The 57,671-nt window shown below is 71.5% G+C and carries 44 protein-coding genes and 2 tRNA genes (2 of these 46 cut by a window edge); 24 read left to right on the top strand and 22 right to left on the bottom strand.

Annotated elements, in window-relative coordinates; all coding sequences use genetic code 11:
- The 7 genes in view from ACZ6TB_RS21200 to ACZ6TB_RS21170 are tightly spaced (at most 10 nt apart) and all read left to right on the top strand, a layout consistent with a single transcriptional unit that may run on beyond the window.
- Positions 1–2,372: the final stretch of a hypothetical protein gene (locus ACZ6TB_RS21200; RefSeq protein ID WP_465556253.1), read on the top strand. It extends 2,761 nt beyond the left edge of the window; only the last 2,372 of its 5,133 coding nucleotides appear in the window; its start codon lies off the left edge, out of view; it ends in the stop codon at positions 2,370–2,372.
- A complete protein-coding gene (locus ACZ6TB_RS21195; RefSeq protein ID WP_465556252.1) occupies positions 2,369–3,610 on the top strand; it encodes a multicopper oxidase domain-containing protein in 1,242 nt (413 codons plus the stop codon). Before ACZ6TB_RS21200 ends, ACZ6TB_RS21195 begins: the two co-directional genes overlap by 4 nt.
- 10 nt (positions 3,611–3,620) lie before the next feature.
- The gene (locus tag ACZ6TB_RS21190) at positions 3,621–5,570 is read left to right on the top strand and encodes a multicopper oxidase domain-containing protein (RefSeq protein WP_465556251.1); all 1,950 of its coding nucleotides are present in this window, start codon (positions 3,621–3,623) and stop codon (positions 5,568–5,570) included.
- A gap of 9 nt (positions 5,571–5,579) precedes the next feature.
- A complete protein-coding gene (locus ACZ6TB_RS21185; RefSeq protein WP_465556250.1) occupies positions 5,580–6,491 on the top strand; it encodes a multicopper oxidase domain-containing protein in 912 nt (303 codons plus the stop codon).
- Positions 6,492–6,499: 8 nt separating this feature from the next.
- The gene (locus ACZ6TB_RS21180; RefSeq protein ID WP_465556249.1) at positions 6,500–6,982 is read left to right on the top strand and encodes a hypothetical protein; all 483 of its coding nucleotides are present in this window, start codon (positions 6,500–6,502) and stop codon (positions 6,980–6,982) included.
- Complete coding sequence (locus ACZ6TB_RS21175; protein ID WP_465556248.1) at positions 6,966–7,913, top strand: hypothetical protein; 948 nt, start codon at positions 6,966–6,968, stop codon at positions 7,911–7,913. Before ACZ6TB_RS21180 ends, ACZ6TB_RS21175 begins: the two co-directional genes overlap by 17 nt.
- Positions 7,910–9,778 carry a S8 family serine peptidase gene (locus ACZ6TB_RS21170; RefSeq protein ID WP_465556247.1) on the top strand — a complete coding sequence of 623 codons (1,869 nt, stop codon included), beginning with the start codon at positions 7,910–7,912 and terminating at the stop codon, positions 9,776–9,778. The genes ACZ6TB_RS21175 and ACZ6TB_RS21170 overlap by 4 nt, the downstream gene beginning before the upstream one ends.
- Here ACZ6TB_RS21170 and ACZ6TB_RS21165 read toward each other — a convergent pair.
- Positions 9,753–13,115 carry a BTAD domain-containing putative transcriptional regulator gene (locus tag ACZ6TB_RS21165; protein WP_465556246.1) on the bottom strand — a complete coding sequence of 1,121 codons (3,363 nt, stop codon included), beginning with the start codon at positions 13,113–13,115 and terminating at the stop codon, positions 9,753–9,755. The genes ACZ6TB_RS21170 and ACZ6TB_RS21165 overlap by 26 nt on opposite strands.
- Before the next feature lie 153 nt (positions 13,116–13,268).
- On the opposite strand from ACZ6TB_RS21165, the gene ACZ6TB_RS21160 reads away from it, so the two are divergent.
- A complete protein-coding gene (locus tag ACZ6TB_RS21160) occupies positions 13,269–14,753 on the top strand; it encodes a C40 family peptidase (RefSeq protein ID WP_465556245.1) in 1,485 nt (494 codons plus the stop codon).
- A 66-nt stretch (positions 14,754–14,819) separates the two neighbouring features.
- On the top strand, positions 14,820–16,301 hold the full coding sequence (locus tag ACZ6TB_RS21155) for an FG-GAP repeat domain-containing protein (protein WP_465556244.1): 1,482 nt from the start codon (positions 14,820–14,822) through the stop codon (positions 16,299–16,301).
- A gap of 43 nt (positions 16,302–16,344) precedes the next feature.
- Here the strand turns inward: ACZ6TB_RS21155 and ACZ6TB_RS21150 are convergent, their stop codons facing one another.
- The gene (locus ACZ6TB_RS21150) at positions 16,345–16,776 is read right to left on the bottom strand and encodes an SRPBCC family protein (protein WP_465556243.1); all 432 of its coding nucleotides are present in this window, start codon (positions 16,774–16,776) and stop codon (positions 16,345–16,347) included.
- A 23-nt stretch (positions 16,777–16,799) separates the two neighbouring features.
- Between ACZ6TB_RS21150 and ACZ6TB_RS21145 the strand changes: the two genes are divergently transcribed.
- Positions 16,800–17,330, top strand: a complete 531-nt coding sequence (locus tag ACZ6TB_RS21145; protein WP_465556242.1) for a TetR family transcriptional regulator — start codon at positions 16,800–16,802, stop codon at positions 17,328–17,330.
- A 9-nt stretch (positions 17,331–17,339) separates the two neighbouring features.
- Positions 17,340–17,834: a DinB family protein gene (locus tag ACZ6TB_RS21140; protein ID WP_465556241.1), complete on the top strand. Its 495-nt coding sequence runs from the start codon at positions 17,340–17,342 to the stop codon at positions 17,832–17,834.
- Between the two features lie 2 nt (positions 17,835–17,836).
- Here ACZ6TB_RS21140 and ACZ6TB_RS21135 read toward each other — a convergent pair.
- The 7 genes from ACZ6TB_RS21135 to ACZ6TB_RS21105 form a co-directional block, all read right to left on the bottom strand.
- Positions 17,837–17,923, bottom strand: a tRNA-Leu gene (locus tag ACZ6TB_RS21135).
- Positions 17,924–17,974: 51 nt separating this feature from the next.
- Positions 17,975–18,877: a hypothetical protein gene (locus ACZ6TB_RS21130; RefSeq protein ID WP_465556240.1), complete on the bottom strand. Its 903-nt coding sequence runs from the start codon at positions 18,875–18,877 to the stop codon at positions 17,975–17,977.
- A gap of 153 nt (positions 18,878–19,030) precedes the next feature.
- Positions 19,031–19,507 carry a thioredoxin-dependent thiol peroxidase gene (gene bcp, locus ACZ6TB_RS21125; RefSeq protein WP_465556239.1) on the bottom strand — a complete coding sequence of 159 codons (477 nt, stop codon included), beginning with the start codon at positions 19,505–19,507 and terminating at the stop codon, positions 19,031–19,033.
- Positions 19,504–20,466 carry a hypothetical protein gene (locus ACZ6TB_RS21120; protein WP_465556238.1) on the bottom strand — a complete coding sequence of 321 codons (963 nt, stop codon included), beginning with the start codon at positions 20,464–20,466 and terminating at the stop codon, positions 19,504–19,506. Before ACZ6TB_RS21120 ends, bcp begins: the two co-directional genes overlap by 4 nt.
- Entirely contained in the window at positions 20,463–21,215 is a 753-nt protein-coding gene (locus tag ACZ6TB_RS21115) for a DsbA family protein (protein WP_465556237.1), read from the bottom strand. Before ACZ6TB_RS21115 ends, ACZ6TB_RS21120 begins: the two co-directional genes overlap by 4 nt.
- Positions 21,212–21,679: a MauE/DoxX family redox-associated membrane protein gene (locus tag ACZ6TB_RS21110; protein ID WP_465556236.1), complete on the bottom strand. Its 468-nt coding sequence runs from the start codon at positions 21,677–21,679 to the stop codon at positions 21,212–21,214. The genes ACZ6TB_RS21115 and ACZ6TB_RS21110 overlap by 4 nt, the downstream gene beginning before the upstream one ends.
- Before the next feature lie 239 nt (positions 21,680–21,918).
- Positions 21,919–22,467 (bottom strand): sigma-70 family RNA polymerase sigma factor, encoded by a 549-nt coding sequence (locus ACZ6TB_RS21105; RefSeq protein ID WP_465556235.1) that lies wholly within the window; start codon positions 22,465–22,467, stop codon positions 21,919–21,921.
- A gap of 113 nt (positions 22,468–22,580) precedes the next feature.
- Between ACZ6TB_RS21105 and ACZ6TB_RS21100 the strand changes: the two genes are divergently transcribed.
- The 5 genes from ACZ6TB_RS21100 (at position 22,581) to ACZ6TB_RS21080 (ending at position 30,135) form a co-directional block, all read left to right on the top strand.
- A complete protein-coding gene (locus ACZ6TB_RS21100) occupies positions 22,581–24,230 on the top strand; it encodes a copper resistance CopC/CopD family protein (protein ID WP_465556234.1) in 1,650 nt (549 codons plus the stop codon).
- 144 nt (positions 24,231–24,374) lie between these two features.
- Positions 24,375–28,286: a hypothetical protein gene (locus ACZ6TB_RS21095; RefSeq protein WP_465556233.1), complete on the top strand. Its 3,912-nt coding sequence runs from the start codon at positions 24,375–24,377 to the stop codon at positions 28,284–28,286.
- 293 nt (positions 28,287–28,579) lie between these two features.
- Positions 28,580–29,170 carry an oligoribonuclease gene (gene orn / locus ACZ6TB_RS21090; RefSeq protein WP_465556232.1) on the top strand — a complete coding sequence of 197 codons (591 nt, stop codon included), beginning with the start codon at positions 28,580–28,582 and terminating at the stop codon, positions 29,168–29,170.
- 102 nt (positions 29,171–29,272) lie between these two features.
- A tRNA-His gene (locus tag ACZ6TB_RS21085) sits at positions 29,273–29,348 on the top strand.
- Positions 29,349–29,421: 73 nt separating this feature from the next.
- Positions 29,422–30,135 carry an alpha/beta hydrolase gene (locus ACZ6TB_RS21080; protein WP_465556231.1) on the top strand — a complete coding sequence of 238 codons (714 nt, stop codon included), beginning with the start codon at positions 29,422–29,424 and terminating at the stop codon, positions 30,133–30,135.
- Here ACZ6TB_RS21080 and ACZ6TB_RS21075 read toward each other — a convergent pair.
- Together ACZ6TB_RS21075 and ACZ6TB_RS21070 are read right to left on the bottom strand one after the other, a co-directional pair.
- On the bottom strand, positions 30,126–30,881 hold the full coding sequence (locus tag ACZ6TB_RS21075) for a phytanoyl-CoA dioxygenase family protein (protein ID WP_465556230.1): 756 nt from the start codon (positions 30,879–30,881) through the stop codon (positions 30,126–30,128). The genes ACZ6TB_RS21080 and ACZ6TB_RS21075 overlap by 10 nt on opposite strands.
- 69 nt (positions 30,882–30,950) lie before the next feature.
- The gene (locus ACZ6TB_RS21070; RefSeq protein ID WP_465556229.1) at positions 30,951–32,981 is read right to left on the bottom strand and encodes a sigma-70 family RNA polymerase sigma factor; all 2,031 of its coding nucleotides are present in this window, start codon (positions 32,979–32,981) and stop codon (positions 30,951–30,953) included.
- A 184-nt stretch (positions 32,982–33,165) separates the two neighbouring features.
- Between ACZ6TB_RS21070 and ACZ6TB_RS21065 the strand changes: the two genes are divergently transcribed.
- The 3 genes from ACZ6TB_RS21065 to ACZ6TB_RS21055 all read left to right on the top strand — a co-directional run bounded on the left by ACZ6TB_RS21065 (position 33,166) and on the right by ACZ6TB_RS21055 (position 37,005).
- On the top strand, positions 33,166–34,575 hold the full coding sequence (locus ACZ6TB_RS21065; protein ID WP_465556228.1) for a pectinesterase family protein: 1,410 nt from the start codon (positions 33,166–33,168) through the stop codon (positions 34,573–34,575).
- Positions 34,572–35,987 carry an RICIN domain-containing protein gene (locus tag ACZ6TB_RS21060; RefSeq protein WP_465556227.1) on the top strand — a complete coding sequence of 472 codons (1,416 nt, stop codon included), beginning with the start codon at positions 34,572–34,574 and terminating at the stop codon, positions 35,985–35,987. The genes ACZ6TB_RS21065 and ACZ6TB_RS21060 overlap by 4 nt, the downstream gene beginning before the upstream one ends.
- 91 nt (positions 35,988–36,078) lie before the next feature.
- Positions 36,079–37,005: a fatty acid desaturase gene (locus ACZ6TB_RS21055; RefSeq protein ID WP_465556226.1), complete on the top strand. Its 927-nt coding sequence runs from the start codon at positions 36,079–36,081 to the stop codon at positions 37,003–37,005.
- A 42-nt stretch (positions 37,006–37,047) separates the two neighbouring features.
- Here the strand turns inward: ACZ6TB_RS21055 and ACZ6TB_RS21050 are convergent, their stop codons facing one another.
- The 3 genes from ACZ6TB_RS21050 to ACZ6TB_RS21040 all read right to left on the bottom strand — a co-directional run bounded on the left by ACZ6TB_RS21050 (position 37,048) and on the right by ACZ6TB_RS21040 (position 40,868).
- Positions 37,048–39,081 (bottom strand): cellulose binding domain-containing protein, encoded by a 2,034-nt coding sequence (locus ACZ6TB_RS21050; RefSeq protein ID WP_465556225.1) that lies wholly within the window; start codon positions 39,079–39,081, stop codon positions 37,048–37,050.
- A gap of 336 nt (positions 39,082–39,417) precedes the next feature.
- Positions 39,418–39,855: a hypothetical protein gene (locus ACZ6TB_RS21045; protein ID WP_465556224.1), complete on the bottom strand. Its 438-nt coding sequence runs from the start codon at positions 39,853–39,855 to the stop codon at positions 39,418–39,420.
- A 182-nt stretch (positions 39,856–40,037) separates the two neighbouring features.
- Positions 40,038–40,868 carry a trypsin-like peptidase domain-containing protein gene (locus ACZ6TB_RS21040; RefSeq protein ID WP_465556223.1) on the bottom strand — a complete coding sequence of 277 codons (831 nt, stop codon included), beginning with the start codon at positions 40,866–40,868 and terminating at the stop codon, positions 40,038–40,040.
- Positions 40,869–41,534: 666 nt separating this feature from the next.
- On the opposite strand from ACZ6TB_RS21040, the gene ACZ6TB_RS21035 reads away from it, so the two are divergent.
- From ACZ6TB_RS21035 to ACZ6TB_RS21015, 5 genes are read left to right on the top strand one after another with little or no spacing between them, the layout of a single operon-like run.
- A complete protein-coding gene (locus tag ACZ6TB_RS21035; RefSeq protein ID WP_465556222.1) occupies positions 41,535–42,821 on the top strand; it encodes a hypothetical protein in 1,287 nt (428 codons plus the stop codon).
- A 13-nt stretch (positions 42,822–42,834) separates the two neighbouring features.
- Positions 42,835–43,956 (top strand): sensor histidine kinase, encoded by a 1,122-nt coding sequence (locus ACZ6TB_RS21030; protein ID WP_465556221.1) that lies wholly within the window; start codon positions 42,835–42,837, stop codon positions 43,954–43,956.
- Positions 43,953–44,378, top strand: coding sequence for a response regulator (locus ACZ6TB_RS21025; RefSeq protein ID WP_465556220.1), 426 nt, complete (start codon positions 43,953–43,955; stop codon positions 44,376–44,378). The genes ACZ6TB_RS21030 and ACZ6TB_RS21025 overlap by 4 nt, the downstream gene beginning before the upstream one ends.
- Positions 44,375–46,270 (top strand): response regulator, encoded by a 1,896-nt coding sequence (locus ACZ6TB_RS21020; RefSeq protein WP_465556219.1) that lies wholly within the window; start codon positions 44,375–44,377, stop codon positions 46,268–46,270. Before ACZ6TB_RS21025 ends, ACZ6TB_RS21020 begins: the two co-directional genes overlap by 4 nt.
- 55 nt (positions 46,271–46,325) lie before the next feature.
- Positions 46,326–49,259, top strand: coding sequence for a beta-galactosidase (locus tag ACZ6TB_RS21015; RefSeq protein ID WP_465556218.1), 2,934 nt, complete (start codon positions 46,326–46,328; stop codon positions 49,257–49,259).
- Here the strand turns inward: ACZ6TB_RS21015 and ACZ6TB_RS21010 are convergent.
- The 8 genes from ACZ6TB_RS21010 to hypD form a co-directional block, all read right to left on the bottom strand.
- Positions 49,228–49,998 carry a hypothetical protein gene (locus ACZ6TB_RS21010; protein WP_465556217.1) on the bottom strand — a complete coding sequence of 257 codons (771 nt, stop codon included), beginning with the start codon at positions 49,996–49,998 and terminating at the stop codon, positions 49,228–49,230. The genes ACZ6TB_RS21015 and ACZ6TB_RS21010 overlap by 32 nt on opposite strands.
- Positions 49,995–51,767: an L-lactate permease gene (locus tag ACZ6TB_RS21005; protein ID WP_465556216.1), complete on the bottom strand. Its 1,773-nt coding sequence runs from the start codon at positions 51,765–51,767 to the stop codon at positions 49,995–49,997. The genes ACZ6TB_RS21010 and ACZ6TB_RS21005 overlap by 4 nt, the downstream gene beginning before the upstream one ends.
- Before the next feature lie 514 nt (positions 51,768–52,281).
- Positions 52,282–52,737, bottom strand: coding sequence for a SitI3 family protein (locus ACZ6TB_RS21000; protein ID WP_465556215.1), 456 nt, complete (start codon positions 52,735–52,737; stop codon positions 52,282–52,284).
- 15 nt (positions 52,738–52,752) lie between these two features.
- The gene (locus tag ACZ6TB_RS20995) at positions 52,753–54,084 is read right to left on the bottom strand and encodes a CdiA C-terminal domain-containing protein (protein ID WP_465556214.1); all 1,332 of its coding nucleotides are present in this window, start codon (positions 54,082–54,084) and stop codon (positions 52,753–52,755) included.
- A gap of 32 nt (positions 54,085–54,116) precedes the next feature.
- Entirely contained in the window at positions 54,117–54,671 is a 555-nt protein-coding gene (locus ACZ6TB_RS20990) for an isochorismatase family protein (protein ID WP_465556213.1), read from the bottom strand.
- A 10-nt stretch (positions 54,672–54,681) separates the two neighbouring features.
- The gene (locus ACZ6TB_RS20985) at positions 54,682–55,533 is read right to left on the bottom strand and encodes a DUF6390 family protein (protein ID WP_465556212.1); all 852 of its coding nucleotides are present in this window, start codon (positions 55,531–55,533) and stop codon (positions 54,682–54,684) included.
- Positions 55,533–56,579, bottom strand: coding sequence for a hydrogenase expression/formation protein HypE (gene hypE, locus ACZ6TB_RS20980; RefSeq protein ID WP_465556211.1), 1,047 nt, complete (start codon positions 56,577–56,579; stop codon positions 55,533–55,535). The genes ACZ6TB_RS20985 and hypE overlap by 1 nt, the downstream gene beginning before the upstream one ends.
- A gap of 19 nt (positions 56,580–56,598) precedes the next feature.
- Positions 56,599–57,671, bottom strand: the 3' portion of a protein-coding gene (hypD, locus tag ACZ6TB_RS20975) for a hydrogenase formation protein HypD (protein ID WP_465556210.1). The gene runs 31 nt beyond the window's last position; 1,073 of the gene's 1,104 nt are visible here — the last part of the coding sequence; the start codon falls outside the window, past its right edge — the gene reads right to left on this strand; it ends in the stop codon at positions 56,599–56,601.

The raw sequence follows: 57,671 nt of genomic DNA, 5'->3' as shown, positions 1-57,671 counted from the left end.
CGGGCAGCAAGGCGCACCCGAACGCGGCGTACAACCCGAACCTGCTCACCGCCACCACGCCGGCCGAGTCGTGGCCGGGTCTCACCACCCAGCTCGACCTGCCGCTCGACCCGATCTCCGGAACGGCCTGCGAGGACCCGGCCGTCCCGGCCCGCCCCGAGCTGCTCCAGGTCTCCACGCCGGTCGTGCCCGCCACCGGGAGCCGCCAGATCACGGTGCAGGCCGACTTCATCGGCGCGGCCGGCACGGCGACCGGGCTCACCGGCGTACGCGCCACGCTGACCGACGACCGCAACGGGCAGACGCAGACGCTCACCCGGGCCAACGGCGGCATCGCGGGCTGGACGCCGGGCAGCGGCAGCACGCCCGACACGATCGTGCTCAACGTGCCGCCGCTCGCCACCAACACGGCCGCCAACCTGCTGCCCGACGTCACGTTCCGGCCCGGCCCGAAGCAGCTCACGATCACCACGGCGAACGCGGCCGGCGGCGTGTCCAGCGTCAACGGGCTCACCGTGCACGTGTTCGGCAGCAACGGCACCGGCGCCAACACCGTCGCGTACAACCCGGCGGTGGTGAACGTCGCGGCGCCGGCCACCAACGCGCACGCGCTGCAGAACGCGATCGACGCGGCCGCCGCCGGCAGCCTGCTGGTGCTGTCGCCCGGCGTCTACAACGAGAACATCCTGCTCTGGAAGCCGCTCAAGCTGCAGGGTCGCGGCCCGGGCGGGATCGTGGCGGCGCACGAGCTGCAATCGCGCGACCCGGAGGACCCGCGCTTCAACATCCCGGGCACGGTCATCGACGGCCGTTACTTCCTGCAGAACGCCACCGCCTACGACGCAGCGATCGCCGCGCACGCCCCGTACGCCGGGGTCAGCACCGCCCATCCGGTGCTGCGCGGCGCCGACATCACGGTGCTGGCCAAGACGACCACGGCCTACAACCTCGGCACCGGGATCACCGCGTCGTTCGGTCAGGCCCGGATCGACGGCATCGGCCTGAGCACCGGGCAGGGCGAGGGCGCCGGCGGCATCCAGCTGCAGGCCTCGATCAACAACATTCAGCTGACCAACAACGTGCTCGAGAACAACGGCGGCGTCGTGGCCGGTGGCATCGGCGTCGGCCAGCCCTACGACGACGGGGTCAACCACAACTACAACGTGCGGATCGGGAACGACCGGCTGATCGGCAACGGCGGCCTCACCCAGGCCGGCGGCATCGGGATCTTCAACGGCGCCAACGCGTACGAGGTGGCCGGCAGCATCGTCTGTTCGAACTTCAGCGTGAACTACGGCGCCGGCGTCTCGCACATCGGGCTCAGCCCCGGCGGCCGGATCCACGACAACCAGATCTACTACAACGACTCGGTCGACTCCGGCGCCGGCCTGGCCATCGAGAGCGAGCTGCCGGTCGGCGGCGGTTCCCTCGGCACCGGCACCGGCGCGGTCGACGTGGACCGCAACCTGATCCAGAGCAACTACTCGGGCGACGACGGCGGCGGCATCTTCGTGCTGGACGCGCTGACGGCCGCGATCAACATCCGGAACAACCTGATCGACAACAACGGCGCCGCGGACCTGGGCGGCGCGATCACCCTCGACGACGCGTCGAACGTACGCCTGGTCAACAACACCGTGGCCAACAACGTCTCGACCGGATCGTCCGAGGACTCCGACGGCAACCCGCACGCGGCCGGGCTCGCCTCCGAGGCGAACGACCCGCTGTTCCAGGACACGCTGCCGGCCGGCGCGCCCGACTTCTCCCGGCCCGCGGCGCTGTTCAACAACGTCTTCTGGAACAACGACGCCTTCACGCTGAGCCAGGCCGGCCCGGGGGCGACGCTGGTCGATCGCGGCTTCATCGACTTCGAGGTCCACGGCACCACGACGAACACCGACACGTTCACGCCGCGGTACTCCGACCTGACCAACGGGCAGAACCTCGGGCCCGACGGCGTGCTGCGCGCGGTCCCGGCCGGCCAGGGCAACCTGATCGGCACCAACCCCGGGTTCGTGGCGCCGTTCGTGGACGAGCTCACCGTCTCCGGCTCGCGACTCGACCCGCAGACCGCGGCGGTCACCATCACCGGCCAGGACCCGCCGGTCGGGCTCACCGGCGACTACCACCTGACGGCCGGCTCGGCCGTGCTGGACCGCGGCGTGCGCTGCTCGAACACCCCGGTGCCGGCGACCATCAACGCCTGCGCGGCCACCGCGGTGCCGGCGCCCAACGTCGACGTCGACGGCGCCTTCCGGCCGAACGCCGTCTCGCTGCGCCTTACCACCCCGTGGGACCTCGGGGCCGACGAACGGCCCGGCATACCGGTACCGCTGTTCGCCACCATCACCGGGCCGAGGAGGCTGCCGTGATCACGCGCCGGGAATTCCTCTGGGGAACGGCGGGCACGCTTGCCGCCGGGGTCCTCGTCGGCGACGCGCGCGCCGCCGGTGCGGCCACCACCGGCGTGTCGTTGGCCGCCACCGACGGGTACATCTCGGTACCCGGGCGGGAGGGCAACCCGCTGTACGTCTTCGGCTTCGTGCCGGCCAGCCCCTCGCTGTCGGTAGCCCAGCTGATCAGCACGTACAAGGGGCACGCACAGCACACGGCACCGACGCTGGACTTCCGTCAGGACGACGACATCAAGATCACGTTGACCAACCTCGGCTTCGTCCAGCGGCCCGACCTGGTCGACTCGCACACCGTGCACTGGCACGGCTTCGACCTGCCGACGCCGCTCAACGACGGCGTGCCGGAGGTGTCGGTGGCGGTGCCGGTCGGCAAGCAGCTCACCTACTTCTACCGGCCGCACCGCGAGGGCACGTACATGTACCACTGCCATTTCGAGGACGTCGAGCACGTGCAGATGGGCATGACCGGCATCGTGTTCGTCCGGCCGCGGCAGGACGGCGCCGCGATCGGCGGCTTCACCCGGTTCGCCTACAACGACGGGGACGGCTCCACCGGCTACCACCGGCACTTCGCCATCCTGCTGAACGAGCTGTGGCGCGACTTCCACGACGGGGACCGCGACATCCAGGAGTCCATCCCGACCGACTACGATCCGCAGTGGTTCACCCTCAACGGCCGGCCCTACCCGATGTCGGTGCTGCCCAACGACGACCCGGCGCTGCCGGCCGCGATGCGGGTCGGCACGCCGAACCCGAACTACGGCGGCGCGGTCGACCACAGCCAGCCGAACTCGGCCCTGATCCAGGTGAACCCGGGCGAGCGTGTGCTGCTGCGGCTGGCCAACCTCGGCTACCAGCAGCACAGCATGCAACTGCCGGGCATCCCGCTGCACGTGATCGGGCAGGACGCGTCGCCGCTGCGGTCCGGCTCGTACTGGACCAACACCCTGTACCTCGGGCCGGGCGAGGCGCGCGACGTCCTGTTCGACGCGCCGGCGTACGACCCGGCGCGCCCGTCGGGCTCGGACGCCTGGGGCGCCCACAACGTCTACTTCTTCAAGAACCGGGACTGGCGCAAGCTGCAGAACTTCGCCTCCCCGGCGCCGGGACCGGGCGGCATGATGACCGAGGTCCGGGTGTACGCCCCGGCCCGCCCCCTGCCCGCGCAGACCGTCGTGAGCCAGACCTATGTCTGAGGGGGCCACCATGAGGTTCGCGGCCGTATTGACGCTCGCCGCCGCCGGCTGCCTGCTCGTGCCGGGCGCCGCCGCCGCGATCCCGGCCGACGCCCCGCCGACCGGCATGGTCTGCACGCCCGGCGCCGTCGCGGGCGGCGTGCACACCTTCGACCTGGTCGCCGAGACCGGCTACATCGACACGCCGGACGGCAACAGCGTCTTCATGTGGAGCTACGCCGAGGCGGGCGGCCACTTCCAGAGTCCCGGTCCGGTGCTGTGCGTGACCCAGGGGCAGACGGTCGTGGTCAACCTGACCAACAACCTCGCGGAGCCGGCCTCGATCGTCTTCCCGGGCCAGGACGATCCCGTCGGCGCGTCCGGCGGCAGCGCCGGCCTGCTCACCACCGAGGCCGCGGCGAACGGCGGCACCGTGCGGTACTCGTTCGTGGCCGGCAGCCCCGGCACGTACCTGTACGAGAGCGGCTCGGACATCGCCAAGCAGATCGAGATGGGCCTGTACGGGGCGCTGATCGTCCGTCCCGCGGCGGGCGCCGGCCTCGCCTACGGCTCGAGCACCGCCTTCGACCCCACCCACGAGTACCTGCTGCTGCTCAGCGAGATCGACTCCGACCTGCACCACGCCGTCGAGACCGGCGGCGCCTACGACGTGAACGCCCGCCGGGACCGCTACTTCGCGGTCAACGGCCGCGAGTTCCCGGACACCGTGCAGGACAACGGCTCGGGGCTGCTGCCGAACCAGCCGTACGGCTCCCTCGTCCGGATCCAGCCGACCGTCCCGTCGGCGGCGCCGGCCCTGATCCGCATGATCAATGTGGGCGCCGCGAACCATCCGTTCCACCCGCACGGCAACCACACGACGCAGATCGCCCAGGACGGCCGTCTGCTGCCGGCGCCGGTCGAGCATTTCGGCGAGACGATCGCGGCCGGTCAGACCCAGGACTTCCTGCTCCGCTGGGACGACCAGGACGGCTGGGACCAGGCCACCAACCCGCTGCCGGTGCCGCCGCCGAACTTCCGGGACGTCTTCTTCAAGGACGCCAACACGTGGTACGCCGGAAGCCCGTACCTGGGGCACAAGGGCGCGCTGCCGAGCGGCGTCGTCAGCCAGAACATCTGCGGCGAGTGGTACTTCCCCTGGCACAGCCACGCGCTCAACGAGTTCACGAACTTCGACCAGGGCTTCGGCGGCATGGCGACGCTGCTGCGGGTGGACCCGCCGGGCGGCTGCTTCGCCGCGCCGGTCTCGGCCGCCCCGGCCGGCAGCGTGCTCAAGTCGGGCACGGTCGCCGGGCTCGCCGCCGACGACACCAGCTACTACGCGGTCAATCCCCGCACCACCACCCGGCCGACCGCCACCACCGCCGCGCAGACGTCGATCACCGTGGCCTCGGCCACCGGCTTCCCCGCCACCGCCGGCTACTACGTGCGGCTCGACAACGAGGTGCTGCGGGTCACGGCGGGCGCGGGCGGCACGACCTGGACGGTGCAGCGCGGTCAGCTCGGCACCACCGCGGCCGCGCACGCGAGCGGCGCCGTGGTCACCGCCCTGGCCACCGACTTCACCGCGGGCTTCACCGGCGTTCCGGCCGGATCCCAGCACCTGAAGGTGACCTACAAGGGCGCGAACTGCGCGACCACGACGGCGTCGACCTGTACGGCGCTGACCGCCAACCCGCCGCAGCAGACCGTGAAGATCTGCGACTGGACGGTGGGCGGCGCGGCCGGCTGCTCGGCGCCGACCTCGCCGGGATGGGTGACCCTGCCCGCGCCGCCGGCTCAGCCGCAATCCGTCGGGTCCGCCGAGGTCGGCGCGACCTGGAGCCTGCCGACCGCGGCCGCCTATCTCAGCGGCGGACAGGTCCGGGTTCTGGTGCACACCGAGCGGTACACGTCCCCCGCCCCGGCGGCGTTCTCCACCTGGGGAAACCTGCTGGCGCTCACCTACGACGCCCCTTAGGAGACGGCGATGCACGTACGGAAGGGCGCGCTCGTGCTGGCGCTCGTGGCAGCCGGACTCATCGTGCCGAGCCCGGCGTCGGCGGCGGCAGTGTCCATCACCCTGTGCGCCGTGCCGGGCGCCGCCACCCTGGCCGGCGGCGGGAGCGTCCCGATCTGGGGCTTCGCCACCGGCTGCGCGAACCCCGGGCTGCCCGGCCCGGTGCTGTCCGTGAACGTCGGCGACACGGTCGCGCTCAGCGTCACCAACGCGCTGCCCGCCGGCCACGCCGTGACCCTCGAGATCCCGGGTATCGACTTCGGCCCCGGCCCGGACTCGGCGCCGCCGGGCGGCACGGTGACCCGCACGTTCACCGCCTCGGCGCCCGGCACGTACCTCTACCAGAGCGGCGGCGACGCCGGCCGGCAGGTCGCCATGGGCCTGTACGGCGCGCTGATCGTCCGGCCGGCGACGGCCGACTACGACGTGGAGGCGCCACTCGTGCTGAGCGCGATCGACCCGGCCTTCAACGCCGCGCCCGAGACCTTCGACCTGCACGCCTACCGGGCGACGTACTGGCTGGTCAACGGACGCTCCTATCCGGACACCGGGCCTGGCGTCACGGCCGCCGGCGGGCAACGGCTGCTGCTGCGCTATCTCAACGCCGGCTACGACAACACCACGATGACGATGCTCGGCATGCACGGCCGGGTGGTGGCGCGGGACGCCCGCCCGATCGGCGGCGACCTCGAGGTGACGGCCGAGACCATCCCGGCCGGCGCGACCGAGGACGTCCTCGTGACCGTGCCGGCCGGCGCCGGACCGAGCCCGCACGGCTTCCCGCTCTACAACCGGCAGCAGCACGTCACCAACGGCGACCAGACCGGCCCCGGGCCGGCGCCGGCCACCGGCGGCGGAATGTTGATCTTCATTCACCACTAGGAGGCGACGTGACCGACTCGCCCCGGCTCCGGGTGCGGCTGGCGAGCGCGCTGGCCGGCGTGGCGCTGGCCGCCGGCGGCCTCTGGGCCTGGCACGCGGCCCGGTCGCCGGCCGTCCCGGTCGCCGCCGCGGCGCCGGTGGGCTGGGTGCGCCCGGCCGTGGCCGCCGACGAGCTGGGCCAGGCCAGCGGGGTGACCATCACCCGGGTCGCCGTCTCCGGCGGGGGCGGCCTGGTCGACCTCCGGTTCCGGGTGGTCGACCCGGACCGGGCGCACGCCCTGCACGACCCGTCGACGCCGCCCGCGGTCGTCGCCGAGGGCTCCGGCCTCGTGGTGCGTGACCTGCTGATGAACCACGAGCACAGCGGCGACTACCGGGCCGGCGTCACGTACTACCTGGTGTTCGACAACCCCGGCAACTGGGTGCGGCGCGGCGACCGGGTCACGGTGCTCCTGGGGAATGCGCAGGTCGAGCATGTCCGGGTGGTCTGAGCTCGCCCTTGCCACCCCCGGGGCCCCCGGCGGGCAGGTCGCGGAACGATTCGGCGGCATCGCGCCCCACGACGCCGCCTTCGGATGGGTGTTCCCGTGCCTGCTCGCCGGGTTGGTCGGGGGTCTGCTCGTGGCTCTGATCGCGCTGTCCCCGCCGGGCGCCCCGGCGGCCGGTCGCCGGATCGTGCTCACCTTCGCCGCCGGCTCGGGCGCCCTGGCGACGGTGCTCGGCGCGGCCCTGGGCCGGCCCTGGCCGCTGGTCGCGGCGCTCACCGTGCTGGCCGGCATCGCCCGCGACGGGCGGCACCGGTGGCTGCCGGCGAGCGTGGCCGTCCTGGTCGCGGTGCTCGCCGTGGTCGAGCCGGCGACCGTCTTCGCGCCGCTGGGCGGTCTCGCCGCGTACGCGGTGGCCCGGCTCGCCACTCGCGCCGCCGGTGACGTGGTCACCGCGCCGATGCGGGATCGCGCCGCGCCCCTCGTCGCGGCCGGTGTCATCCTGGTCGCCGCCGCCGGTGCCGGCCCGCCGCCGCCCGCCACGCCGGCGCCGGTGCTGCGGGCCGGGGTGGTCGCCGACCTCACCGTCTCGCTGGTGCAGGCCGGCCGCGCGGTCACGGTGCGGGCGGCCAGCGGGCGCCGGCCGCCGCCCGGGCCGATCGACCAGGTCAGCCTCGATCTCGCCGGCCGGACGGTCCCGCTGTTCCCGGGCACGCCGGGGCGATACGCCGGCACCGTGGACGTCCCGCCGGCCGGCTCGGCCGTGCGCGCGACCGTCACCGTGCGGCGCGCGGGCGAGCGGCTCACGGTTCCGCTCGCCTGGACCGTGCCGGCCCCGGCCCGGGCCCCGTCCCGGCTGCCCCGCGCCGGCCTGTTGACGCTCGCCGTGCTGGCGCTCGCCGTCGTGCACCGGCGGATCCGGAAGGACGTGCCATGAGGCGTACGGTCGCCTGTGCCCTGTTGATCTCTCTGTTCGTCCCGGCCGTTCCCGCCTCCGCCGCGCCCGTCTTCGAGAGCGTCGTGGTCCGGCTGCGCACCCAGGTCGACCCCGGCCGCGTCGCCGGCCACTCCCGGCACGAGCGGCAGACCGCGCTGGTCCGGGCGTTGCGGGCGCGGGCGAGCGCCGACCAGCCGGGCCTGCTCGGCCTCCTGCGCCGGCGGCGGGCCCAGGGCCTGGTCACCGACGTGACCCCGCTGTGGGTGGTCAACGCGGTCGCGGTCACGGCCACGCCCTCGGTCGTCCGCGAGATGGCCGCCCGCCCGGAGGTCGCCCGCATCGACCCCGACGCCACCGACTTCGTCCCGTCCGCCGTCCCCACCGGACCGAACGTCGAGGCCGTGGGGGCGCCGGCCCTGTGGGATCTCGGCCTCACCGGTCAGGGTGCGGTCGTCGCCGTCATGGACACCGGCGTCGACGCCGGCCACCCCGATCTGGCGGCGACCTGGCGCGGCGGCGCGAACAGCTGGTACGACCCGAACGGCGAGCACCCGGCCGCACCCACCGACGTCAACGGGCACGGCACGGCGACCGCCGGCGTGATCGTCGGCGGCTCGGCGAGCGGCGCCACGCTCGGCGTCGCGCCGGGCGCCCGCTGGATCGGCGTGAAGATCTTCAACGATCGCGGCGTCGCCTCCACCTCGGCGATCCACAAGGGCTTCCAGTGGCTGCTCGACCCCGACGGCAACCCGGCCACCGCGGACGGGCCCGACGTGGTGAACTCCTCGTGGACCGGGTCGGCGGCCGGGTGCAACGCCGAGTTCCAGCCCGACCTGCGCAATCTGCGGGCGGCCGGCATCCTTCCCGTCTTCTCGGCCGGCAACTACGGCGGCGCGGGCAGCACAGTGCTGAGCCCCGCGAACCTTCCGGAGGCGCTCGCGGTGGGCTCGATCGACAGCGCCGGTGTGGTCGACCCGTCGAGCAGCCGCGGGCCGTCCGCCTGCGACCAGCGGACCGAGCCCCGGCTCGTCGCGCCGGGAGTCGGCATCCGGACCACCGACCTGTACGACGGCTACCTCGACGCCACCGGAACGTCGGTGGCGGCGCCGCACGTGTCCGGCGTCCTGGCGCTGCTGCTCGGCGCGTATCCCGACCTGAGCCCGGACCGCGCGCAGTCGGCGCTCGAGGCCACGGCCGCCGATCTGGGCGACGCCGGCCCCGACAACGCGTACGGGTATGGCCGGGTCGACGCGCCCGCCGCCAACCGATGGATCGCCACCGCGCCCGACTTCACCGTCGCGGTCTCACCGTCGTCCCCGACGGTCGCGCCCGGCGAACCGGCGACGCTGGCGGTCACGGTCACGCCGGTCAACGGCTTCGCGGCCGGCGTCACGCTCGCGCTGACCGGGCTGCCCGCCGGCGCCTCCGCGACGATCACCGGCACGACCCAGATCGCGATCACGACCACCGCCTCGATCGCGCCCGGCGCGTACCTCCTGGCGGTGACGGCGACCGGCGGGGGCCTGAGCCGCACCGCGTACGCCCGGCTGACCGTCACCCCGCCGCCCGGATTCGCGCTGACCGCGTCGCCGGCCTCGGTGACCGTGACCCGCGGTCAGACGGCCACCTACACGGTCGGGACGAGCGCGATCGGCAACTTCACCGGGCCGGTCACCGTCACGGTGAGCGGGCCGCCCGCGGGCGCCACCACGACCGTCACGCCGAACCCCGCGGCCGTGCCCGGCACCGCGAAGCTGCGCGTCACGACCACGTCCGCCACCGCGCGCGGCACGTTCACGCTGCGCATCACCGGCACGGCCGGAACCGTGCAGCGGCAGGCTACGACGACGCTGGTGGTGCGGTGACCCGGTCGCGCCGGGGCGCCGCGACGGCCAGGCGATCGAGGTCGCGGAGGCGCCCCTCGCTGCCGGTCGCGAGGTAGCAGGCCCGCGCGTCCGCGCCATGGCCGGCCGCCGCCACCGGGTCGCCCTCGGCCAGCGCGACCCGGGCCAGCTCGGTCAGCGCGTCGCCGATCAGGATGCGGTAGTTCTTGCTTCGTGCGATCTCGAGGGCCTCGGTGGCGGCCGCCCGCGCCTGGTCGGGCGCGCCCGCGGCGAGCAGCGCCCCGGCCGTCCCGATGCCGGCCTGCGCGGCGGCGTGCTGGTAGCCGTGCTCCCGGCTCAGCGCCAGCGCCTCGCGGAAACGGGTCTGTGCCTCGGTCACCGCGCGTGCCCCGAGCAGGGCGGAGCCCAGCGTGTTCAGCACGCCGGCGGTGGCCTTCGGGTTCGCGAGCCGCTCGGCGATCCGCAGCGCCTGGGTGGCCGCGTCGACGCCCGCGCTCCACTCGGCGCGCTGCTGGTAGAGGTGGCTCAGCTCGTCCAGCGTGGACATCTGCCCGTTCGCCGACCCGGTCTCGCGGTAGTAGCCGAGCGCGCGGGTCAGGCAGTCGTACGCCTCGTCGAACTCCTCGAGCTGCCGCAGCGCCATGCCCAGGTTGCTGCAGTTCGCCATGGCCGACGGGAGCCGGGCCGCCTCGCCGTTGATCTCCATGGCGGCCCGGAAGTGGCCGACGGCGTCGCGCAGCCGGCCCTGCTCGGTGCACATCACGCCGAGGTCGTTGAGGGTCACGGCGCGGATGTGCGCGAACGCCGGCCCGGTGCCGGCGGCCAGGACGTGCTGGTAGAGCCGGTGCGCCTCGTCGGTCATGCCGAGCTCGGCGTGCACCAGGCCGAGATTGTGCAGAAGGTATGCCTCGCCGGTCCGCCAGTCGCTGTCCCGGGCGGCGGCCAGCCCTGCGCCGTACGCCTCCAGCGCGTCCCGATGCCGGCCCACCGACCACAGCGCCTGGCCGAGGGTCTGGTGCATGGCGGCCTGCGCCATCCGGTCGCCGGCCTTCTCGGCCGCGGCCAGCCCGGCCCGGCCGGTCGCCAGCCAGGACACCGGCTCCCGGCGTACGAAGAAGTAGCCGCGCAACTGGTCGGCGAGCTGCCACGCGCGCTCCCGGTCGGCGCCGTCGGCCAGCGTCTCGATCAGCGCGACCAGGTTGGCGATCTCGTCGTCCAGCCAGGCCGTGGCGGCGGCGAGATCGGCGAAGCACATGACCGTCTCGTCGACCTCGGTCGGCAGCCGCACCATCGCCGGGTAGAGCAGCCGGATCGCCGCCGCCGTCCGGGTCAGGTACCACTCGGCCACCCGTCGCAGCGCCGCCGGCCCGTCCGCGTCGTCGTGCTCGAGCGCATAGCGGCGCAGCAGGTCGTGGAGGCGGTAGCGGTCGGCGCCGACGGTCTCGACCAGGCTCTCCTCGACCAGGATGTCCAGGGTGCGGCCGGCGTCGCCGGCGAACGAGGCGGCCGCCGCCTCGCGCGGGAAGGTCGCGCCGGGCAGGCGCGCCACCCATCGGAACAGCCGGGCCGCCTCCGGTTCGAGCTCGCGGTAGCTGAGGTCGAAGGTCGCCCGCACGGTCGCGTAGCCGGGCTGCGCGCCGCCCTCGAGCGAGCGCAGCAGCTCGGCCGGGGTGCGCCGGGCCAGCCGGCTCGCGATCACCCGCAGCGCGACCGGGAGGCGACCGCAGGCCTCGGCCAGCGCCGTCGCCGCCTGCCGGTCGGTGGTGGTCCAGGCCGGCCCGGCCCGGCCGCCGAGCATGTCGACCGCCGCCGGGCGAGGCAGGACCGGCAGGTCGAGGTGGGTGGCGCCGGGCAGGTCGGCGCAGTGGTTGCGGCTGGTGACCAGGACCGCGCTGCCGCCACCGCCGGGCAGCAGCGGGCGCAGCTGCTCGGCGTCCCGCACGTTGTCGAGGATCACCAGCAGCCGGCGCTCGGACAGCAGGCTGCGGTAGAGCGCCGAGGCCTCGTCGACGTCGATCGGGATGGCCTGACCGGGCGTGCCGAGCCCGCGCAGGAGCCGGGCGAGCACGGCGTCGGCGCTGATCGGCTTCCGGTCGGCGCCGCGCAGGTCGATGTAGAGCTGGCCGTCCGGGAAGTCGTCGCGCAGCAGCTCGGCGGCGCGCAGCGCGAGGCTGGTCTTGCCGACCCCGGGCATGCCGCAGATGACGCCGGTGACCTGCCGGGCCGGCCCGGTGGCGCGGAACAGTCGCTCCAGGGCGCGCAGCTGCTCGGCGCGGCCGGTGAAGTCGGGCGGCGGCGCGGGCGCCTGCCATGGTGTGGGCGGCCGGTCGGCCCGGGCCGCGGCCGGTGCGTCCCAGCGCCCGGCGAGCACCGCCTGCCGGGCCGCGACCAGCTCGGCGCCGGGGTCGATGGCGAGCTCCTCGGCCAGGCGGCGGCGGATCTCGTCGTACGCGTCGAGCGCCGCCGCCTGCTGTCCCGACGCGGCGAGGGTGACCACCAGCCGGGCGTGCAGCGGCTCGTGCCAGGGGTGCCGCGCGGTCAGGCGGCGCAACCGGGGCAGCACCTCGGGCAGGCGCCGCACCGTGAGCCCGAGGTGCGCCTGCCGGATGGCCGCCTCGACCAGCTCGTCGGTCAGCGCCGTGACCAGGTGATGCTCGTGCAGCTCGGCGACGTCCTCGACCGCACGGTGCCCGTTCCAGAGGTCCAGGGCGGCGCTGAGCAGGTCGAACGCGCGCTGCGGATCGGACGACGCCCAGCGGCGCGCCTCCGCGAGCCGGCGGCGGTACGCGACGAGGTCGAGCCCGCTCTCGTCGAGGTGCAGCCGGTAGCCGCCCGGCGTCCAGGCCAGCGCCGGCACGGCGCCGGCAACCGGGCGCGGCTCGAGGATCCGGCGTAGCCGGCTGACGTGCGTCTGCACCACGTTCGCCGCCGAGGCCGGGGCGCCGTCCGGCCACAGCACCTCGATCAGCTCCGACCGGCTGACCGGATAGTTCGGCGTGAGGGCGAGCCGGGCCAGCACCACCCGGTGCCGCCCGAAGCCGATCGCCACCGGCCCGGCCGGAGTGGTCGCCGTGAGCGGGCCCAGCACCGAGATGTGCACGGGCCCGGACGGCTCGGCCGGCTCCGGGCGGGGACGCAGCGTCAGCCGGCGCAGGCGGGTGCGGTCGGCCCCGGTCAGTCCCAGCGCGTCGGCGAGCGCGTCGCTCGACCGGAGCCGTGGATGGCTGCTGCGCTCCTGCTCCAGGTCGCGGATGGCGCCGAGGCTGAGCCCGGCGCGGTGCGCCAGCTCGCGCTGGCTCAGGCCGCGGTCGTGCCGCCACTCACGGATCAACCGGCCGAGATTGGGCGCGCTGTCCACTGTGCCTCATCACCCCGCAGAGATCGATAGGCGACGAAGCGTAGTACGGGAGCAGTACGGGTTTCAGCCCTCCAGTGAACGTAGAGCGAACAACCCCATGCTTTCCGTGCCGGGCGCCCGAGTCGCCCGCCTGGAAGGGGGAGGTCCAGACAGATGAACAAGCTCAGAGGGCTGGCCGTGGGGGTGGCCGCCGTGCTGGCCCTGGTGGCCGTGCCGCCGGGAGTGTCGGCCGCGGCCACCGGCGGGACGCCCGGCGATCCGCCGCTGCCGTCGTACCCCGGCAACCTGCCGTCGGTCTCGGCCGGCGCGCTCGCCGCGGTCGGCACCACCGCGCTGCCGTGCGACACCAGCGGCCTCGACGACAAGCAGCTGACCCGGGACGAGGTGCTCACCCGGGCCCGCAGCTGGCTCAGTGTGGGTGGGGTCCCATACAGCCAGGAACGCTGTTACCGCAACGGTTACGGCGACTACCGCACCGACTGCTCCGGGTTCGTCTCGATGGCGTGGGGCCTCGGCGACGGCGACGCGTGGTGGACCGGCAACCTGGACGAGCGGTCGCACGTGATCGCCCGCTCCGCGCTGGAACCGGGCGACGCGCTGCTGCGGCACACCGGCGACCCGCACCAGAACCACGTGGCCCTGTTCCTCAAGTGGTCGGACTCGGCGCACACCAAGCCGGTGGTGATCGAGCAGGCCGGCAGCACCGGCACGGTCCAGGACACGTGGAGCCAGAGCGACGCCTCCGTCTACACGCCGGTCCGGTACGACAACATCCTCGACGGCACCTACGACAGCTTCGACGGCGACGCCCGGGCCGACATGATCGTGCACAGCGGCACCGACGTGTCGGTGCGGCTGAACACCGGCAGTGCCTGGGACGGCGGCCGCTCGGTCAGCTCGGGCTGGGGTCGCTTCCAGGGCATGGACGTGCCGGACGGCATGGGCCGGCTGTACTTCGCGGACTTCAACGGCGACCACCGGACCGACATGATCGTCCACGGTGGCACCGACGTCTCGGTGCGGCTGAACACCGGCAGCGGCTTCGACGGCGGCCGCTCGGTCAGCTCGGGCTGGGGCCGCTACCACGGTCTCCAGGTGCCGGACGGCCTGGGCCGGTTGTACTTCGCGGACTTCAACGGCGATGGACGCGCGGACATGTTCGTGCATTCCGGGACGGATCTTTCCGTACGGCTGAACACCGGCAGTGGGTTCGACGGTGGCCGGTCGGTCAGCTCGGGGTGGGGTCGTTACCACGGGATGCAGATTCCGGACGGCCTCGGCCGGTTGTACTTCGCGGACTTCAACGGTGACGGACGCGCGGACATGTTCGTGCATTCCGGGACGGATCTTTCCGTACGGCTGAACACCGGCAGTGGTTTCGACGGTGGCCGCTCGGTCAGCTCGGGGTGGGGTCGTTACCACGGCCTTCAGGTGCCGGACGGCCTCGGTCGCCTCTACCTCGCCGACTTCAACGGCGACCACCGGACCGACCTGATCGTGCACAGCGGCACCGACATCTCGGTGCGGTTCAACACCGGCGACGGCTTCGACGGCGGCCGCTCGGTCAGCTCGGGCTGGGGCCGCTACTTCGGCATGCAGGTCCCGGACGGCCTCGGCCGCCTCTACTTCGCCTCGTAACCGCCCGCACGCCGCTGCCGGGCCCAGCCCCTCGGGCCCGGCAGCCCCCTTTTCCCGGGAGACAGCATGACTCCGAGCACATCCCTGCGCCGGCTGCTGACCGCGACGCTGGCGGCCGGTTCGATGATCCTCACGATGACGCCGGCCGCGCACGCCGCGACCGACCCGCCCCTGCCGGCCGCCCAGAGCGTGACCGCCGCCATCTCCAGCGTCCCCTGCGACGACAACGGGACGACCAGCGCCGACGCCGACCTCGCCGCCGCGCTGAACACCACCCTCACCGACAAGCTCGACGGCTACATGACGGCGTACCGGGTCTCCTGCGCCCGGATGATCACCAAGGCGGTCCGGAACCGCAACCTCGTCCGGCGGGCCGCGGTCATCGCGGTCACCACCGCCATCGTCGAGTCGAGCCTGCAGAACTACGACGTGGCCGTCGACCACGACAGCCTCGGCCTGTTCCAGCAGCGGGCCTCGTGGGGCAGCGCGGCCCAGCGCACCGACCCGATCTGGGCGACCAACGCGTTCCTCAACAAGATGATCGACAAGTACCCGGGCAACGCGTGGCAGTCGGCGCCGATCGGCGAGGTGTGCCAGGCGGTGCAGGTGTCCGCGTACCCCGACCGCTACGCCGTCGAGGCGAGCGACGCCGGCAAGATCGTGGACGCGGTCTGGGACTACGCCACCGACGGCCACTACGACAGCTTCGACGGCGACGCCCGGGCCGACATGATCGTGCACAGCGGCACCGACGTGTCGGTGCGGCTGAACACCGGCAGTGCCTGGGACGGCGGCCGCTCGGTCAGCTCGGGCTGGGGCCGCTACCTCGGGATGCAGGTCCCGAACGGCCTCGGCCGGCTGTACTTCGCCGACTTCAACGGCGACCACCGGACCGACATGATCGTGCACAGCGGCACCGACGTGTCGGTCCGGCTGAACACCGGCAGCGCGTTCGACGGCGGCCGCTCGGTCAGCTCGGGCTGGGGTCGCTACCAGGGCATGGACGTGCCGGACGGTCTCGGTCGGCTCTACTTCGCCGACTTCAACGGTGACGGGCGGGCGGACATGATCGTCCACGGTGGCACCGACGTGTCGGTGCGGCTGAACACCGGCAGCGGCTTCGACGGCGGCCGCTCGGTCAGCTCGGGCTGGGGCCGCTACCACGGCCTGCAGGTGGCGAACGGTCTCGGCCGGCTGTACTTCGCGGACTTCAACGGCGATGGGCGGGCGGACATGTTCGTGCATTCCGGGACTGATCTTTCCGTACGGCTGAACACCGGCAGTGGTTTCGACGGTGGCCGGTCGGTCAGCTCGGGGTGGGGTCGTTACCACGGGATGCAGATTCCGGACGGTCTCGGCCGGTTGTACTTCGCCGACTTCAACGGCGACCACCGCGCCGACATGATCGTGCACGGCGGCACCGACGTGTCGGTGCGGCTGAACACCGGCAGTGGTTTCGACGGCGGCCGGTCGGTCAGCTCGGGCTGGGGTCGCTACCACGGTCTGCAGGTGCCGGACGGTCTCGGCCGGCTCTACTTCGCCTCCTGACCCCCGGGTTGCTGCCGGGTCCGCATGCGGGCCCGGCAGCTTCTCACTCGGCGGAGATCGGCGCGGCGGCGGCCCGCGTGAAGGCCACGTTCTCCCGGGCGATCACCCGGGCGATCATGCCGCCGAACAGGGCCGCGAACAGGCCGGCGCCGCGGCCGGTCACCTCGATGGAGAGCGTGTTGCGGGTGCCGTCGCCCTCGGGGGCGAGCAGGTGACGGCCGATCATGCGCAGGCCCATCCGCCTGGTCTCCCAGGTGAACTCCGTCGTGGGGGACAGGGTGGTCACGGTCCAGACGGCGGCCGTCTGGCCGGGCTGCTTGACCCGCGCCCGGCTGCCGATGCGCAGCGGGCCCGGGTCGAGCAGCGTGACGCTCTGGACGGTCGGCATGAAGGACGGCCACTCCGCGACGTCGGTGGTGAGGCGCCAGACCAGGGACGGCGGCGCGCTGATGACGGTGCTGTTCTCCCGGTACATGAGGTGACTGTACCATTTGGTACATGGATCGTGAATCCCGTGAGGCCTTGCTCACGAAGGTGATGACCGCCGTCGCGCGGGACGGCCTGGCCGACCGCAGCCTGCGCGAGATCGCGGCGAGCGCCGGCACCAGCCACCGGATGCTGCTCTACCACTTCGGCTCGCGGGAAGGCCTGCTGGCGGCCATCGTCGCCGCGGTCGAGGCCCAGCAGCGGGCGGCGATGAGCGCGATGCCGGCCGGAACCCCGCGCGAGGTGATGACCGGGCTGTGGGGGCGGGTGTCGAGCCCCGAGCTGCGGCCGTTCGTGCGGTTGTTCTTCGAGGTGGCGGCCCTGACCACGCGCGGGCCGGCGTCGCTGGACGACGGCCTGACCGGCCCGTGGCTGGAGGACGCGGCGGCGGTGGCTTCCGGACTTGGGCTGGAGCCCGACCGCGCCGCGCTGCGCCTGGGCGTGGCAGTGACCCGGGGGTTGCTGCTCGACCTGCTGGCCGGTGCGCCGCGGGCGGAGGTCGACGAGGCGTACGCCCTCTTCGTCGGTCTGGCTTCGCCGTAGGGTCGACGGATGCTGGAGACCCAACGCGAACGCGTGCCCCTCGACGACGACGGCGAGCGGGAGACGGCCCTGGCCTTCCTGGCCTTCGCCCGATCGTGCGTGCTGAAGAAGCTCGACGGCCTCGACGAGGACCAGCTGCGCCGCCGCCTGGTCGTCTCCGACACGACGCTGCTCGGCCTGGCACAGCACCTGACCGACGCCGAGCGCTACTGGTTCGGCCACACCCTGGCCGGCGACCCGCGCTGGGCCGAGGTCGATTTCGACATGGTCGTCCCGGCATCCCGCACCGCCGCCGAGGTCATCGCCGGCTACCGAGCCGCGATCGCCGAGAGCGACGCCCACATCCGAGCGGCCGAGAGCATGGAGACCCGAACCGCCCAGCCGGTCGCCGACGCGCCGCGCACGCTGCGCTGGGTGCTGGCCCACGTGACCAGCGAGACCGTCCGCCACGCCGGCCACGCCGACATCCTGCGCGAGCTCATCGACGGCGTAACGGGCCGCTGACCTGGTGCGGAAGAAGGGACTCGAACCCTCACGCCCTCTCGGGCACGGGCACCTAAAACCCGCGCGGCTGCCAATTTCGCCACTCCCGCACGTCTCGCCCCACCGGGCCAAACGTTGAAGAGAGTCTAGACGGTCAAAGGTCAATCCCCGGTCACGGCCGCCGCCACCCGCTCGGCCTGCGTCCCGAGCCCGGCGTCGCGCAGGATGCTCCCGATCGTGCCGGCCGACACCACAATCGGCTCGGGCCGCAGGCGGAGGGCGGCGGCTATCTTCCGCGGCCCGAAGAGCGGGTGGCACAACGCGAACGCGACAACCTCATCCCGGTGCGCCGCCCGCGGCCGAGGACACCGGGGCGCGGGCACGATCGATCCGCGTTCGGCCAGCCGTCGGCGCAGCTCGTAGACGTGCCCAGGGCTGCACCCGATCGCGCGCGCGGCGTCGGCGACTGTGACCTCGCGCCGGCCGACCCGTTCGAGGATCTCGACCTTGGCCGCGTCGTCGAGCGCGGCCCCGCTCGGCGTCGAGGCGACCGGCCGGCCGAGCGCGTCGACCCGGGTGAGCGGCGCCTGCTGCCGAGGCCGGTTGCGGCCCGCGTAGTTGGTCGTCTGTGTGTGGCAGTTGGGGCAGAGGAAGCGGAGGTTCCCCGCCCGGCAGTCCCAGAACCGCCCGTCGATGTGGTCGATCTGCAACGTCAGGGGCTTGCCGTTCCAGTGACCGCCGCAGCCGCAGGCGGCGCAGCGATAGGGCCGCCCCGACTCTTCCAGGGCGCGTCGGAGCACACCGGGCGCTTGTCGCTTGGCGTCGCGGGGACGCACCACGAGGATCTCGTCCGCGCGGCGGCGGCGGGGGCTGACGATGCCACGGGCGTGCCCGCTGCCCACGAAATGCGCCGTGTCGATTTCCCACAGGGTGAGGCGTCGACGCAGGTGGGCATGGGTGCCGCCGTTCAGCGGGACGCCGAGGGCGCGCAGCACCCCGGCCATCGTGGTCGCCGCCGCGGCGGCGTCGGCGAGGGACTCGCGGGTGTACTTCACGTGCGGCATGGTGGGAACGTACCGACGGGGTACGACAAGAGCGCGGAGCACGAGCACGGCGGCCGCCTCGCGGATCGAGCCGCGTGACGGCCGCCGTGGGCGCGGGAGACCGGTGGTCGTGACCGAATGATCGGCCGGAAAAGGGGGGATCTTCGGAAATGTTCAGTCGATTCCCAAATCCCGGCGGAGCTTGGCGACGTGGCCGGTGGCCTTCACGTTGTAGAGCGCGCGCTCGATGACGCCGTTTTCGTCGATCACGAAGGTCGAGCGGATCACGCCCATCATCGTGCGGCCGTAGTTCTTCTTCTCGCCGAACGCGCCGTACGCCGTCAGGACGCTCTTGTCCTCGTCGCTGACCAGGGGGAACGTGATCGCGTCGCGCTCGCGGAACTTCGCCAGCTTGGCCGGGGCGTCGGGGGAGATGCCGATCACCTCGTAGCCCGCGGCCTGCAGCGAGGCCAGCGAGTCGCGGAAGTCGCACGCCTGCGTGGTGCAGCCGGGGGTCATCGCGGCGGGGTAGGCGTAGAGCACCACCTTGCGGCCGCGCAGGTCCTTCAGCGTGAGCCGGTCGCCGTTGTCGGTGGGCAGCGAGAACTCCGGCGCGGCGTCGCCGGCCGAGAGTCGGGCGGTGTCAGTCATGCGACGACGATAGACCGGCGGATACCGCGGACTCCGGTCACGGTGAGTGCGATTCCCGCGCTCAACGCGAGGGCCACGCACGTACGGGTGAGCCAGCCCGGCCCCGAGACCGGCAGAACCGCTCCGCGGAAGACGGCCGTCTCGGTCAGGCCCGCGAAGAGGGCGAGGCAGGCCCCGGCCAGGGCCAGGAAGAACGGCGGGTGCCGATAGGCGGCGGCGAGCACGATCAGGCCCACGACGATCAGCACCAACGGTGGGCTGATCCCGTCGAGGACGGTGCTCAGGGCGTACGCGAGCGGAAGTAGCCCACCGATGAGCGCGACCGGCCGCACCCCGCCCGGCCACCTGATCAGCAGGCCGGTCAGCAGGACGCCGGCCAGGGCCGCGATGCCCCACCAGAGCCCGGCGCGCGGCGGCGGCACCCAGTCGAGCGTGCCCCTGATCTCGAACGTCCGCACCTGCGCCCGCAGCGGAACCGTCCAGTCCCGGAGGCGATGCGCGCGGGTCGGGTCGGCGCTCGCCGGCGGCGGACGGCCGGCGCTCAGCCAGTGCGTGCGCTGATCGTGCCAGCGCACGGTGGTCGCGCCCGAGACGCGGCGCCAGGCGGGGGGCGCGGTGGGATCGGCGGTGGCGGGCACGGGGGTCTCGCCGGTCAAGGTCTCGTTGAGGTACGCGGCGGGGGAGTTGACGTTCTGCCAGGTGCCGTCGGGCCGGATGTCGAGGTAGGGCTCGCCGGAGTAGCCGAGCACCTCGACCGAGTGCCCGGTCGTGTTGCTGAGCTCGAGGCGCGCGCCGGCTTCCACCGTACGGACGCTCAAGCCCTTTTCCGGAACGCTGATCCCGGTGACCGTCGTGCGGTAGGCGGTCGCGTCGGGCGCGTCCCCACCGTGCGCGAACGCGGGCGTGGCCGGCGCGAGGAACGCGCCGGCCACGATCACCAGAAGGGCGAGGCGTCTCACCCCGCGGCCGCCGCCACGGCCTTGGTGAGATCGTCCGAAGTGGGCACCGAGCCGCCGGCGCCCTGCAGCTGCTTGCCGTTGACCACCACGGTCGGCGTGGCGTTGAAGCCGCGCGACGAGAACGTGTCGGTCACCTTGCCGGCCCAGGTGTCGTACGTCTTGTCGTTGACCGCCTGCGCGAAGGCGTCGCCCAGCCCGACCTGCTTGCCCAGCTCGATGAGCTTGGCGTTGTCGAGGCCGTCGCTGTTCTCCGGCGGCTGGTTCTGGTAGAGCACGTCGTGGTACTCCTTGAACTTCCCGCCCTCGGCCGCGGCCGCCGCCGCGCCCGCTGACCGGGTGGAGTACTGGGTGCCGTTCGAGGACCGGTCGAGGATCGCCACCGGGTGGTACCGGACGGTCACCTTCTTCTCGTCGACCAGCGTGTTGAGCGTGTCGGCCGAGTTGGTCTCGAAGTTGTGGCAGATCGGGCACATGAAGTCTTCGTAGAGATCGATCGTGACCGGCCCGGTGCCCACCGCGAACGCCGTGCCGTCGTCGACCGCCACGCTGGGCGTGCTCACCTTGCTCGCCTCGGTCTTGTGCTGCTGGTTGGCGTAGACGCCCCAGCCGATCAGGCCGGCGATCAGCAGCACACCGACCACGGCGACCGACGTCCAGATCGTCACCCGGCGCCGCCGGGCGGCCGCCTTCTGCTGCTCGACGATCCGTTTGGCGGCCTGCCGGTCTCGCGCCCGGTTGCCCTTGCTCATCTTTCCCCCATCAGAAGTCCGTCCAGTGAGAACCGGGTGCGCGGCTTCACCAGCAATATCCCGGCCAGGACGAGGAATCCCACATCGCGCAGGATCTCCAGGCCGTACTGGGCGGTGCGGCCGCCGGTCAGGTCGCCGCCCTTGCTGAAGCAGCCACAGTCGATCTGCAGGCCGCGGGCCCACGCCGACACGATCCCGGCGATGAAGATCACCAGGACCAGCGCGGCGATCGCGGCGCTCAGCCGGACGGCCAGGCCGATCAGCAGGAGCAGGCCGAGCGCGATCTCCAGGAACGGCTGGACGGCGCCGACCACCTTGGCGGTATCGAAGGACATCAGCCGGTACGCGTTGACGGCGCGACCCGATTCGGCCAGGTCACCGACCTTGAGCGCGCCCGCGGTCAGGAACACCGCCGCCAGGCCGAGCCGCGCCACCGTGGAGATCCACGGCCAGGCAGCCGTCATCCGGGCAGGCAACTGCCTCGTTTCCATCGTCACGCCCTGTTAGTCGAAGTCCTCGCTCGCCAGGTTCCCTCAATCAACTGTGCTTTGTCTGGGAACCGGCTGGGAGGGACTTTGGACCCCTTTTGATCAGCTTGCTCGGCCGGCTTCTTGGCCCGGCCCGCCTCTTTGCCCGGCCCGCCTCTTTGCCCAGCCCGCCTCTTTGCGCAGCCCGCCTCGTTGCCCGGCCCGCTCGGCCGGCTTCAGACCGCGCGGGCCTGGGCCACCGCGGTCACCAGTTCGTCGCGGGCGCGGGCCACCCGCGAGCGGATCGTGCCGACCGGCACGTCCTCGACGGCGGCGGCCTCGGCGTAGGAGAGGCCGAGCACCTGGGTGAGCACGAACGCGGTGCGCCGCTCCTCGCTGAGGTGGCCGAGCAGGTCGGCGGTGCTCAGCCGGTAGGCCGGGTCGGGCGCGGGCAGGTCGGTGCAGGCCTGGGCGGCGAGCCGGGCGTCGAGCCGGCGGCGGCGCACCACGGCCCGCAGGTGGTCGGCGCACGTGCGGCGGGCGATGCCGAGCAGCCAGGTGCGCACGCTCGAGCGGCCCTCGAAGCCGGGCAACGCCTTGAACGCGCGGAGGTAGGTTTCCTGAGTGAGATCGTCGGCGGCGCCGGTGTCGACCAGGGCGGCGGTGAATCGCCACACCTCGGCCTGGGTGGCGCGCACGAACGCGGCCTGCGCAGCCGGGTCCCCCGCGCCGGCCTTTATCGCCAGCAACGTGGTGGGATCTGCGCCGTTCTCACCCTCCGTCATGGTCGGCCATGGTACGCGGAGCAGAATTGTCGGCGCCTTCTGGAACCATGTGGGCCGCACGGGCGACTACCCGCCCGTGGGAGCTTCTGACCGGATCGGGGAGCATGGCGCGCATGACCTTTGATCGTCGACGGGCCGTTGCCGGTGGCATCGGCCTGCTGATCGGGCTCTTCCTCGTGCTGCTCGGCCCGGCGTCGCCGGCCAGCGCGCACGCGGCGCTCGTCGCGAGCGACCCGGGCAACGGCACGATCGTGCCCGACGCGCCCAACAAGGTGACCCTGACCTTCACCGAGTCGGTCCAGATCGTCACCGGCAAGATCCAGGTGCTCGCGCCCGACGGCACCCGTGCCGACCAGGGCGAACCCACGGTGAACGGGTCGGCGCTGACGATCCCGCTGCGCTCGGGCGGCGGCCGGGGCACCTATCTGGTGAGCTTCCGGGTGATCTCGGCCGACAGTCACCCGGTCGGCGGCAGCATCACCTACTCGGTGGGCGCGGCGTCGGCGACCCCGTCGGCGGCGGTCGACGAGACCAAGGTCGACCCGGTGGTCCGGGCGCTCATCCCGGTCGGCAAATATCTGGGGTACGCGGGACTGGTGCTCCTGGTCGGGCCGGCGCTCGTGCTGGCCCTGCTGTGGCCGCACCGGCTCAGCCGCCGCGGGCCGTCCCGGGTGATCTGGACGGGCATGGGCCTGGTCACGTTCAGCACGCTGATGGCGATCTGGCTCCAGGTCCCCTACTCGATCGGGACCGGGCTTTTCGACGTACGGGTGGGAGACCTCCGTGATGTCCTCGGCAGCACGTTCGGGGCCGTCATGCTGGTGCGGCTCGGCGTGCTCTGCGCCGCCGCCCTGCTGTTGCGGCCGCTGCTCAAGGGTTCCGGCGAGTCGAAGACCGACCTGGCCCTGCTCGGCGTGCTCGGCGTCGCGGCCCTGGCCACCTGGCCGCTGACCGGTCACCCGACGGCGTCGCCGGTGGCCGGCGTCTCGGTGGTGATCGACGCGATCCACCTGGCCGCCATGTCGGTCTGGCTCGGCGGGCTGGTCATGCTCGTCGGCTTCCTGCTGCGGCAGGCCAACGAGCGTGAGCTCGCGGCGATCCTGCCGATCTGGTCGCGCTGGGCGGCGACGGCGGTGAGCGCGCTGATCCTGGCCGGCGTCGTGCAGGCGCTGATCGAGGTGTCCACGCTCGACGGGTTGGTCAACAGCACGTACGGCCGCCTGATCTTGGTGAAGGTCGCCTTGGCGGCCTGCGTCCTCGGCGTGGCCTGGTGGTCGCGCCGGCTGGTGCGCTCGAAACAGGCCGAGGCCGAGCCGCGCGGGTTGCGCCGGGTGGTCGGCGTCGAGCTGGCGATCACGGCGGTGGTGCTCGGGGTCACCGCGGCGCTCGTGCAGATCGCGCCGCCGCGCACGGCCGAGGCCGCCTCGACCGCCGACACGAGCAGCACCGTCACGCAGACGCTGACCAGCAGCACGATGGCGCTCCAGGTGGACATCTTCCCGGCCACCGTCGGAAACAACTCCCTTCACCTGTACGCGTACACGCCCGACAACAAGCCGCTGACGGTCGTCGAATGGACCGGCACGGCGGCGCTCGCGTCCAAGGGAATCGAGCCGATCCCGATTCCGCTGCTGCGGATCACGGATTTCCACGCGGTGGGCGACATCGCGTTGCCGTCGGCCGGGCAGTGGACGTTCAAGTTCACGGCCCGCACGAGCGACATCGACGAGCAGACGCTGACGATGACCGCCAACATTTCCTGATTTTTCCAGTTTTTTGTGGCCCGAGCCCGCCGGGGCTCGGGCCACTGTCACGTCCGTCAGCGATTTAGACGCTATTTGACCACTTTGGGGTTATTTGGATCTGTATGGTCTCCGCAGTACGGCCTGAGATAGGGGGAGAAGCTGATGCGGGTGCTCCGCACGATCCTCGGCATGGTGCTGCTGACCATCGGTTTGCCGTCGCTGCTCGCGGGCGCGGCGCTGTGGACCGCCATGCAGCACCGCGACCAGGGCGGCGCCTTCGGCGGCGACCTCCAGCGGCTGGCCGTGCCCGGCTACGCCGTCGTCGTCCCCGACGTCGACCACCTGCTGCGCGCCGACGCGCCGTTCACCCGGGTCGGGGACTCCCAGCTGCGGGTCAACGCGCGGACGCAGGACGGGCCGGCCTTCCTCGGCATCGCCCCGACGGCCGCGGTCCAGGAGTACCTGGGCGGCGTCCCCTACAGCACGGTCCGCACCGTCGACATCGGCACCGGCGCGCTGCCGGTCGCCACCAACGCCCTGCCCGGCCGCCAGGCCCCGGCCCTCGTTCCCGCCCGGGCGTCCTTCTGGCTGCGCACCGGCGAGGGCAGCATCGCCTGGTCCCCCGGCGACGTGCGCGGTGGCCCGTACAGCCTGGTCGTGATGAGCCCCGGCGCGAAGTCCGGCCTGGTGCTGACGTCGTCGGCCGAGCTCCGCCCCGGTTGGCTGAACTCCAGCACCTGGGGCCTGCTGACGCTGGGCACCCTGCTGGTCATGGTCGGCCTGATCGTCCTGGCCTGGCCCGGCCGCCGCCGCGAGGTCATCTACGTCGTGGAGCCCAGCCAGGTCCCCGACCTGATGGCCGCCATCGGCGCCCCTTTGCCCCTCAACAAGCTGGCCGCCGCCCGCCCCGCCGGCGCCCACCGTCCCCGCTCGCTGGCGGACGCCCCGAGGGCCGCCCTCCCGTCCTCCGCGCTCGAGTTCACCTGGCCGCCGGCCGCAAAGCCGGCCCTGACCGGTCCCGCCGCCGTCCCCGTCCCCGCGTCCGGGGTGCCGCTCTCGCCCGGTGTGGCGCTTCCGGCCGGTGTCCCGCTTTCCGCTGGTGCCGCGCTTTCCGCGGGTGGCCCCTTTCCCGCGGAGGCCGCGCTTTCCGCGGGTGTCCCGCTTTCCGCCGGCGCCGCGCTTTCCGCCGAGGTGCCGCTCTCCGCCGGCGTGCCGGTTTCTGGCGCGCCGTTCCCCACCGGGCTGCCGGTGTCGGGCGCGCCTTTCGCGGAGGCGACGCCGGGTTCGCCGCTTGCGGCCGAGACGCCGGTGTCGGGTGCGCCGGTTTCCGGCGCGGCCCTTTCCGCTGGTGCGTCCGTGTCGGGTGCGCCGGTTTCTAGCGCGCCTCTTTCCGCTGGTGCGGCCGTGTCGGGTGCGCCGGTTTCTGGCGCGCCTCTTTCCGCCGGAGCGGCCGTGTCGGGTGCGCCCTTCGCCGCCGGGATGGCGGTCTCGGGTCCACCCAGCGCGGCCGAATACGCCGCGGCGACGGCGATTCCCGGCCGCCCGGCCTCTCCGCTCGGCCGGGTGCCCGCGCCCGGCGAGCCGCTCAACTTCATCCAGGCGGCGTCGGCGGGTGGCCCGGTGTCGCTGCCACTCGGCGACCTGCCGTCATCGCCCGACTCCCTCTTCGGCCGCAGCGGCGCCCGGGGTGGCAAGCGTCGCACCGCCGACCCGTCCGACCTGCCGATGTTCCACGCTTCGGCAGTAGACGCCTGGGTCGCCGAGACCGCCGCCGAACGAGCCCGCGAAACCGAGGCCACCGCCGCCGCCCGCATGGCCGAGGTGGCCCGCCGCAAGGCCGCGGCCGCCGCCGGCCGCCCGGAGGACGAAGCTTCGCCGGATTCGCCCGAGTCGACCGGCGGCGCGCCCTCGATGTCCTCCAGCGATGTGGCCGCCGCCTACGCCGCCGGAGCCGCCGACGCCCGAGCCGCACGCGGCGACCTCCCCCCGGCGGGCGACAGCGCCCCCGGCCGGGGCGGGTCGTCCGCACCCGGCTCCGCACCGGTAGGCACGCCGGCCGGCCGCGAGACTGCGCCCGTTGCCCGGGAGACCGCGCCCGTTGCCCGCGAGACCGCGCCCGTTGCCCGTGAGAGCGCGGGCCGGGAGACGACGACGGTGCGGGAAGCCGTGCCGGCCGGGCGTGAGGTTATGGCCGATCGTGATCCACGCACGGCGGGCCAGCGGGTCAGCGTGATCACCGGCCCGAACGCGACGGACTGGTCCGCTACCGGCCTCACCCGCGCCGACTCGCCGCGGGTCGGGCGTCAGGCGGCTCCGGCCTCGCGGGTTCCGTCCCCGTCCGCCGCGGCCACGAAGCCGGCCGTGGCGGAAAGCGCCGCCCCGGCCGACGCCGCGCCCGAAGGTGCCGGTGCCAAGACCGGCAAGGCTCGGCGGCCCAGCCCGTTCCCCAAGGTCGAGGGGCTCGGGCGGCCCTCGGTCGCCGCCGCCGAGCGGGCGCCGGGTGACGCAGAACTCGTCTCGCCGGCTGGGACGGGGAAGGCCGCGGCGGCTACCGTGGCCTCTTCCGCCACGAGTTCCGGGGCTTCCGGCCCTGGTCAGGCTTTGCTCGCCACGCCGGCCGCTTCCGCCGGGTCGTCCGCTTCCGCGACGACCGCGAGCACCGGCGCCGCGCCCCTATCCGCCAGTAGGGCGCGGCAGGCCGCGGGGGCGGACACCGGAACGGGTGACCATGACCGTGGTCCGGTGTCCGCTCCCAGGCTGACCTCCGTGATCGGCGCCTCGGGCGCCGCACCGGACGACACCGCGGCCAAGCCGGAGGCGGACCGAGCAACCCCGCCGCGCACCACCGCACCCGCGCAATCGTCGAGTCCCGACATCACGCCGCCCGTGCGGGTGGCCCCCGCGAGCTCGGATGTCTCGGCCGTCATGCACGCCATGGCCCGCGGCGAGCGAATCACCGGAGCCACCCCTGCCACGAACGATGCCGAAGGCCGCCCCACCCAGCGTGCGATGCCAAAGCCGTCCGGCGCCGAGACCTCCGAGCCGAACGCCGACGGCGAGGTCCGCCGCGAGGACGCGATGGCCGAGGTCGCGCTGGCTGACGCCGCGAGGGCTGACGCTGCGAGGGCTGACGCTGCGAGGGCTGACGCTGCGAGGGCTGACGCCGCGAGGGCTGACGCTGCGCGGGCCGAAGCCCCTCGGATCGTCGCCGAGCCCGACGCGAGCGACGCGGGTGAGGGCACCGAAGCCGATCCCGCCGGCGAGAGTGACGATGCCGAGGTGCCGGAGGTCCGGGCCGACTTCCCGCTGACGCAGCGGCCGATGGCCGCCCCGGGTGGGGTGCGCAAGCCGGCCGATCCGCACCGCGGTCAGGACGAAGGCCTCGCGAGCCGGCTCGGGTCGGGTCGGCCGGCCCCGGCCGCCTGGCGGAAGGCCGCCGAGACGATGGCGGCACGGGCGGCCGCGGCGGCCAAAGAGCAGGGCGACGACCCGGCCGCGGACGTGATCGAGGACCTCGCGGGGGCGATCAAGCCGGTGAAGGTGACGCGGGTCCGCGCCACCAAGACGGCGAGACCGAAGGCCGCCGACGCTCCGGCCGAGACCGCCAAGAAGGTCCCGGCCAAGACGGCGGCCGCGAAGGCCACCAAGCCCGCGGCGACCCGGACGACAGCGGCGAGCAAGGCGGCCCTGCCGGCCACGGCGAGCAAGGCGGCCCCGGTGGCCAAGGCGGCCCCGGCCCCGGCCCCGACGGGCGCGGCCGGCCGAGCGGCAGGCACGGCGAGCAAGGCGGCGCCGGCGGGAACGACGGCCAGGACGGCGCCGGCGGGAGCGGCAGGCAGGACGGCCCCGACCGGCAAGGCGACCCCAGCGGCCAGGACGAGTGCGGCGAAGACGGCGACGGCGGCCGAGAAAGCGGCCAGCGCGCTCTCCAACTATCAGAAGGAGGCGGCCGAGCTCTTCGCCGCCTCGGCTCAGCGTCGGCGGCGGCGGACGGTGACGAACCCGGTCGAGCCGGCGCCGCCCGAGCCGGTTCGGCGGCGGCGTTCGGCGCCGAACCGGCCGCAGGACGACTGAGCAGCGCAAAGACCAGTATGAAGGCCGCCCGAACGGGCGGCCTTCGTCATATGACCCAAAAGCCGAGCAAGAACCGAAAGGGCCCTCCGCGCTGCCGACGCGGAGGGCCCTTTACCGGGGGAACGGAGTAACCGAAGGGGGGCTTCGTCCGTTAAGACCAGTTTATCCCGTCAACCGGGCAACTGGGAAGTCCTGCCCCGAAAGCTGACAAAACACGAACCTGGGCGGCAATCGGACGGGTGGCCAGGAGGGACGTGACAGCGACGAGCCATACGCGGGCGTAGGCTGTCGGCGTGGCTGATCTTCTGGTGTGGATCGACTGTGAGATGACCGGTCTCGACCTGGGCAAGGACAAGCTCATCGAGGTCGCGGCGCTGGTCACCGATCCCGAGCTCAACGTGCTGGGCGAGGGCGTCGACCTGGTGATCCATGCCGACGACGCGGCGCTGGACGCGATGCCCCCGGTGGTGCGCGACATGCACGCCAAGTCGGGGCTCACCGAGGAGGTGCGGCGCTCGGTGATCACCATGGCCGAGGCGGAGGAGCAGGTCCTCGCGTACGTGCGAAAGTTTGTTCCCAATCCCCGCACGGCCCCGCTCTGCGGCAACTCGATCGCCACCGACCGGGGTTTCCTGGCCCGCGACATGCCCGCGCTCGACGCGTTCCTGCACTACCGCATGATCGACGTGTCCTCGATCAAGGAGTTGTGCCGCCGCTGGTACCCGCGGGTGTATTTTGGTCAGCCGGCCAAGGGCCTGGCCCACCGCGCCCTCGCCGACATCCGCGAGAGCATCCGTGAGCTGGAGTATTACCGCCGCACGGTCTTCGTCCCGCTGCCCGGCCCCGACGTCGAGACGGCCAAGGCGATCGCCGCCGGACTTTAAAGGGGACGTCACCCGGCCGCGCCGGGTAACCCGCTCGACGACCCCCGCCCGGGTGTGGCTATGATTAGCCGGCACGACGGGGAGATTTCCTCGTGCGCGATGGTGGTCGTAGCTCAGCTGGTAGAGCACCGGGTTGTGGTCCCGGGGGTCGCGGGTTCAAGTCCCGTCGATCACCCCATGCGGTGAAGCGAAAGGCCTGGTCGTCAAGACCGGGCCTTCCGTATTCCACGACCGTCGATAGCCTCCAGGGCATGGAACTCGATTTCCTCAAGCCGTTCGTGCTCCCGGTCGAGACCCGCACCGCCGAGCGTCACGGCCCCGTCGACATCTACCCGCCGGACGACGTCTCCCGGCCCACCCCCGGCGTGCTGGTCGTGCACGGCGGCCCGCTTCCGGCCCAGGTCCGGCCCACGCCGAGGGATTGGCCGGTCTATCGCGCGTACGCCACCCTCGCCGCCGCCCGCGGCATGACCGGCGCGACCGTCGATCACCGCCTGCACACCCCGCTCGCCTACCCGGCGGCCGCCGACGATGTCCGCGCCGCCGCCGAGGCCCTGCGCGCCGACCCCCGGGTCGACGGCGACCGGATTGCGCTGTGGTTCTTCTCCGGCGGCAGCCTGCTCGCGGCGGACTACCTGCGCGATCCTCCGCCCTGGCTGCGGTGCGTCGCCCTCACGTACCCCGTGGCCGCGCCCTTCCCCGACTGGCCCGTGGACTCCCGCTTCCGCCCGGTCGACGCCGTGGGCGGGGCCGGCGACCTGCCGATCGTGCTCACCCGGGTGGGCCGCGAGAACCCGCTGATCGCCGAGGGGGTGGCGTCGTTCCTGCAGGCGGCCAAGTCGCGCATCGAGATCGTGGACGTGCCGAACGGCCGCCACGGCTTCGACTACCTCGACGATGACGACGAGTCCCGCGCCGCGATCCGCAGCGCGGCCGACAAGGTAGCGGCGCACCTCTACGCGTGACCGAGCGCCGCGCGGATGGTGCGGCCGACCGGGGACGGCTCGGCGTCGGTGACCGCCAGGGCGTACGGGCCGAGCTCGTATCCCGGGCCCGGCATCAGCGGCGGCTGGGCCATGAAGCGGGGCCGGTCGCCGTGGTTCGGCTGGGCGGCGTGGACCAGGAACGGGTGACACAGGAAGACGTCGCCCGGGCGGCCGGTCGCGTGGACCACCGGGCGGTGCGCCGACGCGGCGACGATCTCGGGGCAGGCGTCGGGCATGAAGACGCCCTCGGTGCCGTACCGGCGCAGGATCTTCGGCACGTCCATGTGCGAACCCACCCGGATGCGGGTGGGCGCGTTGCGTTCGTCCACGTCGGTGAAGAGGAACAGCATCAGCAGCGCCCGCCCGCTGGAGTGCACGTTGACCCGCCACTCGTCGTGCCCGGGCAGCTGGTAGCTGCTCTCGATGTGCCACCCGGCGTCGTCCGGCTCCTCGTCGTGCGGGAAGCGCAGCGGGAACGAGCCGATCGAGTCGCGCGGCGCCCACCGGCCGGGCCCGACCAGCGCGTCGAAGGCGTCGTGCAGCACCGGCACGTTCGCGGCCCGCACGAACGGTTCCTGGACCATGCCCGGAACCCAGTGGACCGGCTCGGTCCAGGTCGACGGATCGTCGGGCTCGGCGTCGATCCGCTGCCACAGCAGTTCCGCGCACTCGGCCGCGGTCTCGGCCGGCACGGCCTGCTCGAACTTGAGGAATCCGTCCGTCATGAACCGCTCGATCGCGTCCGCATCCACGTCTCGCAGACTGCCGACGCGGCGTGACCGCGGCAACCGAATTCAGCCGCCCATCGAGGCGCCGACGCCGTTCCCGGTGGTCAGGAAGTCGGTGCGGGGGAGGGAACCGTCGGGGCGGCGCGCGCCCTCGGCCGTGGATCGGTCGGTGGAGCGGAACGTCGCCGCCCAGTCGTTGCGGCTCTCGCGTGCGTCCGGCGCGAGCGTGGCCGGCGTCTTGTTCTCGACCGCGACGCACGAGCGCAGCAACGGGGAGCCCGCCGGGAAGGCGAAGCCCGCGCCGCCGTTGTGGTAGGCGGTGGCGTTGGTGATCTCGACGGGACCGCCGGCGCCGTCGTCGGTGAAGCCGCTGCCGTTGTTGTCCCAGGCGACGTCGTGGCGCAGGGAGTGGGCGGGCGGCGCGCCGGTGCCACCCCCGCCGGCCAGCGTGAAGCCGTTCTGGCCGTTGCCGAAGGCCCAGTCGTACTCGAGCGTCACCGGCGAGCCGAACCCGCCGAGGTCGTAGCCGGCCGCGCCGTTGCCCCAGGCCCGGTTGCCGCGCACGAGGTTGCCGGCGCCGTCACCGAACTGGATCGCCAGGCCGGTGCCGACGCCCGCCTGCGCCGGGTCGCCGTTGTCGTAGAAGTCGCTGTTCAGCACCTGGTTGGCGGCCGTGCCGGGGTCGCGCAGCATCAGGCCGGAGCGAACGTTGCCGTGCATCGAAAGCCCGCGGAACACCACATGACTGCAGGAGCTGCACACGTACGCGTGACTTCTCGCGTTCTTGACCTCCAGGCCCTGGATCACCCACCAGGAGGTCCGCTGCGTGATCGCCCACTGATCGGCCGGGATGCCGGCGGCGTCGATGACCGGCCGCTCGCCGCGGTAGGCCGCCAGCGTGATGGGTTTGTCCGAAGTGCCGCTCGTGTCGATCGCGAGTGGCGTGGTGAGGCGGTACGTGCCGCCGCGTAGCAGGATCTTCTGGCCGGGCGCGACCTGGGCCGTCGCCTTGCCGATCGTCGCGTAGGGATGCGCCACGCTGCCGTCGCCGTCGTCGGACCCGCCCGGCGCCACGTAGATCTCGGTACGGGCCACCGGCACCGGCGCCGAGGCCGGTGGCGACACCCGGCGGGCCACCCCGGGCGCGGCCGAGCGGGTCGGCGCCGGCGCCACGATCACCGTCTCGCCGCCGCCGGGCGGGAGGGATTCGTGGTAGACCGCGAACGCGAGTCCGCCGCCCACCGCCACGGTCGTCGCGGCCGCCACCGTCAGCGTCTTGTGCTGGAGCAGCCCGAGCAGCGACAGCTTGGCCGGCACCGAGACCCCGGTCGCCAGCCCGGCCGGCACCGGCAGCGCCGCGATGCCGAGCAGCAGCTCCTCGGGCGCGACCAGGCCCCGGCGGCGTGGCTCGCAGGCCGGGCACTCGCGGACGTGCCGCACCAGCCGCTTGCGCCACAGTGGATCGGCCACCCCGTTCCACCGGCGCAGCTGCTCGCTCAGCTCGGCGCAGCGTGGCCGGGCCCGCAGCGCTCGCACCACCCCGCGGGCGGCGTCGAGCTGGGCCTTCATCCGCTGCACCCGCACCGCCGCGTGCTTGGGCGGCACGTGCAGCGCCTCGGCCAGCTCGCCGCGGGTCAGCTCGCCGCTCGCCTCCTGCCACCAGAGGCCGAGAAGCCGCCGGTCACCGTCGTCGAGCCAGCGCGCCGCCTCGACCAGCTCGCGGCGCTGGTCGGCGACCACGATCTCGGCGGCCGCGTCGTCGGCGAAGTCGGGGTCGGCGATCTCGGTGAGCTCGACCCGGCGCATCCGGGCGGCCCGGCGCGATCGCAGATAGAGCTGAATCTGCCGGTACGCGATGGCGACGAGCCACGAGCGGAACCGCTCCGGCTCGCGCAGTCCGGGCAGGCCGCGGATCGCCCGCAGCATGGTCTCCTGGACGAGGTCGTCCACGTCGGGGTGACCGGCCAGGGCGCGGCCGATGATGTTGTAGACCAGCGGCAGGTGCTCGGCGATCAGCTCGTCGAGGGCGTCGGGGCGGCCGGCCTGAGCGTCCCGCACGAGGCGGGTGACCTCCGGCGCGGTCTGACTCTGTGTCACCGCCGCCCCCATAGATGCCTTTCACTGCCTCGCGCAGCGGGTTCGTATCGTGACACGCGAAATTTTTGTTGTCGAGGGCGCGGCCGCGCATCTACGACAGTGTCGCCTTCCCCCGGGCGTCACGCACGGTGACAGATTGGGAGCGCTCCCATACCCTCCGTCACCATCGAGCGAGAGGACTCGCATGCGAAGAAAGATCGTGGTGGCCGCGCTGGCGATCGGCATCCCCACGGCCGCCATCACTGTCGCCGCCCTGCCGTCCGAGGCCGCGACCCTGCCCGCCGCCGGCGGCGTCTACCAGCTCGCCGTCACCAAGAGCGGGATGTGCATCGACGTGACCGCCGGGTCGAAGTCGTCCGGCGCACTGCTTCAACAGTGGGGCTGCACCGCCGGCGCCACCTGGCAGCAGTTCACGCTCAAGGCCGTCACCGGCGCCCAGTACCAGTTGGTCAACGTCAACAGTGGCCTGTGCGTCGACGTGCCCGGCGCCTCGACGACCTCCGGCGTCCAGCTTCAGCAGTGGGGCTGCGCGACCCAGAACAACCAGCTGTTCACGCTCAACCCGAGCGGCGCGAACACGTACCAGATCATCAACGTGGGCAGCGGCCTGTGCCTGTCGGACAAGGGCGCCTCCACCTCGTCCGGTGCGGCGATCATCCAGGAGACCTGCACCGCGAACACGAACAAGCAGTGGGCCTTCAACGCGGTCGGCGGCGGATCCACCGGCTCGGCGACCGTGGCCAAGGACGGGACCGGGCAGTACACGACGATCCAGGCCGCGATCGACGCGGTGCCGGCGAACAATACGACCCGCCGGACGATCACGATCAAGGCCGGGACCTACCGGGAGATCGTCACCATCCCGTCGAACAAGCCCTACGTCACGCTCCAGGGCCTCGGCTCGTCCGCGTCGCAGACGATCATCGTGAACAACCACAGCTCGGCCGGCGGCTACGGCACGTCGGGCAGCGCGACCGTCTTCGTGAGCGGGCACGACTTCGCGGCGACGAACCTGACGATGTCCAACGACTACGGCGAGGGCAGCCAGGCGGTCGCGGCCAACGTGAACGCCGACAAGTCGGTCTTCAGCAACGTGCGGTTCCTCGGCAACCAGGACACGCTGCTGCTCAACGGCTATCGCTCGTACTACACCGGCTCGTACGTCGAGGGCACCGTCGACTTCATCTTCGGCGGCGGCACCGCCGTCTTCAACGCCAGCAGCATCTACGAGCGGCGGAGCACCGGCGGCCCGATCACCGCGGCCAAGACGGATGCCGCCAACGCGTACGGCTTCCTGTTCTACAAGTGCACGATCACCGGGGCCACGAACAACACCACCCAGCTCGGCCGGCCGTGGGGCCCGGACGCGCAGGTGCTGTACCGCGAGTCGTCGCTGAGCGCCACGATGGCGATCGCCCAGCCGTGGATCGACATGTCCGGCAACTCGTGGAAGAACGCGCGGTTCTTCGAGTACAAGAACACCGGCTCGGGCGCGACCACCAACGGCAACCGGCCGCAGATGAGCGACTCGACCGCGGCCAACTACACCCCGCAGAAATACCTCGCCGGCACGGACGGATGGAACCCGCTGTGAAGAAGATCCTCGCCATCGCCGCGGCCGTCGCGGTCGTGCTCGTCGGCATCTCGGCGCTGCCCTCGGAGGCGGCCACGCTGCCCGCGGCCGGCGGCACCTACCAGCTCGCGGTCACCAAGAGCGGCATGTGCATCGACGTGACCTCGGGCTCCAAGGACAACGGCGCGCTGCTCCAGCAGTGGGGCTGCACGGCCGGCGCCGCCTGGCAGCAGTTCAAGCTGACCGCGGTGTCGTCGTCGCAGTACCAGCTGGTCAACGTCAACAGCGGGCGCTGCATCGACGTTCCGGGCGGGTCGACGGCCTCGGGCGTACAGGTGCAGCAATGGGGTTGCGCCTCGCAGACGAACCAGCTGTTCACGCTGAACCCGAGCGGGAGCAACACGTACCAGATCATCAATGTGGGCAGCGGGCTGTGCCTGTCCGACCAGGGCGCGTCGACCGCGTCCGGCGCCGCGATCATCCAGGAGACGTGCACCGCCAACACCAACAAGCAGTGGGCGTTCAACGCGACGTCGAGCGGCGGCCGGACCTGGTCCAATACGGCCGACGGGTTCGCCGCCGGCACCACGGGCGGGGCCGCCGGCACGACGGTGACAGCGAGCACCTACGCCGATCTGCTGAAATATGCGACATCTACCGCTGCCTACGTCGTGCGGGTGAGCGGCACGATCACGGTCCCCACCTACGGCTACGAAATCCCGGTCACGTCGAACAAGACGATCATCGGCATCGGGGCCTCGGGCCGGATCAAGAACGGCGGGTTCTTCCTCGGCACCGGCATCCACAACGTGATCATCCGGAATCTGACCATCGGCGACACGGCCGTGGCCAGCGATGACCCGGATGACAAGGACTTCGACTACGACGGCATCCAGATGGACACCGCCGATCACGTGTGGATCGACCACAACACGTTCACCAACATCAACGACGGCTACATCGACTCGCGCAAGGACACCTCGTACGTGACCGTGTCCTGGAACGTCATGGGCAACCACAACAAGACCTTCGGCATCGGCTGGACCGAGAACGTCACCGCGCGGATGACGATCCACCACAACTGGCTGCACGACACCAACCAGCGGAACCCGAGCGCGGACAACCTGGCCTACGCGCATCTCTACAACAACTACCTGCAGAACATCAGCTCGTACGGGAACTACTCCCGTGGCGCCACGAAGATGGTGATCGAGAACAGCTACTTCGACCACGTGACCAACCCGTACTACCCGGACGTGACGGCCCAGCTCAAGCAGACCGGCAGCATCGTCGTCAACTCCAGCGGCAAGCAGCAGACGTCGGGCTCGGCCTTCACGCCGAGCAGCTTCTACTCGTACACCCTGGACCCGGCGGCCGACGTCCCGTCGCTGGTCAAGACCTACTCGGGGCCACAGGCGAACATCGGCCTGTGAGGGGGAGAGGCCCGGCCGGAGCGCCAAGCTCCGGCCGGCCTTCAACTGCTGTACACGCGCCGGTTTCCTGGCCTGCCTAGCCTGCGAAGACGTGCCCTCTGCGCGGACCTACGGCGCCACCGCGACCTCCAGCCTTCTGGTCGCCGGCGCCCTCGGCTCTCTCATCCTGCAGCTCTTCGTGCTCCCGCTGGCGCATCTGCCCTGGTGGCTGCTGCTCCCGCTGGTGCTGACCAGCACCCACCTCTGGTCGATCCTGCACGAGTCGATCCACGGCTCGCTGCTGCGCGACCGCACCTGGAACGATCGGCTCGGGCGGACGCTGGCCATCGGGTACGGCGCCCCCTTCATCCTGCTGAAGTCCGGCCATCTGCTGCACCATCGATTCAGCCGTACGCCGCGGGAGCGCACCGAGGTCTACGTGGCCGGCGGCTGGGCGTCGCACGCGCCGGCCTACTACCTGCGCCTGCTCGGCGGGCTTTACCTGGCCGAGGTCGCGTCGGTGGTGCTCGCGCTCGCCCCGCGCCGGCTGTGGCACCGGCTGCGCCACCTGCTGGACACGCCGGACACGGTCACCGCCCTGCTCTTCGACGCGATCACCGGCCGCCGGCTGGGGCAGTTCCGGCGGGACGCGGTGCTGATCGTTCTCGTCTACGGGGCGGCTTTCCTGGCGTACGGGCGAAATTGGTGGATGCTTGTCGCGCTGCTCGCCGGTCGCGCGTTCCTCGTGTCGGTGGCCGACAACGCCTACCACTACGGCACGGCGCTGGACGAGCCGCTCGAGGCGATGAACCTGCGGCTCCCGCGGCTGCTCGAGTCGTTCGTGCTCGCCTTCAACCTGCACGGCGTGCACCATCGCTACCCGGGGCTGGCCTGGCACAGCCTGCGCGGCGCCTTCATCGCCGACGGGGGACGCTTCGACCTCGGCTGGTGGCGCGCTTTGGGGCAGCAGTTCCGGGGCCCGATCGCCGCCGCGTCATTGCCGGGTTCTTCCGGAGAGCGGCTGCCCACCGACGCATGAAACCGGGGGCCGCCGCGCCGATCGCGGCGGCCCCCTTTGGCATCATCCGGCTGTACAGAGGGTTCCGTTGAGCGTGAACGCCGCCGGCAGCACGTTCGGGCCGTTGTAGGCGCCGACGAAGCCGACCGAGGTGGTGCCGCCGCTCGCGGCCAGCGTGGCGTCGCTGGTCACCCGCACGTCGGTGCCGGCCTGCGTCCAGGTCGCGTTCCACCCGCTGCTCACGCTCTGCCACGTAGTCGGCCAGGTGAAGTTGAGCGTCCAGCCGTTGAGCGGCGCCGCGCCGGTGTTGGTGATGTCGACCTGCCCGACGTAGCCGTTGCCCCAGTCGTTGGTGTCGGCGAACTTCACCGTGCACGTGCTGGTGGCCGGCGCGCCGGTGGCGAAGGTCAGCGGCGGCGACGACCAGGAGAGGTTGCCCGCGTTGTCCCGGGCCAGCACGTTGATCGTGTAGCGCTTGCCGGGCTGGAGGTTGTGCGCGGTGAACGACGTGCCGCTCGTCTCGCCGAGCTGCTCGCTGATCGCCCCGTTCGCCCGGTAGATCTCGTACTTGGTGGCGCGGCCCACGGCCGGCCAGGAGATCGTCGCGGTGCGGTCGGTGACGGCCGAGGCCGTCGGAGCGGCGGGGGCGTTCGGCGCGGCGGCGTTGCTCGCGCTCGGGTGCATGGTCAGGAGCGTGAGCGAGTACGGCGGGAGCGTGCTCGCGCTGCCTTGCTGGATCTGCGCATCACCGTTGCCGTACGTCAGCACGGTCGGCGCGCCGGCCGACGGCGTGTAGCCGCGGTAGGAGAGCGCGATGTCGTGCGCCGCGTCCGGGTCCTTGTTGATCAGCAGGACCGACAGGTCGCCGTTCGGCCGGCGGGCCGCGTGGGCGGTGACCAGCGCGTTGTCGGTGGCGGCCCGGACCATCTGGTCGCCCGGGTGCAGGAACGACGACATCAGCTTGAGCCCGTAATAGGGCGCGAACGGCGTGTTCAGCGGCGGCTCGCAGACCGAGTTGTCGCTGGTGCAGGTGCCGCTGGAGAGCAGGCCGAAGTCGTTGTAGTCCTGCTGCCCGGCGACCGTGGACGGCGTGCCGATGCCGTTGTGGACGTTCCACCACTGCACGGTGAAGACACCGTTGGCGATGAGGCTGCTGTACGCGTCGGCCAGGAAGATCGCGCCCGGCTGGGTGTTCTGCCCGACGCCCACGTTCGTCTCGGTGAGGCTGATCCCGATCTTGCCGGCGTTGGGGCCGCCGTACGTGTTGATCTGGTTCCGCAACATGTACATCGAGTCGTCCACGTACTGCGTCTTGCCGATCGCCTCGGCCGCGCTGCCGCCGCCGGGGTACCAGTGCACGTCGACGAAGTCGATGTGCGGGCCGGCGGCCTGGAGCACGACCTGGTTCCAGTTCGCGGCGTCGCCGGCGCCGACCAGCGCGTCCGGCCAGTTCGCGGGCATGGTGAGCACGGCGCCCACCTTGATCGTCGGGTCGACCGCCTTCATCGCGTCGGCGTAGGCGACCACCTCGGCCGCGTACTGGGCCGGGCTCTTGTCGGCGTGGTCGTCGGCCTCCCAGGACGAGCCGTAGTGGCCGTTGCCGTAGTTCTCGTTGCCGATCGTCCAGTACTTCGCCCCGTACTTCTTGGTGACGTTCGCGTACCGCACCCAGCCGGCGGCCTCCGCGGCGGTGCCGGTGCCGTAGTTGGCGATGATCATGGGCTCGGCGCCCGTCCGGCGGGCCGAGGCCATGAACGTGTCGAAGTCGGTGTTGGGGGCGACGTAGCCGCCGGGGGCGGTGTGCGTCTCCCAGTGGTAGATGTCGGCGTACGACCCGCCGGGGTAGCGGATCATCTTGACGCCGGCCTGGCCGAGCAGGTCGGCGACGGCGTCGGTGCCGAGTGTCGTGTCCCAGATGGCGTCGTTCACGCCGAGCGCGGTGGCCGGGACGGTGGCCTGGCCGGCGCGGGCGTTGACGGTGACGGTGACGGGGGTGGTGGCGGCCGAGGCGCTGAGGGCGGGCGCCGCGGCGCTCAGGGCGGCTGCGGCGAGCAGGGCAGCGCCCAGCGCGACGCGACGGGGTATCGCGGTCTGCATGGCTCTCCAATTACGGATTCCGGGGATATGGGAGCGCTCCCAATTTTGCGGCCGGTAACGAAGAGTGTCAATGCGCTGGGGCGCGGGGCGGGGTTGAATTCGGATCCGGGGAATTTGCCGGGAATTCCGACAATTTGTAGGTTTCGGCCGGCTGGAAATGGGGAAGGCCGCGCCCCGCGTCCGGGGTGCGGCCTTCATTTCGGGTCAGATGGTGCTCAGCTTGTGATGCTCAGCTTGTGATGCTCAGCTTGTGATGCTCAGCTTGTGATGCTCAGCTTGTGATGCTCAGCTTGTGATGCTCAGCTTCTCGTGCTCAGCTTCTCGTGCTCGGCCGGGTCAGCGGTGGCCCGGGAAGTCGTGCCCGTGGCCGTGACCGTGGTCGTGGTCGTCGCCCGGGAAGCCGTGGTCGTCGCCCGGGAAGCCGTGGTCGTTGCCCGGGAAGCCGTGGCCGTGACCGGGGAAGCCGTGACCGTGGTTGTCCCAGCTCACGCGCAGCGCCCACCAGTTGCGGTGGAAGCCGCCACGCACGCGGAAGCAGTCATGGTCGTCCCACCGGTTGCGCATCTCGCCGAAGTTGCCGATGCGGTGGCACTGGTTCGCCGTGCGGTAGAAGCCGATGATCTTGGAGCGGTCGCCGTGCGACGCCTTGACCGTCGTCGACTGGCTCGCGGACGGCGCCGGGGTCGCCGAGGCGGCCATGGCCGGGCCCGCGAACGTGGCACTCGCGACGATAGCCATTCCCGTCATCGCCAGCATGCGCGTTGCTTTATTCATCGATCCACCTCTTCATGTCCGGTTATTGCCGATGTGATGATCATAGGAAAATCGCGGCATTTGTCCGGTTGGAATCGCGAACACGATTAGGTGAAAAGGCCGACACGATAATTCGATTTACAGAAATGTGGTCCGGCGGGAAAACCCCGCCGGACCTGCGGCGATTCGTCCGTTCGGACGAGTCAGTTTGTCGGTTTGGTCAGAAGACATCCCGAGATGGCCAGATCGATCGTGCGGCTCGAGGTCAGGCAGGTGGTGAACCAGTAGGTCTCCTCGCCGTAGCTCTGACCCTGGTACGCGTGCGTCGTGCCGTTGGCGTCCACCTCGCACGGGTTGTTGAGCGTGCACATCTGGCCGTCGTCGTTACCGGTGTTGTTGATCCCGACGATCTGGCCCGAGCTCGCGCTGACGATCGGCGAGCCCGAGGTGCCGTGGATGGTGTCGCAGTTGACGTCGTAGCGGATCGAGTCGTGCCAGGTCCACTGGTCCTCGCGCAGCGTGTTCACGAAGCTGTCGATCTTGCAGTTCCAGATCTGCTTCCAGTAGCTGGACGGGATGTCGATGGCGGCGCCCGCGGCGGCCCGGCTCGCCGAGATGGTCAGGGCCGTCGCCCCGTACCGGCTGGAAAGCGTCGCGTAGGTCGAGGTGAGCCGGTAGAGGGTCACGTCGGTGCCGGTCATCGTCGCGTAGAGGACGCGGTCGGCCCGGACCGTCGCCAGCGAGCGGCCGCTGGAGCTCAGCAGCGTGCCCGACCGGCTGCTGGTCCGGTTCTGCAGCACCTGCCCGGCGCTGAGGAAGCCGCCCTCGTAGCAGTGGCCGTTGGTGAGCATCATGGCCCGGTCGCTGCTGACCGAGGAGGGGTAGCGCACCAGCGAGGCCGAGCAGTTGCTCAGCGTGATGGTGGAGGCCAGCGAGGTGGCCGCGACGGCCTGTGCCGGTGCCGGGCCGGCGACGATGCCGGTGGCGGCCGCGATCGCGGCGGCGCCGAGGGCGAGAACCCGTCGGAGGCGCATGGGTGGATCCCTTCTGCCTGCGGCGGCAGGGGATCACCCGCCGCCGATCCTGGTGGCGGCGCGTGACGGGTCGGCGGCACGCTTACGCCGGTGCCCGTACCCTCGCATCGAGATTCATAGATGTCAATCATTGTGTGGGTGGGCTGGGGCGCTCCGCGCTCGCCCTGATGCGTCGAGCACTCGCGTGTCGGGTGCCAGGCATGATCGGCATCGGGGGCGAGCATTGCCGGGCGCCAGGAATCGCCGGTGCCGGGCATCGCCGGCGCGTCGCGTCACGGGCATCGTCCAGACCGCGGGGTTCACGATCTGGTGCGACATGCGGTCGGCGTCTCGTGTCGCGGGCATCGTCGGCGTCTCGCGTCACCTGTGGACACGAGCCCGAAAATGTCATAGCCAGCCCGTAATCTCGCCCCACCCATCACGGGGTGGGGTGGAGTAGGCGGGACGGCGTGGGGCAGGGCGGCGCGGGGCAGGGCGGCGCGGGGCGGGGCAGGACGGCGCGGCGCAGGGCGACAACCGCCCGCCCCACCAGCAACTCGCGCAACGCGTTCGGCCGGCGCCACCCCCTCAAAACAGCGACGCGACATCTCGGCCGTTGTTCGGCGAACTCGCCCGGACGCCCCACCGCGGACTAAGAAAACCGACCACCTGGTCGAAGAGGCAGCCATGGTGGGCGACTGGGTCGACACGGAACTGCCCCGGCTCAACCGTGCCATCCTGCGCGGCGAGGTTCCGCCCAGCGCGTTGGCCGAGCAGGCCCGTGAGCTGCTGTTTCCGCACCTTCCGGCGATCGACCGGCTGGCCGCCGACGAGGCGCGCCGGCTTGTTGTCCGGCTTGGGTTCGTGGGGGCCTCGGTGGCCCGGCACTATCAGGAGTGGAATCCGGGCGGCAAGCAGAGTCCGGAGCGCGCGTTCGATGATCTGGCCGTGGGCGGGCATCCGTTTCGCGAGTACTTCTCGGCGCTGGCGGGGCGCACCGGCGTCGGGCACTACGGGCGGGACAGTTACGCCTCCCTGGTGCGGTGGAACGTCGGCACCCTCGAGGTTCGTCGCGGCGCCGAGCTGATGGCCGTTCTGCCGGGCGCGTTCGACGACGGGCACATCCGCAGCTACACCGGGACCCCGGGCGAGGAGCGCTTCTTTCTGCTGGTCAAGCAGGCCGAGGCGGTCGAGCTTGCGGTCAACGACGTGCTCGGGCCGCTGAACGGCGAAGACGCGTGCCTGATCTCAGGCGAGGCGATCGAGCGCGTACGGCTGGCAACCGGCCTGATTCTCGCCATGCGCCGCCTCTTTCTCGATTTTGCCGCTCTGCCGCCGGACGAGAGCATGCCGGCCGAGCACTTCCTGGACGTGTTCCGGCAGTTCGCGGTGCATTGGACGCGCGGCGACATCCCGCCCAGCGGCGCGCTCGACCCGGAGGCGCTCAAGCGCGACTTCCTGCTCGGCATCGCCATTCCCGGGTACGACCAGCACGTGCGCCGTCTCTTCCCGGCTCTGCTCGACGTGGAACGCGCCGCCCTCGAGGACCTGATGGCCCGCCCGACGCTGCCGCAGCGGCTGCTCGACCAGCTCGACCTCGGCCCGGGCCGGCTGACCGCGGAGTCGCCGGCCGAGCTGCGCGGCCTGGTCGGCGCCTACCCAGCGCTCGTCGACTGGTACCGGCTGCTCACCGCGCACGCCCGGGCCGCCGGGGCGCACCTGATGCTGAGCAAGAAGTTCCTGTTCAAGCCCCAGCGCCGGCGTGACCAGGCCGGGCAGGGCGACAAGCCGCTGGTTTCCAACCGCCGTGGCACCACCGGAATGAACGAGATGTTCCTGGAACGGCTGACCCGGGCCCGCCAGGAACACCCGCTCGCGCCGCTTCGCACCGCCCTAACCGGCGAAACGGCGGAAAAGGTACGTGCGGCGGAGGTACCGTCGGCCGCATCGGTCTCGGTCGCGCTGGTGGGGTGACGTGGTGGGCGGCGTGGGGGTGAAGGTCGGCCATGAGCAGCTCATGGCCCTGATCGACCACACCTCGGCGGTCATCTACATGCGCGACGCCGACGGGCACTACCTCCTGGTCAACCGGGAGTACGAGCGGCTGTTCCACCTGCGCCGCGAGGACATCGTCGGGCTCACCGACCACGACCTGTTCCCGGGGCCGATCGCCGACGAGTTCCGGGCCAACGACTTGGCCGCCATCGCGCGCGGGGTGCCGCTCCAGATGGAGGAGCAGGCGCCGGCCGAGGACGGGCTCCACACGTACGTCACCGTGAAGTTTCCCCTGCACGATGCGGCCGGCCGGGCGTACGCCATCTGCGGCATCTCCACCGACATCACCGAGCGCAAGCGCGCCGAGGAGGAGGTCCGCCGGCTCAACGACGAGCTCGAGCTGCGCGTACGCCAACGGACCGCCGAGCTGGAGGCGGCCAACCGGGAGCTCGACTCGTTCGCCTACTCGGTCTCGCATGATCTGCGGGCGCCGCTGCGGTCGCTCGAGGGCTTCAGCCAGGTGCTGCTCGAGGACTACGCCGACGAGCTGGCCGAGGAGGCGCAGGGCTACCTGCGGCGGATCCAGGCCAACGTGGGGCGGATGGCGCAGATGATCGACGACCTGCTGCACCTGTCCCGGGCCACCAGATCACAACTGCGCCGGTCGCGTACGGACGTCAGCGCTCTGGCCCGGGAGATCGCCGGCGAGCTGGACGAGGCCCGGTGGGACATCGCCGACGACATGGTGGCGCAGGGTGATCCGCACCTGATCCGGCTCGTGCTGCAGAACCTGATGGGCAACGCGCGCAAGTTCACGTCCCGCACGTCCGGCCCGGCGATCACGGTGAGCGTGCGCTGTCAGGACGGGATCGACGTCTTCGAGGTCCGCGACAACGGCGCCGGCTTCGACATGAAGTACGCGGACAAGATCTTCGACCCGTTCCAGCGGCTGCACTCGGCCGGCGAGTTCGAGGGCACCGGGATCGGCCTGGCCATCGTGCACCGCATCGTCACCCGGCACGGCGGCCGCATCGTGGCCGAGGGCGCGGTGGGCGAGGGCGCCGCGTTCCGGTTCAGCCTCACGCCCGCGCCGGCGGACTGGGAGATCCGATGACCGAGGGCCCGATCCTGCTGGTCGAGGACAACCCGGACGACGCGGTGCTGACCGTCCGGGCCTTCACCAAGAACCGCATCCGGAACGAGGTGGTGATCGCCACCGACGGCGAGCAGGCCCTGAACCGCCTGCTCCCGGAGACCGGCGAGCCGCTGCGGCCGGCGCTGATCCTGCTCGACATCAAGCTGCCGAAGATCGACGGGCTCGAGGTGCTGCGCCGGCTGCGCGACGACGAACGCACCCGGCGGCTGCCGGTCGTCGTGCTGACCACGTCGAACGAGGACCGGGACATCGCGACCAGCTACGAGCTCGGGGCGAACAGTTTCGTACGCAAGCCGGTGGTCTTCGACGAGTTCGTCGCCGCCGTCAACGCCCTCGGCGTGTACTGGCTCCTCGTCAACGAACCGGCGCCGCTGCCGTGAGCGCCGACGTGCACGTCCTCATCATCGACGACAGCGACGACGACGCCGTGCTGATCGTGCGGCAGCTGACCAAGGCCGGCCTCGGCGTCGTCCACCGTCGAGCCGACACCCCCGACGGCGTGGCGGCCGCCCTCGCCGAGCGCTCGCCCGACGTGGTGATCTGCGACTACAACATGCCGGTGTTCCGCGCCGAGGAGGCTCTCGAACAGGTTCGCGAGCACGACGCCGACATCCCGTTCGTGCTGGTCAGCGGCCAGGTGGGGGAGGAGGCGGCGGCCGCCATGATGCGGGCCGGGGTGCGCGACTTCGTGCTCAAGGATCGGCTGGCCCGGCTCGCTCCGGCCGTCCAGCGCGAGCTGCACGAGGCGGCCGAGCGGCGGCAGCGGCGCCGGGCCGAGGCGGCGCTGCGGGAGAGCGAGGAACGCTTCCGGCTCATCGCCGAGCACGCCCAGGACGTCATCTTCCGCTACCGGCTGCACCCCGTACCGGCCATGGAGTACCTCAGTCCCGCGATCGAGGAGATCACCGGCTTTCCGCCCGAGCGCTTCTATGCCGATCCCGAGCTGATCTTCCAAACGGTGGATGCCGAGGACCGTGCCACCCTCCACGCGTCCTGGCGTTCGGCCGAACCGGGCACGCTCACCATTCACGTCCGGCACGCGGCCGGCCGCGCCGCGTGGGTCGAGCAGCGGGCCAGCTCGGTCGCCGATGGGTCCGGCCGGGTCGTCGCCGTCGAGGGCATCCTCCGCGACATCACCGAGCGCACCCGGCTCGAACAGCAGCTGCGCCAGGCCGAGCGGCTCGACTCGCTGGGTCAGCTCGCCGGCGGCATCGCCCACGACTTCAACAACATCCTGGCGGTGATCTCCGGGTACGCCGACATCCTCGCCGACGAGCTGACCGACCACCCGTGCCGCCCCGACGTGCAGGCGATCGAGCAGGCGGCCGCCCGGGGCAGCGGCCTCACCCGGCAACTGCTGATCTTCAGCCGCCTGGAGCCGTCCCGGCCCGAGACGCTCGACCTCAACACGGTGGCGGCCGACATGCAGCGCCTGCTGGCCCGCACGCTCGGCGAGGACATCGAGCTGAGCACGATGCTGGCGTCCGACCTGCCGGCCATCCTGATGGACCGCAGCAAGCTCGAACAGGTGCTGATGAACGCGGTGATGAACTCGCGCGCCGCGATGCCCTCCGGCGGCCGCCTCACGATCTCGACCGGCGTCGAGTCCGGCGGCCGTTTCGTGAGCCTGAGCATCACCGACACCGGCGTCGGCATGCCCCCCGAGGTGGCGGCGCGCGCGTTCGAGCCGTTCTTCACGACCAAGGGCCGGGGCAAGGGGACCGGGCTGGGGCTGGCCACCGCGTACGGCGTGGTGACCGACGTGGGCGGCACGATCACCCTGGACTCGCAGCCCGGCCAGGGCACCACCGTCCAGGTACGCCTCCCGGTCAGCTCCGAGACCCCGGCGGCGCCCGTGCCGTCCGACTACGCGGCGGCGGCCGACGGCGCGGGCCGGCGCATCCTGGTCGTCGAGGACGAGGACGGCGTCCGCGACATCGTCTGCCGCATCCTGGTGAAGGCGGGCTACGAGGTCCACTCCGCGGGCGACCCGCAGGAGGCGCTGAAGCTCTGCCTGGAGCGAGACTTGCAGGTGGACGCCCTGCTCAGCGACGTCATCATGCCCGGCATGTCGGGCACCCAGCTGGCGGCCGAGTTGCGCCGCAGCCGCCCGGAGCTGCCGGTGCTGTTCATGTCGGGCTACACGAGCGGCCCGGCGCCGGGTGGCCAGGAGTTGCCGGCGGACGCGCCGTTGCTGCACAAGCCGTTCCAGAACGACCAGCTGCTGAACGCGATGCACCAGTTGCTGGAGCGGCGCCGGCCGCCGGGGTGAGCGCCGGCGGGCTGTCGATATTGACGTCGGCGAATGAGCGGGCGACGATGTGTCGATGCGCTTCGACAAGGTAAGGGCTTTCCTCGCGGCGTCGGTTCTGGTTCTCGGGCTCGGCGCGGCTACGGCAACACCGGCGAATGCCGCGACGCCCGCGACGGCCGCGACGCCCGCGACGGCCGCACCGGCGAGAACGCACACCATCTCCTACGACCAGTACTCGATGGTCATCGACGGCGAGCGGACCTTCATCTGGTCCGGGGAGATGCACCCCTTCCGGCTGCCCAGCCCCGAACTGTGGCGCGACGTCCTGCAGAAGATGAAGGCGATCGGCTTCAACGCCGTCTCCTTCTACTTCGACTGGGGATACCACTCGCCCTCCCCGGGCGTTTACGACTTCACCGGCGTCCGCGACATGGACCGGCTTCTGACGATCGCCGACCAGGTGGGGCTCTATGTCATCGCGCGGCCGGGGCCGTACATCAATGCCGAGACCGATGGCGGCGGCTTTCCGGCCTGGCTGAGCACCCAGGCCGGGCGCGCCCGCAGCGACGCCCCCGACTACCTGGCCGCCACCGACGAGTGGCAGACCGCGATCGACGCGATCATCGCGCGGCATCAGCTGAGCAACGGCACCGGCTCGGTGATCCTCTATCAGATCGAGAACGAGCTGGCCTCGACCGGCGCCGCCCAGAGCAACTACATGCGGCACCTGTACGACAAGGCCCGCACCGACGGGATCACGGTCCCGATCTTCCACAACGACAAGGGCCGCAACGGGTACTGGGTGCCGGCCTCGTCGACGGTGCCCGGCACGATAAAGGGACCGGTCGACATGTACGCGTTCGACGGCTACCCGGGCGGCACCTGCCACACCGACGGCACGGTCGGCTCGCCCAACACCGCGCCGGACTGGGGCATCCAAGGGGTCGGCGGCGCGAAGGGCGGCGCCAGCGCTTCGGACACGACGCCGGGCTTCACGGCCGAGTTCGGCGGGGGCTGGTTCGACTACTGGGGCAGCGTCGGCACGTACCCCTGCACCGCGGTTCGCCAGGGCAACGGCTACGAGCGGGTCTTCTACGGCACCAACATCGCCAACCGGCTCACCGTGCAGAACTTCTACATGGTCTCCGGCGGCACCTCGTGGGGCTGGCTGCCGGCGCCGGTGGTCTACAGCTCCTACGACTACGGCGCGGCGATCGACGAGGGCCGGCAGCTGCGCCCCAAGGCCGAGGCGCTCAAGGAGCTGGGCTACTTCGTGCAGAGCGTGAAGCCGCTGACCAAGGTGGACAAGGGCAGCGACGTCGCGACCTCGACGCCGACGGTGAAGATCCAGCACACGGTCAACGCGGAGACGGGCACGAACTTCTACTTCGCGGTGCACAACCCGACCAACGCCACCACCGACGACAGCTTCACGTTCCCCATCGACACGGCCGACGGGTCGTACACCGTGCCGTTGCGGCTCAACGGGCAGGACGCCAAGACGCTGGTGGCGCACTACGACCTCGAGGGCAACCACCTCGTCTACTCGACCTCGGAGATCGAGACGCACGTGAACGGCGTGGCGCTGCTGCACGGCCGCGACGGCGAGGCGGGCGAGACCGTCCTGCGCTACCCGGCCGCGCCCACGGTCAAGGTGCTGGAAGGGGCGGCCGAGGCCGCCTACGACCCGGTGTCCGGCGATCTGCGGCTCACCTACTCTCATCAAGGACTTTTGCGCGTACGCATCACCGCACCCGGGCGTCCCGCATTGACGCTGCTCGTGGCCGACGAGTCGACGGCGAAGACGTTCTGGCGGGTGGGTGACGTGATCGTGCGTGGCCCGCAACTGGCCCGCACCGCCCGAACCCGCGGCGCCCGGCTCGACCTGACCGGCGACACCACCGCCCCGGCGCCGCTCGAGGTGTGGGCGCCCCCGTCGACCCGCTCGGTGACGTGGAACGGCCGAACCGTCGTGATTGCTCACCGGGCCGGGGGCAGCCTTCTCGCCGTACGGGAGCTGGATGGACCGCAACCGATCACCCTGCCCGACCTGACCGCCCAGACCTGGAAATATGCCGCGGAGTCGCCGGAGGCGGCGCCCGGCTTCGACGACGCCGGCTGGCGGGCCGCCGACCTGACCGCCACCAACAGCACCACCAAGCCGCCCGCCGGGCAGGTGGTGCTGACCGCCGACGACTACGGCTTCCACCACGGCGACGTCTGGTACCGCGGGCGCTTCGACGGCGCCGCGCCCGCCTCGGTGAGCCTCGACTACGGCGGCGGTGGCGCCGGACTCCTACAGGCCTGGATGGACGGCGTCTACCTGGGACAGAACGTGATCCCGAGCGGGCTGGCCGCGCCGCCGACCCGGGCCACGGCGACGTTCACGATCCCGCCCGGGGCGTCACCGGACGGCTCGCACGTGCTGTCGGTGATGGTGCGCAACAACTCACACAACGAGGACGGCGGGGTCAACGACGCCCACAAGGAGGGCCGCGGCCTGATCGGCGTCACGTTCGACGGCGTGGTGCCGGCCGTCGCGTGGCGGGTCCAGGGCACGGCCGGCGTCGATCCGGTGCGCGGGCCGCTCAACAACGGCGGCCTGTTCGGCGAGCGCGCGGGCTGGTATCGGCCCGGCTTCCACGATCGCTCGTGGACGACCCGGAGCGTGCCGGACGCGTCGGCCGTGGCCGGGACCGCGTGGTACCGCACGAGCTTCGACCTGCGGATCCCGCGCGACCTCGACGCCTCGCTGGGCCTGACCATCGGCGACCCGTCGGTGCCGCGGTCGGGCGGCCACTACCGGGTGCTGATCTTCGTGAACGGCTGGAACATGGGCCAGTACATCGCCGGCGTCGGGCCGCAGCACACGTTCGCGCTGCCGACCGGGGTGCTCGACCCGCACGGCCGCAACACCCTGGCGCTGGCCGTGACCAGCGACGGCGGTCCCGCCGACGGGATCGAATCGGTGCGCCTCACTCGGCTGGGGGTGGCTCGGACCTGGTAAGGGCGTTGCGGGCCCGGGTGAGGGCCACCCGCCGGGCGTGCTCGGCCCCGCTTCGGTGCTGGGTGACCGTCGTCGTCGCGGCGGTCACCTGGTTTCGCAGGGTGCGCAGTGGACGTTCGGCGTCGTCGGGTTGCGGCAGGTTCTTCAGGAGCGCCAGATCCAGCCGTACGGGATCGGAAGGTCGCCCTTTGGTCGCGAGGTCGGCCTGGTTGATGGCCGTGTCGATCGACCGCCGCAGCTTCGGCGCCTCCCGCCGCGCCCGCGTGATCGCCTCCTGGAAGCGCCGCTCCCGCATCGGGTCCTGCTTCATCGCCGGCTTCGGGCGCTGAAGCGCCGCATCGAGGTGCCGGATCATCGCCTTTCCTTGCCGCGAGGCGTCGTCGCAGGCGCGGATGGCCTTCTTCAGCGCCCGGTAACCCTGGTCGTATCGGCCCAGCGCCCGCTCCAGCTCCTTGTCGAGGTTCTGATCGGCGCGGCGTTCCAGCTGCTCGCGCTTGCGCACCCCGGCCATCGCCCGGCGCCGCGCTCGCGACGCCTCCCGGTACCGGCCGGCGCGCCCGTCTTCGTCGTTGCGGAACACGGCGAAGAACGACCGGTCCACCCAGTCGGTGCCGTCGGCGGACTCGGCGAGGCGGCGGTCGGCCTCGCCGAGCTCGTCCTTGGCGTTCGCGACGCCGGTTCGGGCGTTGTGCCATGTGGTCACGTACGGGGCCATCAGGGCGCGGACCCGATCGTTCACTTAGCGGGCACCATCCAATCGAGGACCGGCGTGCCCTGAAGCGTCACCAGCACACACATGATCAGCAACAGGACCAGACTCCACCCGACCACCCGCCGGAAGATGTCGCCCTCGCGGCCGGCCATGCCCACCGCCGAGGCGGCGATCGCCAGGTTCTGCGGGCTGATCATCTTGCCGAGCACGCCGCCCGACGAGTTCGCGGCGGCCAGCAGCACCGGGTCGAGGCCGGCCTTGGTCGCGGTCTGCACCTGAAGCGCGCCGAAGAGCGCGTTCGAGGACGTGTCCGAGCCGGTCACCGCGACGCCGATCCAGCCGAGGATCGACGACAGGAAGACGAAGAAGCCGCCGGCCATCGCCAGGAACGCGCCCAGCGTGTTGGTCTGCCCCGACTGGTTCATCACGTAGGCGAGCGCCAGCACGGCCATGACCGTCACGATGGCGTGTCGCAGGGTCACGTACGTCTCGCCGTACGCCCGCAATGCCTTGCTCGGTTTTATGCGCAGCACGATCGCCGTGATGATGCCCGCGACGATCATCAGCGTGCCCGCCGCCGGGAGCCAGCCGAGCGTGAAGTTGGTCGAGGAGACCGGCTTGCCGCTGGCGCCGAGCACGTGCAGGCCGGGCCAGCCGAAGATGACCGTCCACGGCTCCTTGGCCAGCGCCGCCTTGATCGCGCCGATGTTGGTGATCGAGAACAAGACGATGATGATCAGGTACGGCGCGTAGGCCTTCGCCACCTCGGCGGGTGGATCGACCTTCTCCCCGTACGCGTCGCCGCTGCTTGGTTTCGCGGGCGGTTTGCTTTTTTCGACCGTGCCGCCCCCGGTCGCGGTCGCTTGGACCGTGACCACCTCGGCGGCCTCGGCCTCGGACTCGACGTGTAGTGGCGGAATCTCGGCCGGCTGCCACACCCGCAGCAGCAGGACCACGGAGGCCGCCGACAGCAGCGACGCGATGATGTCGGTGAGCGGCACCGAGACGTAGTTCGAGGCGGCGAACTGCGCGACCGCGAAGACCAGGCCCGAGACGATCGCGGCCGGCCAGGTCTGCCGCATGCCGCGCCGCCCGTCGATCACCGCAACCAGAATCAGCGGCACGATCACCGCGAGCACCGGCGTCTGCCGCCCGACCATCGCCCCGAGCGTGTCCGTGTTGAGCCGCGGATCGTCGCCGGCCCCCGACGTCACCGTCCCCAGCGTCACGATCGGCGTGGCAAGGGCCCCGAACGCAACCGGCGCGGTGTTCGCGATGAGCGCCACCGCAGCCGCCCGCACCGGCGGGAACCCCAGCGCCATCAGCATGACCACGGTGACCGCCACCGGAGTGCCAAACCCCGCGAGCGCCTCGAGCAGCGCCCCGAAGCAGAAGGCCACAATGATCGCCTGAATACGCATGTCCGGGCTGACTCTCGCCATGGACCGCCGCAGCACATCAAAGTGCCCGCTGACGACGGTCAGGTTGTAGACCCAGATAGCATTGATCACAATCCACAAAATCGGGAAAAATCCGAATGTGGCCCCTTCGGTGGCCGAAAGCAGCGCCTGCCCCACCGGCATCGAGTACACAATGATCGCCACCAGCAGCGACACCACAAGCGAGATAACCCCGGCAAGCCAGGCCCGCATCCGCAGAGCGCCAAGCAAAACAAACAGCGTGAGCAGCGGCAACGCCGCAAAGATGGCGGACACGGCAACCGAGTTGGCAACCGGGTCGGTCACGATCCTGAACTGATCCACGTCAGTCACCGCCAAGAATCGATCACTTTCCATGGAACATACCCGTGACCGCCGTCACAGGTAAGACCTCGCCCCAACCAGATCGAGTTCGCCCGGATGGACTGCGAAGTCGACGCCGCCATCCGGCGCCCCTTGGCCGAGCGCTGGGCCCATCGCGGGCGCTACGAGCCGCCGGTCCATGCGGCGCCTCGCCCCGTGGCCCATGCACCACCCCGCCCCTTCTGGGTGGGGCCGATTCAAGCAGCCGGGTCTGACAGTTTCCGCTCGTTGTCCACAGGGCGGGTTCCGCTAGGAATCACCAGCCGGAAGCCGCTCCCCGCTCGGCAGACTCATGTGCCGAACGACCGCGCCGTCCGGGCTGATCGCCCGGCAGATGCCGACGCCCACCAGAAGTGGCCGTAACCGACATCACCGGTGTAGACCAACCGAAGCATCCGTGCCCACAGTCCGGGCAGGCGCCACTGCCGTTCCGAGAAACGCGTCGAAGGAGTCCATCCAGTCGTCGTAGGTAGCCGTCAGTCCATCCTCGGCCTCCGTGCCGGAAAGTTCAGAGCAGCGGCTGGGGCAGAGCCTCGACCCGATGTCCGAGCTGGAGCGCGGCGGCCTCGGGAAGGTCCTCCCAATCCCACTCCGCACCGAAGATCGCTTCCCCGCCCCGGCACAGGAGGACGGCCTCCTCGCCGTTGAAGAGCAACACACCGTCGGCCCCCGTGCGCTGCTGGATGGCCAGCACACTGCCGATCATCAGCGCCGTGTTGTGGGGCTCCAATTCGCGTTCCAGGTTCGAGAAGCGAAAGAGGGCGGAGACGCGATGAGGAAAACCGAACAGCACGGGTGCCGGGGAGTCGTCGTCCGGAGTTTCCCGCCAGGTCCGGATGATCAGCCCGTCACGAGTTACGCTGCCCCGCTCGGAGACCGTACCGTCGACCGCCATCGCGATCATCGATCGCAGCTCGTCATCACTCAGATCCGCGGCGCCGTAGAAGACGTACTCGAGGGCCATGTGTTGGCTCAGCCTTCAGGAGAATGGGTAGAAGCGGATGACTTCGCCGCGATGGACGACCAGGATCTCCCGGAGCCCTGTGACCGGTTCGCGCTCCAGCGCACGTCTGATGTCCAGCATTGAACGACGGCAGTCGTCGAGGTTCAGGACGATACGGTCTGCCTGCTTTTCCTTGACCTTAGCGTTGATGTGTTTGCGGATAGTGGTGAGCTTGTCCGTCCGGGGCGCGTAACAGTCGAAGTACTTACCCTCGATGCGGTAATCCGGCTTCTTGTCGTACACGATCGGCGGAGGATTCTGCTCGACGTCATAGCCGTGCTGCGCCAGGATGTCGGCCGATTCGTTCTCCCTCGCGAGGGGCTTCTCGAGCGTCTTGCCAGACTCCGCCCCAGTGCGCCGACCGCGAGGAGTTCGGTTCGGGTCGGGTTTTCCGGACGGAACGGTGAACTTGCCGCTGCCACCTCCGCCTCCGCCACTTCCCCCACCTCGGCCGCCGCCACCCCCGCCTCGGCCTCCGCCGCCGCGGCCCCCGCCACGGTGGCGCCCGGCCCGGGCGTAGCGGCTCTCCCATTCGCCGAAGCCATCGCCGCCGAGGCGGCGGAACAGCTTGGTTATGGCGGCCAAAGCCTCAGAAAGCTGATCAGTCAACCCCCGCAATCGGCGCAAACTGTCGAGCAGACTGCGCAACCAGCGAGCAATGCGGTTTCCCCACGTGGCGCACAAGGCGGTGACCTGGGCGGCCACCACGGGGGTGGCCAGGCCGACGCTGAAGAGTTCCTCCAACGCGTAGTCGACCAGGCGGGACACGACCGTGGCGACGGCCTCGCGGACCATCATGCGGACGCCGGCTATGAGGCTTCCGGCCAGGTCGGTGGCTGAGGCCATCGCGTCGGCGGCGGTGGACAAAGCCGTCACGGCATGGTGCTGGTTGGTGGACCACTCGCGGTACGCGTCACCCGCCGTGCCCTGCCAGTCGGTGGTGTCCCAGTGGACGGCTCGGATCAGGTCGTCGGAATGCGTGCGCAGCGCCCCGGCTATGTTGCGCCACGTCTGGGCCTGGGCGGCGATCGCGGCCGGGTCGCCGGCCAGCCAGTCGAGCGCCTCGGACAGCGGCTTGACGTGCTCGAGCATCCAGGACACGCCGTACTGCACGAGCGTGCCGATCGGGTCGACGACCAGGGACAACACGTCGAGCCCGGCGGTCACGCCGCCGATCGAGGAGTCCATCCAGCTGCCGCTGCTGACCCCGGACGCGACCTGTTGAACGTCCTCGGCCAGGGACAGACCCGCCCACGTGCTGACCGGCGCATCGACGGTCGGTGCCAGTAGCGTGGTGGGGCTGGTCATGCCTCACACACGTCGGCGAAGGGCAGCCAGGTTCAGGCTTTGAAATTCACGTCGGCGGTGGTGACGACGCCGGCGTTGCGGCCGGGCGCCGACTGGAACTCCCAGTAGAGGTTCGTGTGGGCGATGACCTTGTCGGGGGTGGGAGCGCCGTACGCCGTCAGGTCTTCCGTGGTGTGCGCGTCGGCGACCAGCGTCGTGTCGTAGCCGCGGGTGAACGCCCCGTGGATCGTCGCCCGGACGCAGGCGTCGGACTGCGCGCCGGCGACATAGAGATGCCCGACCTGGCGATCGGCGAGCACGGACTCGAGATCGGTGGCCTCGAAGCTGTCGCCGTAGGTCTTGTGGACCACCGGCTCGCCGGCCGAGAGGGGCAGCTCGGGCACGATCTGCCAGCCCTCACTGTGCAACGTCATGCGCTGATCGCTGTGCTGCACCCAGACCACGGGCACGTCGGCGGCGCGCGCCTTGTCGACCAGCTCGGCGATGTTGGCGAGGATCGCGTCGCGGTCGTGGGCCTGGGCCACCACGTCACGCTGCACGTCAACCACGAGAAGGGCGGACTTGGGGCGGTTCTCCAGTGTCGTCATGGGGGAGACGCTAGACCGGGGGTACGACAATTTGGAGCGCCCGCGACTCCAGCGACTCGATCCGGGAAGCCTGTTCCTCGGTGATCACGTCGCACACCCAATCCCAATGCAGCGACACCAGGTCACCGGGGGAGATGCCGGCCAGAAGCGACCGCCCCTCGGCCGACCACGCGACGGATTCCGGCCGCGGCGACCCGGCGACGAGCGCCGACCCATCCCAAACCAGCGGCCGGGAGACCACCGTCGCCTGCTCACCCGAGACGGAGATGATTTTTCCCGTACGTATCCGGCACCGATCCAGCACCGAGACGGCCGTCGGATTGCCGGTCCGCCGCAGCATCGCCGCCCACGGATAGACCTCGAACACATGAAAGCTGTGGTGCGGAAGAGCCCGCGCCCCCGCGTTCTCCCAGGTCCCCCCGCGCTGCCCGGCAAACCGCGCCCGAAGAAATCCCGATAAATCCGAAAAATCGGGTGGCGGGATGCGGCCGTGGTCGGGCGCTGTGGCGTGGTCGGGCGCAGTGGTGTGGTCGGGCGCAGTGGTGTGGTCGGGCGCGGTGGCGTGGTCGGGCGCAGTGGCGTGGTCGGGCGCGGTGGCGCGGCCGCGACCCGCCGGATCGAGCAGCGCATTCCCGACCCAGTAAGCCTCCACCACGAGCGGATCGAGCGGATCAGCGAGCCCCCCACGAGCGGCGAGGTACTCCAAATACGCCCACGCCCCGTCGAACCCCGGCGCCCGAGCGGCGATCTCCGCGGCGAGGTCGGAACGCAGCAGATCGGACGCCCCCGCCGGCCCGCAGTACCCCAATTCGTTCGGCGGGTACGCGTACCGCGCAAACAACAACGCCCCGGCGTCCGACATCAGCAGATCCGCGGAAGCTGCTCACCGATCGGCATGTTCACCACCCGGGTCCCGCCCAGGGCCGTCCGCGCCACCACCATTCCCGGATGTTCCGCCACGCATTTTCCGATCACCCGTGCCCCCGCCCCGAGCGGATGCGCCCGCATCGCGTCGAGCACCGAAGTTGTCTCCGCCGCGGGCACGAAAGCGAGCAGTTTCCCCTCATTCGCCACCTGCAACGGATCAAGCCCGAGCAAACTGCAGGCGTCACTCACCGACGCCGGAATCGGCAAGGCCGTCTCGTCCAAGGACACACCGACCTTGCTCGTACGCGCGATCTCGTTCAGTGACGCCGACACCCCACCGCGCGTGGGATCGCGAAGCACGTGCACGTCCGCCCCCGTCGCCAACATGGCCGAAACCAGCCCGTGCAGCGGCGCCGTGTCGCTGACCACGGTCGTGTCGAACTCGAGCCCCTCCCGCACGCTCATCACGGCCACCCCGTGCACCCCGATGTCCCCCGAGATGATCACCGTGTCGCCCACCGCGGCCCGCGTCGGCCCGATCGTCACGCCCGACGCCACCACCCCGACGCCGGCCGTGTTCAGGAAGACCCCGTCCCCGCTCCGGTTGTCCACCACCTTCGTGTCGCCGGTGACGACCTGCACGCCCGCCGCCCGGGCCGCCGCGCCCACCGCCGTCGCGATCTTCCCGACCTCGGCGATGGGCACGCCCTCCTGGAGGATGAAGGCGATCGACAGATACAGCGGCGTGGCCCCCGACATGGCCAGGTCGTTGATCGTCCCGTTCACGGCCAGGTCCCCGATCGAGCCACCCGGGAAGAACATCGGCTTCACCACGTACGAGTCGGTCGAGAACGCGATCCGCCCGCCGGGAACGGGAAGCACCGCGCTGTCGCCGAGCGAGAACGACGGAGACCCGTACGCGGGAAGAAAGAGATGCTCGACCAACTCGCCGGACATCGCCCCGCCGCCGCCGTGCCCCATCACCACCTGCGGCGTGTCCCGCAGCGGCAGCGGGCAGGTCCAGCCCTCGAAGTCGATCATGACCAGCCCTCGGAATAGATCATGAAACGCGCACCAGGTCGAGACGACGGTAGGCGTAGTAGGCCGCGCAGGCGCCCTCCGACGACACCATCGTGGCGCCCAGCGGCGTACGCGGAGTGCATTGTTTGCCGAATGCCGGGCACTCGTGCGGTTTCAGCAGGCCCTGGAGCACCTCGCCGGAGTGGCACAGTGGCGACTCGGACGTGTGGATGTCGGTGACCGCGAACCGCTGCTCGGCGTCGAAGTCCCGATACCGCGCCGACAGCCGCCACCCGCTGCCCGGAATCTCGCCGATCCCGCGCCACGTCCGGTCCGTCACCTCGAAGACGTCCCGCAGCATCTCCATCGCCGCCGGATTGCCGTCGTCCCGCACCGCCCGCGGGTAGGCGTTCTCCACCTCGTGCCGTCCCGCCTCGAGCTGCACGACCGTCCGCCGGATGCCCTCGAGGATGTCGAGCGGCTCGAAGCCCGTCACCACGATGGGCACTTGATAACGAGAAGCGAGCGGCGGATACGAGCGCGTCCCCATCACGCTGCACACGTGCCCGGCGGCCAGAAACGCCTGCACCCGGCAGCGCGGCGACTCCATGATCGCGGCGATCGCCGGGGGCACGAGCACGTGCGAGACGAGCAGCGAGAAGTTCCGGACGCCCAGCCGTTTCGCCTGGTAGACGGTCATCGCGTTGGCCGGCGCGGTGGTCTCGAAGCCGATCCCGAAGAACACCACCTGCCGGTCCGGGTTCTCCCGCGCGATGGTCAGGGCGTCGAGCGGCGAGTAGACGACGCGTACGTCCCCGCCCTCGCTCTTCACCGTGAACAGGTCGCGCCCGCTGCCCGGCACGCGCAGCATGTCGCCGAACGAGCAGAAGATCACGCCGGGCTGGGCCGCGATCGCGAGCGCCTTGTCGATCATCTCGAGCGGCGTCACGCAGACCGGGCACCCCGGCCCGTGGATCATCTCCACCCCGTCCGGCAGCAACTGATCGATGCCGTGCCGGATGATCGAGTGAGTCTGCCCGCCGCAGACCTCCATCATCGCCCAGGGTTGGGTGGTGACGGCGTGGATCTGGTCGACCAACCGGCGAGCCAGGT

The organism is Actinoplanes sp. NPDC051537, assembly GCF_055586105.1.
This window is presented reverse-complemented; position numbering and strand designations above follow the sequence as displayed.

Bases quoted from the DNA above. Each gene is read 5' to 3' on its own strand.
- ACZ6TB_RS21190 (WP_465556251.1), top strand. From the start codon at position 3,621: ATGAGGTTCGCGGCCGTATTGACGCTCGCCGCCGCCGGCTGCCTGCTC.
- ACZ6TB_RS21185 (WP_465556250.1), top strand. From the start codon at position 5,580: ATGCACGTACGGAAGGGCGCGCTCGTGCTGGCGCTCGTGGCAGCCGGA.
- ACZ6TB_RS21175 (WP_465556248.1), top strand. From the start codon at position 6,966: ATGTCCGGGTGGTCTGAGCTCGCCCTTGCCACCCCCGGGGCCCCCGGC.
- ACZ6TB_RS21170 (WP_465556247.1), top strand. From the start codon at position 7,910: ATGAGGCGTACGGTCGCCTGTGCCCTGTTGATCTCTCTGTTCGTCCCG.
- ACZ6TB_RS21160 (WP_465556245.1), top strand. From the start codon at position 13,269: ATGAACAAGCTCAGAGGGCTGGCCGTGGGGGTGGCCGCCGTGCTGGCC.
- ACZ6TB_RS21155 (WP_465556244.1), top strand. From the start codon at position 14,820: ATGACTCCGAGCACATCCCTGCGCCGGCTGCTGACCGCGACGCTGGCG.
- ACZ6TB_RS21150 (WP_465556243.1), bottom strand. From the start codon at position 16,776: ATGTACCGGGAGAACAGCACCGTCATCAGCGCGCCGCCGTCCCTGGTC.
- ACZ6TB_RS21145 (WP_465556242.1), top strand. From the start codon at position 16,800: ATGGATCGTGAATCCCGTGAGGCCTTGCTCACGAAGGTGATGACCGCC.
- ACZ6TB_RS21140 (WP_465556241.1), top strand. From the start codon at position 17,340: ATGCTGGAGACCCAACGCGAACGCGTGCCCCTCGACGACGACGGCGAG.
- ACZ6TB_RS21130 (WP_465556240.1), bottom strand. From the start codon at position 18,877: ATGCCGCACGTGAAGTACACCCGCGAGTCCCTCGCCGACGCCGCCGCG.
- bcp (WP_465556239.1), bottom strand. From the start codon at position 19,507: ATGACTGACACCGCCCGACTCTCGGCCGGCGACGCCGCGCCGGAGTTC.
- ACZ6TB_RS21115 (WP_465556237.1), bottom strand. From the start codon at position 21,215: ATGAGCAAGGGCAACCGGGCGCGAGACCGGCAGGCCGCCAAACGGATC.
- ACZ6TB_RS21110 (WP_465556236.1), bottom strand. From the start codon at position 21,679: ATGACGGCTGCCTGGCCGTGGATCTCCACGGTGGCGCGGCTCGGCCTG.
- ACZ6TB_RS21105 (WP_465556235.1), bottom strand. From the start codon at position 22,467: ATGACGGAGGGTGAGAACGGCGCAGATCCCACCACGTTGCTGGCGATA.
- ACZ6TB_RS21100 (WP_465556234.1), top strand. From the start codon at position 22,581: ATGACCTTTGATCGTCGACGGGCCGTTGCCGGTGGCATCGGCCTGCTG.
- ACZ6TB_RS21095 (WP_465556233.1), top strand. From the start codon at position 24,375: ATGCGGGTGCTCCGCACGATCCTCGGCATGGTGCTGCTGACCATCGGT.
- ACZ6TB_RS21080 (WP_465556231.1), top strand. From the start codon at position 29,422: ATGGAACTCGATTTCCTCAAGCCGTTCGTGCTCCCGGTCGAGACCCGC.
- ACZ6TB_RS21075 (WP_465556230.1), bottom strand. From the start codon at position 30,881: ATGACGGACGGATTCCTCAAGTTCGAGCAGGCCGTGCCGGCCGAGACC.
- ACZ6TB_RS21065 (WP_465556228.1), top strand. From the start codon at position 33,166: ATGCGAAGAAAGATCGTGGTGGCCGCGCTGGCGATCGGCATCCCCACG.
- ACZ6TB_RS21050 (WP_465556225.1), bottom strand. From the start codon at position 39,081: ATGCAGACCGCGATACCCCGTCGCGTCGCGCTGGGCGCTGCCCTGCTC.
- ACZ6TB_RS21045 (WP_465556224.1), bottom strand. From the start codon at position 39,855: ATGAATAAAGCAACGCGCATGCTGGCGATGACGGGAATGGCTATCGTC.
- ACZ6TB_RS21040 (WP_465556223.1), bottom strand. From the start codon at position 40,868: ATGCGCCTCCGACGGGTTCTCGCCCTCGGCGCCGCCGCGATCGCGGCC.
- ACZ6TB_RS21035 (WP_465556222.1), top strand. From the start codon at position 41,535: ATGGTGGGCGACTGGGTCGACACGGAACTGCCCCGGCTCAACCGTGCC.
- ACZ6TB_RS21025 (WP_465556220.1), top strand. From the start codon at position 43,953: ATGACCGAGGGCCCGATCCTGCTGGTCGAGGACAACCCGGACGACGCG.
- ACZ6TB_RS21015 (WP_465556218.1), top strand. From the start codon at position 46,326: ATGCGCTTCGACAAGGTAAGGGCTTTCCTCGCGGCGTCGGTTCTGGTT.
- ACZ6TB_RS21005 (WP_465556216.1), bottom strand. From the start codon at position 51,767: ATGGAAAGTGATCGATTCTTGGCGGTGACTGACGTGGATCAGTTCAGG.
- ACZ6TB_RS21000 (WP_465556215.1), bottom strand. From the start codon at position 52,737: ATGGCCCTCGAGTACGTCTTCTACGGCGCCGCGGATCTGAGTGATGAC.
- ACZ6TB_RS20995 (WP_465556214.1), bottom strand. From the start codon at position 54,084: ATGACCAGCCCCACCACGCTACTGGCACCGACCGTCGATGCGCCGGTC.
- ACZ6TB_RS20990 (WP_465556213.1), bottom strand. From the start codon at position 54,671: ATGACGACACTGGAGAACCGCCCCAAGTCCGCCCTTCTCGTGGTTGAC.
- ACZ6TB_RS20985 (WP_465556212.1), bottom strand. From the start codon at position 55,533: ATGTCGGACGCCGGGGCGTTGTTGTTTGCGCGGTACGCGTACCCGCCG.
- hypE (WP_465556211.1), bottom strand. From the start codon at position 56,579: ATGATCGACTTCGAGGGCTGGACCTGCCCGCTGCCGCTGCGGGACACG.